The organism is Roseivirga sp. UBA838, assembly GCF_002296035.1.
Classification (GTDB): domain Bacteria; phylum Bacteroidota; class Bacteroidia; order Cytophagales; family Cyclobacteriaceae; genus Roseivirga; species Roseivirga thermotolerans.
This window is the reverse complement of the sequence record NZ_DBHC01000031.1, coordinates 1-45,047: the sequence shown is the minus strand read 5'-3', so window position 1 is coordinate 45,047 and position 45,047 is coordinate 1. Positions and strand designations below refer to the sequence as shown.

General features: G+C 44.2%; 31 protein-coding genes. 17 read left to right on the top strand and 14 right to left on the bottom strand.

Translation table 11 applies throughout. The features are described 5' to 3' along the window. Positions 1–270, bottom strand: a 270-nt coding sequence (locus B3O12_RS10460; RefSeq protein WP_286756261.1) for a hypothetical protein, incomplete at its 3' end; no start/stop codon positions are given. Between the two features lie 183 nt (positions 271–453). On the opposite strand from B3O12_RS10460, the gene B3O12_RS10455 reads away from it, so the two are divergent. Genes B3O12_RS10455 through B3O12_RS10440 form a run of 4 tightly spaced genes read left to right on the top strand, consistent with a single transcriptional unit; the run spans position 454 to position 4,507 of the window. Next, positions 454–1,824, top strand: coding sequence for a sigma-54-dependent transcriptional regulator (locus B3O12_RS10455; RefSeq protein WP_189629966.1), 1,371 nt, complete (start codon positions 454–456; stop codon positions 1,822–1,824). Further along, positions 1,814–3,142 carry a sensor histidine kinase gene (locus B3O12_RS10450; protein WP_286756260.1) on the top strand — a complete coding sequence of 443 codons (1,329 nt, stop codon included), beginning with the start codon at positions 1,814–1,816 and terminating at the stop codon, positions 3,140–3,142. The genes B3O12_RS10455 and B3O12_RS10450 overlap by 11 nt, the downstream gene beginning before the upstream one ends. A 56-nt stretch (positions 3,143–3,198) precedes the next feature. Next, the gene (gene lspA / locus B3O12_RS10445) at positions 3,199–3,708 is read left to right on the top strand and encodes a signal peptidase II (RefSeq protein WP_189629964.1); all 510 of its coding nucleotides are present in this window, start codon (positions 3,199–3,201) and stop codon (positions 3,706–3,708) included. 46 nt (positions 3,709–3,754) lie between these two features. Beyond that, positions 3,755–4,507: a carboxypeptidase-like regulatory domain-containing protein gene (locus B3O12_RS10440; RefSeq protein ID WP_286756259.1), complete on the top strand. Its 753-nt coding sequence runs from the start codon at positions 3,755–3,757 to the stop codon at positions 4,505–4,507. A 106-nt stretch (positions 4,508–4,613) separates the two neighbouring features. Here the strand turns inward: B3O12_RS10440 and B3O12_RS10435 are convergent, their stop codons facing one another. After that, positions 4,614–6,632: a WD40 repeat domain-containing protein gene (locus B3O12_RS10435; protein ID WP_286756258.1), complete on the bottom strand. Its 2,019-nt coding sequence runs from the start codon at positions 6,630–6,632 to the stop codon at positions 4,614–4,616. A 213-nt stretch (positions 6,633–6,845) separates the two neighbouring features. On the opposite strand from B3O12_RS10435, the gene mnmA reads away from it, so the two are divergent. Together mnmA and B3O12_RS10425 are read left to right on the top strand one after the other, a co-directional pair. Next, the gene (mnmA, locus tag B3O12_RS10430) at positions 6,846–8,048 is read left to right on the top strand and encodes a tRNA 2-thiouridine(34) synthase MnmA (RefSeq protein ID WP_286756257.1); all 1,203 of its coding nucleotides are present in this window, start codon (positions 6,846–6,848) and stop codon (positions 8,046–8,048) included. A gap of 61 nt (positions 8,049–8,109) precedes the next feature. Further along, positions 8,110–8,535: a hypothetical protein gene (locus tag B3O12_RS10425; protein WP_286756256.1), complete on the top strand. Its 426-nt coding sequence runs from the start codon at positions 8,110–8,112 to the stop codon at positions 8,533–8,535. 59 nt (positions 8,536–8,594) lie between these two features. Here B3O12_RS10425 and B3O12_RS10420 read toward each other — a convergent pair whose 3' ends face one another. The 3 genes from B3O12_RS10420 to B3O12_RS10410 all read right to left on the bottom strand — a co-directional run bounded on the left by B3O12_RS10420 (position 8,595) and on the right by B3O12_RS10410 (position 16,126). Next, positions 8,595–11,072 (bottom strand): ABC transporter permease, encoded by a 2,478-nt coding sequence (locus tag B3O12_RS10420; RefSeq protein WP_286756255.1) that lies wholly within the window; start codon positions 11,070–11,072, stop codon positions 8,595–8,597. Positions 11,073–11,197: 125 nt separating this feature from the next. Beyond that, on the bottom strand, positions 11,198–13,648 hold the full coding sequence (locus B3O12_RS10415) for an ABC transporter permease (RefSeq protein ID WP_286756254.1): 2,451 nt from the start codon (positions 13,646–13,648) through the stop codon (positions 11,198–11,200). A gap of 54 nt (positions 13,649–13,702) precedes the next feature. Further along, a complete protein-coding gene (locus B3O12_RS10410; protein ID WP_286756253.1) occupies positions 13,703–16,126 on the bottom strand; it encodes an ABC transporter permease in 2,424 nt (807 codons plus the stop codon). A gap of 171 nt (positions 16,127–16,297) precedes the next feature. Between B3O12_RS10410 and B3O12_RS10405 the strand changes: the two genes are divergently transcribed. From B3O12_RS10405 to B3O12_RS10390, 4 genes are all read left to right on the top strand, one after another. Further along, positions 16,298–17,671, top strand: a complete 1,374-nt coding sequence (locus tag B3O12_RS10405) for a sigma-54-dependent transcriptional regulator (protein WP_189629956.1) — start codon at positions 16,298–16,300, stop codon at positions 17,669–17,671. Between the two features lie 104 nt (positions 17,672–17,775). Beyond that, a complete protein-coding gene (locus tag B3O12_RS10400; protein ID WP_286746726.1) occupies positions 17,776–18,243 on the top strand; it encodes a hypothetical protein in 468 nt (155 codons plus the stop codon). Then, positions 18,243–19,601, top strand: a complete 1,359-nt coding sequence (locus B3O12_RS10395) for a sensor histidine kinase (RefSeq protein ID WP_286756252.1) — start codon at positions 18,243–18,245, stop codon at positions 19,599–19,601. The genes B3O12_RS10400 and B3O12_RS10395 overlap by 1 nt, the downstream gene beginning before the upstream one ends. A gap of 101 nt (positions 19,602–19,702) precedes the next feature. Then, positions 19,703–21,598 carry a peptidase M61 gene (locus B3O12_RS10390; RefSeq protein WP_286756251.1) on the top strand — a complete coding sequence of 632 codons (1,896 nt, stop codon included), beginning with the start codon at positions 19,703–19,705 and terminating at the stop codon, positions 21,596–21,598. A gap of 88 nt (positions 21,599–21,686) precedes the next feature. Here the strand turns inward: B3O12_RS10390 and B3O12_RS10385 are convergent, their stop codons facing one another. Beyond that, positions 21,687–22,334 (bottom strand): outer membrane beta-barrel protein, encoded by a 648-nt coding sequence (locus B3O12_RS10385; RefSeq protein ID WP_286756250.1) that lies wholly within the window; start codon positions 22,332–22,334, stop codon positions 21,687–21,689. 55 nt (positions 22,335–22,389) lie between these two features. On the opposite strand from B3O12_RS10385, the gene B3O12_RS10380 reads away from it, so the two are divergent. Then, positions 22,390–22,650, top strand: coding sequence for an acyl-CoA-binding protein (locus B3O12_RS10380; RefSeq protein ID WP_189629951.1), 261 nt, complete (start codon positions 22,390–22,392; stop codon positions 22,648–22,650). 107 nt (positions 22,651–22,757) lie between these two features. After that, complete coding sequence (locus B3O12_RS10375) at positions 22,758–23,222, top strand: hypothetical protein (RefSeq protein WP_189629950.1); 465 nt, start codon at positions 22,758–22,760, stop codon at positions 23,220–23,222. A gap of 72 nt (positions 23,223–23,294) precedes the next feature. Here the strand turns inward: B3O12_RS10375 and B3O12_RS10370 are convergent, their stop codons facing one another. Next, entirely contained in the window at positions 23,295–24,770 is a 1,476-nt protein-coding gene (locus B3O12_RS10370) for an ArnT family glycosyltransferase (protein WP_286756249.1), read from the bottom strand. Positions 24,771–24,822: 52 nt separating this feature from the next. On the opposite strand from B3O12_RS10370, the gene B3O12_RS10365 reads away from it, so the two are divergent. The 3 genes from B3O12_RS10365 (at position 24,823) to B3O12_RS10355 (ending at position 30,131) form a co-directional block, all read left to right on the top strand. Beyond that, entirely contained in the window at positions 24,823–25,518 is a 696-nt protein-coding gene (locus tag B3O12_RS10365) for a 16S rRNA (uracil(1498)-N(3))-methyltransferase (RefSeq protein ID WP_286756248.1), read from the top strand. Between the two features lie 9 nt (positions 25,519–25,527). After that, on the top strand, positions 25,528–26,766 hold the full coding sequence (locus B3O12_RS10360) for a nucleoside recognition domain-containing protein (RefSeq protein ID WP_286746713.1): 1,239 nt from the start codon (positions 25,528–25,530) through the stop codon (positions 26,764–26,766). A gap of 107 nt (positions 26,767–26,873) precedes the next feature. After that, positions 26,874–30,131, top strand: coding sequence for a S41 family peptidase (locus tag B3O12_RS10355; RefSeq protein WP_286756247.1), 3,258 nt, complete (start codon positions 26,874–26,876; stop codon positions 30,129–30,131). Between the two features lie 109 nt (positions 30,132–30,240). Here B3O12_RS10355 and B3O12_RS10350 read toward each other — a convergent pair whose 3' ends face one another. From B3O12_RS10350 to B3O12_RS10335, 4 genes are all read right to left on the bottom strand, one after another. Next, positions 30,241–32,457 carry a DUF5916 domain-containing protein gene (locus tag B3O12_RS10350; protein WP_286756246.1) on the bottom strand — a complete coding sequence of 739 codons (2,217 nt, stop codon included), beginning with the start codon at positions 32,455–32,457 and terminating at the stop codon, positions 30,241–30,243. A gap of 154 nt (positions 32,458–32,611) precedes the next feature. Beyond that, positions 32,612–33,394 carry a zinc-dependent peptidase gene (locus B3O12_RS10345; protein ID WP_286756245.1) on the bottom strand — a complete coding sequence of 261 codons (783 nt, stop codon included), beginning with the start codon at positions 33,392–33,394 and terminating at the stop codon, positions 32,612–32,614. A 131-nt stretch (positions 33,395–33,525) separates the two neighbouring features. Beyond that, positions 33,526–36,138 (bottom strand): ABC transporter permease, encoded by a 2,613-nt coding sequence (locus B3O12_RS10340; protein ID WP_286756244.1) that lies wholly within the window; start codon positions 36,136–36,138, stop codon positions 33,526–33,528. Beyond that, entirely contained in the window at positions 36,135–36,473 is a 339-nt protein-coding gene (locus B3O12_RS10335; RefSeq protein WP_189629942.1) for a PadR family transcriptional regulator, read from the bottom strand. Before B3O12_RS10335 ends, B3O12_RS10340 begins: the two co-directional genes overlap by 4 nt. A 126-nt stretch (positions 36,474–36,599) precedes the next feature. Between B3O12_RS10335 and B3O12_RS10330 the strand changes: the two genes are divergently transcribed. Then, the gene (locus B3O12_RS10330) at positions 36,600–37,304 is read left to right on the top strand and encodes an SGNH/GDSL hydrolase family protein (protein WP_286756243.1); all 705 of its coding nucleotides are present in this window, start codon (positions 36,600–36,602) and stop codon (positions 37,302–37,304) included. Between the two features lies 1 nt (position 37,305). On the opposite strand, the gene B3O12_RS10325 is transcribed toward B3O12_RS10330, so the two are convergent. Further along, positions 37,306–39,483, bottom strand: coding sequence for a DUF6851 domain-containing protein (locus B3O12_RS10325; RefSeq protein WP_286756241.1), 2,178 nt, complete (start codon positions 39,481–39,483; stop codon positions 37,306–37,308). 149 nt (positions 39,484–39,632) lie between these two features. Here B3O12_RS10325 and B3O12_RS10320 point away from each other — a divergent pair, with 149 nt between their 5' ends. Further along, entirely contained in the window at positions 39,633–41,498 is a 1,866-nt protein-coding gene (locus B3O12_RS10320; protein WP_189629939.1) for a cation:proton antiporter, read from the top strand. A 179-nt stretch (positions 41,499–41,677) separates the two neighbouring features. Here B3O12_RS10320 and B3O12_RS10315 read toward each other — a convergent pair whose 3' ends face one another. Further along, a complete protein-coding gene (locus tag B3O12_RS10315; protein ID WP_286756240.1) occupies positions 41,678–43,183 on the bottom strand; it encodes a PorP/SprF family type IX secretion system membrane protein in 1,506 nt (501 codons plus the stop codon). A 9-nt stretch (positions 43,184–43,192) separates the two neighbouring features. After that, positions 43,193–45,047: Ig-like domain-containing protein (locus B3O12_RS10310; protein WP_286756239.1), on the bottom strand; the 1,855-nt coding region annotated here is incomplete at its 5' end.

Here is a 45,047-nt window from a genome sequence, read left to right as displayed (position 1 = left end):
TATACCCGAGTAGTTGTTCTTTAAGTCCTGATAATCTTCTTCGCCCGAAAGTCCGACCACACGGGCATTATTTCCCAATTGTTCAAAAACCTGAAAGTAGATTTTCTCCCTATCCGTTATAGATTTGTCGAAAGAGCGCTCATACTTTACATAGAGGAGCAGTAGCAGACTGCAACTAATTCCAATGGTGAGCCCAAGAATGTTGGTGGTAGAGACAACCTTGTTCTTCCACATGTTTCTAATGGCCAGCCGAAGATAATTTTTTAACATACCGTTGTTCATTTATTTGACCTGGACACTTCTATGCCAACACAATACCAAAGCCACTACCCTCTGCAAATCAATTTGTTATGAATAAAAAAACAAATACAACCATTTATCAATGTCCAGCATCATAACAGAACTGCCCAAAAATGGGCACTTTTCAATAACTTGTCTCCACAATTCTTCCCCATGAAGCAAAAGGCCAAAATACTCATTCTCGATGACGACAACTACGTGTTGCTTTCGCTGCGCATACTCATAGAGCAACACTACACCGATGTTCGGGGCATTAACAACCCCGCGCAATTAGAAACTGCCCTTCAGGAAAATGATTTCGATGTGGTTGTGCTCGACATGAACTTTATGGCTGGTGACACCTCGGGCCGCGATGGGCTCAAATACCTCAGACAAATCAAAGAAGCCAACCCAAAAACTTCGGTGCTGTTATTAACTGCCTATGCAGAAATAGACCTGGCAGTTGAGGCTATGAGACTTGGAGCTTTCGACTTTTTGGTGAAGCCATGGGAAAACGAGAAACTCCTGGCCTCCATTAAAACTGCCTTTGAATTGAATGCCTCAGCCAGAAAGATTGAACAGTTGGAGTCCGGCAAGTCGGTATTGCTGCAAGAACTGAATGCCCCTTTTCATAATATTATTGGTGACTCTCCGGCCATTAAACAGGTGTTTCGGCAAATCGACAAGGTGGCCAAAACCAAAGCTAATGTGTTAATTACCGGAGAAAATGGCACAGGTAAAGAACTGGTTGCCAGAGCTATTCATAATGCCTCAGACCGGGCCTCAGAGATTTTCCTGAACGTAGACATGGGAGCCATTAGCGAATCCTTGTTTGAAAGTGAACTCTTTGGTCATAAGAAAGGAGCCTTTACCGATGCCCGAAACGACAGAATGGGCAAATTTGAAGCAGCCAATGGTGGCACCCTTTTTTTGGATGAAATTGGCAACCTCTCTCTTCCCTTACAAGCCAAACTGCTGCGGGTTATTCAAGAACAAAAAGTAACCCGTGTAGGAGAAAACAAAAGCACCGATCTGGACATACGCCTGATTTGCGCTACCAATGCTCAACTGGAAGATATGGTAAAAGCAGAGGAATTCAGGCAAGACCTGCTCTTTAGAATAAACACTATAGAAATTCAGCTGCCCCCACTTAGAGAAAGAACAGAAGATATTCCGCTACTTGCCAACCACTTTTTAGAAAGCTATAAGCAGAAATATAAAAAAACAGGCCTTTATGTGCCGGATTATGTGATCAACAGACTCATAAAATACGATTGGCCCGGCAACATCAGAGAGCTGCAGCATGCCATAGAACGAGCGGTTATAATGTGTGACGGCAAACAATTGCAGGTAAGCGACTTTAATCTAAAAGAAACCAATGAAGCCGAAAGCGGTACACTCAATTCCTTTAATCTGGACGATCTGGAAAAATGGGCTATAGAGTCGGCCATAAAAAAACATCAGGGCAATATTAGTCATGCAGCCCAAGAGTTGGGCTTGAGTCGTGGAGCCCTTTATCGCAGAATGGAGAAACATGGTATTTAAAGATTTTCGCTTTCAAATTATTCTTCGGTTGGCCGGGCTCACCCTGCTTGGTTATGGCCTGTTGTACTATGCTTTTATTGAGCACAATGCGATTCGCATTTTCTTTTTGGCTCTGTTTAGCCTACTCTTGCTCATTAATCTATTTTACTATCTATACCGTACCCATCGCATTACCAGCAACTTTCTAGAGGCTATTCTAAACAACGATTTTACCATAAAATACCCCACCGTTCACGAGAGCAAACAGCTCAGCGACCTCTATGACAAATTCAACAAGGTGAACGATAAGTTTTCGCAGAACCTTCAAGACCAGGCCAATCAATACCAGTACCTCATGACCATGATTAACCAGCTAAAAATAGCCGTGGTGGCCTTCGATGAAAGGGAGCGTGTGCATGTGGTCAACTCAGCCTTTAAAGCTCTGGTAGAACAAAAAGAGGTAATCAAACTTAATTCCGTAAAGGCCATTTCTAACACACTCTACGAGAGTATTCTGGAATTGAAACCCAACGAACAAAAGGTGGTAAGAGTAACCATTCAGGGGCAAATTCATAGGTTTTCGGTTGCGGCAAGCATCTTCAAACTGAGGCAACGAGAATACACACTTGTTTCCCTGCAAGATATTCACGCTGAACTCGATCAAAATGAAATGGAGGCCTGGCAAAAGTTAATTCGGGTACTCACCCATGAAATCATGAACAGCGTATCGCCCATAGCCTCATTGTCCTCTAGTTTAGAGAATCTACTGCTCAAGTCAACACAGACCTCAGAGCACAAAAGCACCTTATTAGAAGGTATGGGAGCCATAAAAGCCAGAAGCCAGGGTTTAATGAATTTCACACAAGCCTACCGTAAGCTAACCCGAATACCAATTCCACGCATTGAAACCATAGAGGCGACTCCTTTCATACAACAAATTGAAACATTGTTCAGGTCTACCTTGCCGGCAGACACCATCCGGTTTCAAGTTGAAGTACACGAAAATTGCCCGAAACTTTTACTAGACCCTGATTTAATGCAGCAGGTAATTATTAACCTATTAAAAAATGCACTGGAAGCCGTTTCGGCCCAAACAGGTTCAATACAGCTGGCCCTAAAGCCCCACGAGGCCACCGGTCAGGTAGAAATAACAGTCGCAGACAACGGCCCCGGAATTGACGAGAAAATAGCCGAACAAATATTCATTCCCTTTTTCACCACCAAGTCCGAAGGTTCAGGTATTGGGCTTAGCCTGGCTCGGCAAATTGTTCAATTGCATGGCGGCAGTCTCAGCTTTCAGACCAGCTCCAATGGCACCACTTTTAGCATCAAGTTGTAGCTCTTGCTTTTCACTTTAAGCCTTTTAATTAGTTTTGGGAGAAATTTGTTGAATCCATGAAGAAGATACCTCGGTTAGCCCTCATACTGGTTATTATTTTTGCCAATATTGGTTGCGATCAGATTACCAAAGATCTGGCAAGAAAGAATCTTGAATACCACGAAACAGTTGAGGTTTTAGGGGAATACCTCATTCTTACCAAAGTCGAAAATCAGGGAGCCTTTCTGGGTATGGGCTCTACGTTGCCTCCTGCCTTGCGAACCATACTTCTTCTCATTCTCCCCTCCATTGTAATGGTGGCCGTTTTCGTTTACCTTATCCGCAACAAAGACATAAGCCCAATAAGTGTGTGGGCCTTATCATTCATTGTTGGCGGAGGTGTAGGCAACCTATACGACAGGATTTTGTATGGTGAGGTCACCGATATGTTGTTCATTGACCTGCAGTTTGCCCATACCGGCATTTTCAATATGGCCGATGTTTCGGTCATGGTAGGGACAGGTCTTATTCTTTTAGAGCAATTTTTACCCAAAAAGAAACAGGAACTAAAAGGACAAGCACAATAATTCCATAAATTTTAACTTCTATAACCTTAGTGGTGTCAGGTACAATATGAAGAACGAAAAAATCAAAAGCCTGAAAAGTTTGCTCCTTGTGTTTATGCTGGCCTTGACTTGGGCTTGCGACTCGGGTGATGACTCAGGGCCGGTTGAACCGGAAACCAAAGGCCCCATATCGGGAGAAGTAAACCTCTACAACAGCCAGGGTGTACCCACGGCTTATGAAGACATGACGGTAACCATTGTAGGCACCTCCATGAATACCAAAACCAACAACCGTGGAAAGTTTAACTTTTCGAGTGTAGATTTTGGCGAGTATCAATTGGAATTTAAGAAAGAAGGCTTTGGCACCTTTTACAAAACGGTTGAACACAACAAAGGCTTTAGCGTGAATGGTACAGTCCTTACCACGCTTTCTCTGGGCAGGATTTCTAACACTGCTATTTATGACGCCATTCCGAGCCAGGAAAATGGAGATATTAAAGTAAGGGTTACAACTATCCCCGTAGGTACTAGCACCGACCCTGTTTATGTAACCTTTTTCTTCGACTCTGAAGTAACAGTATCCAATACAGAAAATGAAGGCATAAAAGGCCCCATAGCCTTCTTTTCAGGCCAAGGAACCAATGAAGTGACCATTACCGCTTCGGAACTGGCAAGCATGGGCTTTACTTCGGGTGAAACCGTATACTTTAGAGTATATGGCGACTCATTCCATACCAATGCCTATGTGGGCGCTGCCGGAACGGTACACCCCAATGCTAAAACACCAGGCTCCAGTACCATGTCTGTGGTTTTGCCCTAGCTAATTCGAAACGTAAAATCAGATTTCCTTTAGGCATACACAACCAACCCTAGTTTCTGTGCTGTTCGGTTGTGTATTACTGAGTTCTGCCAAAGAGAGTCATTCCTTATTTTGACGGAGTAAAGTCGTAGTAATACATTTGCCCCTGAGAAGAGCCTACGAGCAATTTGTAACTCCCCAGGAAGCGAGTTGAATAAACCGTTTCCTGATAACCATGAAAGGTAAGGCTACATTGACCAGTAGTTAGATCCCAAAGCCTGAAGGTCTGATCGTAAGACCCGGTTATGAGATACCGGCCATCCGGAGAAAAATCGAGACCATAACCCGTTTGCTCATGGTCTGTAAAATGATACTTCATAGATTTTTGAGGCAAGTTCCACAGCTGCGCTCCTTTGCTTCCAAACAGTGCCAGAAAGTTGCCATCAGGACTTATAGCCATCTCATTGATCGAAGCCTCAGTATTAAGGGTATAATCTATTTGCCAATTGGCCGTATTAAATACCACTACCCTGCCGTCTGAAAAGCTCACAAACGCCTGGCTCTCCGTGGGGTTGGCAATAACTCTAAACGCTCCTTTTCCAATGGGTATTACAAGCTCTCTGTCATTGACCAGGAACCGAATTCGCAGCGTGGTATCTCCTACAGAGGCCACGGCATTGGCCTTATTTAGATACAGTACTCCATCAACTCGAGAAGTATGCCCTTCGTACGTCCTAATTTCTTTGCCTTCTTCTACATCCCAAACCCTTACAACACCATCGAAACTAGCCGTTGCCCAGCGTTGCCCTTTCGCATCCATCGATGCCGCAAGTCCGGACCGGTCTTTAAAATCATGAATTTGCCGGCCCGATTCTACCGAGTAAATACCCAAAGTATTAGAGCATGGAGCACCAAACCAACGAGCATCCGGTGTGGCTGTCAACTGCCAGGGGCCGTAGTCACAGACTTCGAAACTGTGACCAAAAGGTTTCTCAATATTCCACACTTTCAGTGTTCCATCGCTGGCTGCAGAATAAAGTAAAGCATTGTCTTTAGACCATGCGAGAGCATTTACTGTACCCGCATGCCCAATCAGTCTGATTTTCCGGCTCATATCACTGGTGTTCCAAACCAAAATAGATTGATCTTCTCCGGCCGAAGCTGCCCAACTGCCATTGGGCGAATAGCTAATTGCCTTTACTGTTTTTGTATGTCCTTCAGAAGATTCAATTTTTCGCAAAAGCTCTCCGGTTGTAGCATTAAGCATATGAATGCGATGATCTGCGCTGCCCAGCATTAGTGTATGACCATCCGGACTAAGGGCATTGCTATGAAAGGCGTTGTACTCTGCCGGATCAGAAAGATCATAGTCCCACAGTTTTTCACCACTATCCACTTTGTATGCAATAGCCATCTCCCCCCAGCACGATACTATCATTTCGCTCCCGTTTTTAGTGAAAACAAGACCAGCTGCCGGGTGAGGCTCCGTTTCTATTTTCCGTATCAACTCTCCGGTTGCCACGTTTAGCAACTTGGCGAAGCCCATCACAGGAGGGTTGTTACCTGTTAACTCCCAGCTAACCACTCCCAGAAGATTGCCCCCCGGACTAAACCTCACCTGATAGATGCCCTGGCTAAAATCAGTAGTATTGACAAACACCTGTTGTCCTGTTTTTAGGCTCCAGAGTATAACCTTATGGTCACGACCACCTGAGGCCAAAAACTGACCATCAGGACTAAAGTCTAAGCTGGAAACAGTACTCTCATGGCCTTTAAACTCCAAAGTCACAGACAAATCGGGTAAGCTGTATAGTCTTATGATGCCGTCTGATGCCGCTATGGCCATATACTGCCCATTGGGACTAACTTTTATATCTGCAAAAGCCTTAACCCCTTCTACGGTTGTTTGCTTTTCACTTTGGTCGAGAAACTTATTAAGAAAATGCCACTCCAAACCTCTTAGACTCTCGTCTGTTCGATATAGATATTTCTTTGCTTCGCTTATTTTATTGAGCTGTAAAAAAGCCTCCGCAGCGGCTATCTGAGTTAGGTATAGCTCATAGGATTCTTCGGTAGGTTTGGGCTGTGCTTTGGCCATAAACGAAGAAAGACCAACAAACAAAATAGCGGCAAAAAAAGGCTTCATGATATTCCTGTTAAAATAGAGTTTTAGTACTAACAAGCACTACTGAAAGTACAGTCAATATAGTGAGACTTGGGCTATGGCAAGATATTTCCACCCCAATTATGATGAGATAGTTTCTGGCGTTAAGCCACAGAATGATGGTGTCAATACTTTTTACCCAACAATTCAACTATTTTTGTCCATTCATTGTTAGGCCTACTAATTGGTAGAAAAATGAAAGAAAGAGTTGTTGTTGGTTTATCAGGTGGTGTCGATTCGAGTGTAACAGCTCATTTGCTAATTGAACAGGGCTATGAAGTTATTGCCATGTTTATGCGCAACTGGGTTGATGATTCTGTAATTATCTCCGATGAATGCCCCTGGGTAGAAGACAGCAACGATGCTCTGGCGGTTGCCGAAAAGCTGGGCATTCCTTTTCATGTCATAGACCTGAGCGAGCAATACAAAGAACGTATAGTTGATTATATGTTCCGCGAGTATGAAAAAGGACGCACCCCCAATCCTGATGTACTTTGCAACCGGGAGGTAAAGTTCGATATATTTCTCAATGCAGCCATGCAACTGAAGGCGGACTATGTGGCCACCGGCCATTACGTACAAAAGGAGACCGTTGAGGTAAACGGGGAGACTGTACACCGTTTGCTTGCCGGAGCCGATGCCAATAAAGACCAGAGCTATTTTCTTTGCCAGTTAAACCAGAAACAACTGTCTAAAGCATTGTTTCCTATAGGGCATTTGCAAAAGTCAGACGTACGAAAAATTGCCAAAGAACAGGGCCTCATAACAGCCGAAAAGAAGGACTCCCAAGGGCTTTGCTTTATTGGAAAAGTGCGGTTACCCGATTTTTTGCAACAGCAACTCAAGCCGAAGAAAGGTGAAATAAGAGAATTAGAAGCATCAGCCGAAAATTTTGAGGCTTATCGCCAGAACGGAAATGCAACCTACTCCTCTAAGAAAGATGAACTAATTGCCCTCACAAAGCCTTACTCATACCAACCTACTGATGGTAAGGTAGTTGGAGAACACAATGGAGCGCACTACTACACCATTGGGCAACGAAAAGGCCTTGGAGTTGGAGGAACCCCAGAACCTCTTTTCGTAATCGAAAAAGATATCGAAAACAATATAATCTACACCGGACAAGGCGAAAATCATCCGGGCTTACTGCGAAAAGGCCTCTTTGTAGCCAACAAAGATGTACACTGGGTAAGGCCCGACCTGGCATTACAGCCCGGAGAATCGGCCGAGTATCTGGGGCGAATCCGTTATCGACAACCTTTAGAGCAAGTGACCCTACACTGTGAGCCCGAGGGTGTCTATTTCATTTTTAAAGACCATCAGAAAGGTATTGCTCCGGGGCAATTTGTGGCTTGGTATCAGGGCAATGAACTGCTTGGTTCTGGAGAAATAGCCTAGGCAATCTTCACTCGGTTAAACCTTCTCATGACCCGGTGGTCTAACCACCAAATTTCAATTCATGAGAAAGTTATCATTCTTATTTACCATGCTGGTGGCTTTTGGCCTGACAGCAGCCTACGCCCAAGGTGGTGGAGGCGGACAACGTGGTGGTCAGCGCGGTCAGGGAGGCCAGGGCGGTGGCCGAATGAGCCCCGAAACTGTAGCCAAAGAGCGTGCTCAAGACTGGCAGGAAAAGTTTGGTCTTTCCGATGAGCAATACAAAAAAACCTATGATGTATTGCTAGAAAATCAAAACACAATGCGCGAGAAAATGCGCGAACTGATGGCCTCAGGAGACCGAGAGGGCATGCGCAGCGCCATGGAAGAAAACCAAAAGGCCCTTGACAAGAAACTCAAAGAAATTTTCACAGAGGCCCAGTGGACCAAGTACGAGGCCTGGAAAAAGGAAAACCCACCGATGCAAAGGCGTGGTGGAGGCAATTAAGTTTGCAAATATGTTTTGGTTGACTAAAGCCCTGACAATAATTTGTCAGGGCTTATTTTTTATTCACTTCTCAGGGCATCAACAGGGTTTGCACGTGCCACTCTCAATGCCTGAATAACAACGGTTGACAAAGCAATTAGTACGAGTATCAAAGCCGGGACAAGGAAAAGAAACAAATTGAGTTCAATGCGATATGCATAGGTATCCAACCACTGCTGCATACTCAAGTAGGCCAAGGGAATCGAAACAATGATCGATATACCAATGAGTTTCAAAAAGTCTGATGAAAACAATCTTATGATGGAACTCACAGATGCACCCAAAACCTTCCGTATACCTATTTCCTTGATTCTTTGTTGAACTTCGTAAAGAACTAAGCCGAACAAGCCCAATACAGCAACAAAAATGGTGATCAATGAGAAACTGGTAAATATGCTTCCAAATTGCTGATCGGCTTTGTATTGTCGATCGAAGTCTTCATTTAAAAAGTAATATTCAAAATCACTTTCACTGTATATCTCATCATACTTCGACTTTATGGCTGTAATCACTTGGCTATAATTCTCTATACCTTCATTAAGCTTGATGGAAATAAAACTTGCAGAAGCGAGATACTTATCGAACATCAAGAATAATGGGTCAACTTTAAGCTTGAGCGAATTATGGTTGTAGTCGTCAATCACTCCTACTATCCTCCTCTCCTTTCCCCATAGTTTTACACGACTTTCAATGGCCTGTTCATTTGTAGCATATCCAAGCATTTCTCTACCTGTTTCATTCAAGATGATTCCACTTAGTAGGTTTGAGTCATCTGCGAATGCAGGGGCGTCAAGTTGCGGTCCAAAATTTCTTCCAGCCAAAAGCTCAATACCCAAAGTGTTTAAATAGGCCGTATCAACCCTGTACATGTAGAAATTGAGGTTACCACCAATATTAGTTTCGATCGATGTTAAGCCAGTGGTACTGTTCAAATCAATAGTTCCTCTTCCTATCATAGTTTCGGAAAAACCCACATTGGAAACCTGAGGAATGGTATGAAGAGAGGTCCTTAATAAATTCAGCTTTTCAGAGATCACCTGATCATCATCTGGTAGTAATGGAGCTCTTAACACGAGCACTTGATCCTTGTCAAAACCAAGTTTTTGATTCCTCATAAAGTCTACCTGCAAGTAAATAACTAATGTTCCAACGAGTAAAACCATGGTGATCAAGAATTGAAAAACCACCAATCCCCTACGTAAATAAGAGCCTCTCTTAGAGTCTCTTAGCTTGCCACGTAAAACCACCATAGGTTTATATCCGGATAATATAAAAGCTGGATAAAGGCCTGAGGCTAAAGACCCGATAACATAGAAACCGATGACCTGCCAAAACAACAGTTGATCATCCAAAACATTGATGCCAAGATCTAGAGCAGCAAAGCTGTTGAACATTGGTAAAACCCCTTGTAGACAGGTGAAAGTTAGAATCAAAGCGAAAAGATTGATCAGAAATGACTCCATCAGAAACTGAAAGATCAATGAAGCTCTAGAAGTACCTAAGACCTTCCTTACTCCAACCTCTTTAGCTCTTTCCAGAGATTTTGCAGTGGATAGATTAATGTAGTTGACCCAAGCAACGAGCAATACAAATCCAGCAACAATCAGTAAAATATTAACGATCTTGATGTCTCCGTTGACTTCCGCCTCAAAGGATTTATCTGAATACAAATGAATCTCTTCAAGGGGCTGCGTAACTAGTCTTTCTTCACGTTCTTCTTTTACTCGTTCTTCTAATGCCCTGTTTAGCTTATCATCAAAGCTTCCATCTAAAGGCGAATTGGAAAGAAGATACATGAATTCATTGTTAGCATTCCAATTCTCCTCCTGCCAATCGAGGTATTTGACACCCGATTGCCATGAAACAAGCACGTCAAATTTTAGATGGGAATTTTGAGGCACGTCTTTAATAACTGCTGTTACTTTCATATCAACCTCACCCCCTCCTGGCACCAAAGTTAACGTCTGTCCGATCGGATCTTGATCACCAAATATTTTCTTTGCTATGGATTCTGTTAATACTACCTCATCTGGCTGATCTAGGGCCTCATTTGGATTTCCTTGAATCACATCCCAATCGAAGACCTCCAACCATCCAGGATTAGCAAAGTATACTCTGTCTTCATTGAATGCCACTTGTTCATTCTTGATCAGAATTCTACCAATATGTCGAGCCATTCCGTAATTCTCGATCTCGGGAAAGACTTCTACAGCCAAGGGTCCAACAGAAGGGTAGCATTGGGCATCCTGATTCTGTAAAACCTCACCTGAATACAGATCAACGGTGACCCTATAGATCAATTCAGAGTTTTGATGATACCTATCATAACTCAACTCGTATTTAGCATAGCTTAATATAAGCAGACATACCGTCATGCCCACAGTCAGACCCAGCACATTGATAAAAGTGAAGGCTTTGCGCTTTCGGAAGTTTCTTATTGCAATGAAAAGATGATTTCTAAAATGTCTTAAGGCATAAATAATGTTGTTCTTGACCATAATGAAATGAGTTATGCTTGACTTAATATGACCGAACCAAGTGGGCAGGGTCGGTGTATTTTGAAGGAAAAGCCTGCCTCTGCCCCATCGGTATATGTATATTTTTACTCCGCATGGTTTAGGTGTTACTCCTGACGAAGCGATTGAACAGGATTGAGTCGGGCGGTTTTTAGCGTTTGACTGGCTATAATGATTGCAGAAATAAGCAGCACCGCAGCTACAGGTAGCACAAAAAACATAATCCCAATGGGTGTTTGATACTCGTATCGGGCGAGCCAGTTTTCGGCACCCCAATATACCAATGGCAGTCCCAGCGCATTGGCCAGCAGAATCAACACCATAAACTCTTTAGATAAAAGCCGAAGTATATCGGCCACCGAAGCTCCCAATACTTTACGTATGCCTATTTCTTTGGTCTTTTGAATGGCAGTATAGCCTACCAGTCCAAACAGCCCCAGGCAGGCAATAGAGATAGCCAAAAGTGAGAATAAGTTGAATACCTTGCCAAACTTCACGTCTGACTTGTATAGGTTATTGAAGCGGGTATCCATAAAGGCGTATTCAAAAATATCGCCCGGGAAAAAGTCGTTATAGGTGCTTTCAATATGGGCGATGGTTTCTTTTATGTTGTTGCCGCCCAACCGAATGTGATAAGTATCTCCGCCACCATCGTAGAATGGCAGTATAAGCAAAGGCTCTATAGATTCCTTGAGTGAACGATGATGGAAATTACTGGTAATACCTACTACATTCCACTCTTTTCCAAAGAAGAAAATCTTTTGATTCAACGCCTCTTGGGCTGACTGGAACCCAAGTATTTTAGCTGCTTTCTCATTGATAATGGCATTATTTATAAGATCAAACTCACGGTTATGATCGGTTTTTCTAAAACTTCGGCCCGCCAGCATTTCAATTTCATAAACATCGAAAAAACCATAGTTGGCGGCCATGCGGTTGAGCATGTGACCATCGGCATCTCCCAGCTTTTTCACATCAAAGGTTCTTGGTAAGCGGCTACCAAACACATTTTGAGAAGTACCGGCACTAATCACATTGGGGTTTTGTTGCAGGGCATCGAGAAAGGCATGGATGTGGGTAACAAAAGTGGTATCGAGGCTTGTAATAGAAGGCCCTTCTACCGTTAACACTTGCTCCAGGTTTACCCCTAAATCTTGATTTTTCATATACTTGGTTTGCTTTACCACCAAGTATGTGCAGGCAATAAGTGCAGTAGAAAGTATAAACTGAAAGGTAACCAGCGACTTGCGCAATACCTGGCCTTGCGCACTTTTGCCATAGTCACCTTTTAAGGTTTGCGATGGCTTGAAAGAGGAAAGCACAAAAGCCGGATATAAACCGGAACACAACGACCCAATGAGCAGAATGATCAGCATCCATACGGCCACCGGCAGCCCCCCCGTTTGCATGGCACCAAAACTTATAAGCGACAGCTGTTCTTCAATCAGGTTGTTGAAAGATACCTGCAGAGCCTGACCGAGCGTAACAGCGAGTGTAAAGGCTATGAGGTTGAGCAAGATAGATTCGGTAAGATACTGGCGTATAAGCTGAGCTCTGCTGGCCCCGGCTACCTTTCGAATACCCACCTCCTTGGCCCGTTGCAATGATCGTGAGGTAGTAAGGTTCACATAGTTTACCCAAGCCATGAGCATTATAAATACGGCCACCAAAATGAGAATCCAAACCATGCGGCCATCGGCTGTTTTATGAATTTCATACTCATAGTCTGAATAGAGGTAAATATCTTCTAAGGATTGTAGATGAAACTTTTCAAAGTTTCCTGTCACCTCATCGCCTCTGAAGTATTTATCCGAAAACTCCTGCAGTTTCTGTTCAAACGCGCGAGGATCCACTCCCTCTGCTAACTCTATGTAGTGAAAATAGTCTGATCCGGTCCAGCTGTATCGTGCCGATTCACCCCACAGGCTAAATACGGTTTCGCGCGAAAGAATGGCCTCATACTGAAGGCTTGAGTTGGCAGGTGGGTCGGCAATTACTGCCGTAAGTTGCCACTGCTGCCGACTGGATCCCATGAGCACAGTAGTGCCCAAATAGTCGGCCCAGTTGGCCTCGGCTTTCTGAAAAACCTTTTGGGCCATAGACTCCGTGAGTACCAACTGGTACTTTCCACTGAGCATAGTTTCCGGGTTTCCGGCCAACACTCCAAGGTCGAACATCTCTGCGTAGCTCGGTTCGGCCAGTAACAAAGCACTTACCGGTGTGGGGTGGTTGTCATATAAAAATACATTGTCTACAAAGGTGTTGACGGTGGTATGATTGACCACTTCCGGATAGTCTGCGGCCAACTGAGGCCCAACAGCCGAATAGGTGATTTGTCCGCGCTGTATGAGTCTGTCGCCTTCAAAACGCTCATTAATCACCCTGAAAATTCTATCGGATTTACTATTGTGCTTGTCGAAGCTTAGTTGAAAAAAAGCGTATTGCAGTACGAAAATAGAAGCCGTAAGACCTAAGGATAATCCGAGAATATTGATAAGGGCAAAGGCTCTATTCTTCCGGAATGACCTAAATGTTGATGTGATATAGTTTTTGAGCATACTAAGTTCTTTTGTGGCTTAGAGCCATTTTGAGTTGTTCTGTTCCCTTTTATTTTATTCCTTATTCAATACCTCAGAGGGGTTTGCGCTGAGTGTTTTTCTTATCGTAAAGTAAATAGCCAGCAAAAGCAAACATGCAGTAAACACTATTGGTTGTAAGATATCCAACCAACTTATATCTATTCGCACGGCATATTGATTGAGCCATTGACTCAAATACCAATAAGTAACAGGCACTATTAAAAGTACTGCCAAAACCAACTGCCAAAAATGAGTCTTTGATACCACCGCGTACAACTGAGTACGACTAGCCCCCAGAACTTTACGGATGCTCAACTCTTTTAATCGGTGTTGAAGTGAAAGCAATAGTACGCTACAAATTCCGCTTACAGAAAGAATTAAAGCAACCACAGTAAGCAGGCCAAGCAACTCTATGGCCTGAGTTTCTCGCGCAAAGAGCTGGTCATAGTAGTCACTTAAATAGAAACTATGGTAGACGTTGCCCTTGAACAGTTCATTGAAACGACTTTTAATTGAAGCTTCAAGAATCGATAAATCTTGAGTTTGGTAAGCAATGGAATAAAAACCCCGGCTCTCGCTATCTAAAACAAATGCTGTTGGCAAATAGGGTTCGCCAGGCCCTAATTGATGGTAATCGGCTACGATACCAATAATTGTTCGCTGATACTCCTCTTCAGGACTGGTTATTTTTCGGCCCAAAACTGTCTCAAAAGGTAGTTCCGGAAAGAGTAACCTGGTGGCAGAAGCTGTTAAAACAACGCCATGATCATCGGCCGGATAGTCTTTTGAAAAGAAACGACCAGCTAAAAGCTCATGGCCATATAGGCTCAAAAAGTTATGATCTACCTGATGCTCGGCAATTGGCAAATTGCTATGCTCTGGTTGGCCCACCGGCCGAATACCGTAAGTTGATATGTGACTTCCCGGAATAGCATAAGAGGAAGCCACCTTCAGCACACCCGGAATATTCATCCACTCAGCTTTTATTACATCCGGGCGTTCAGAAAAGCTTTCATAGTCAAAAGCACGGGGACCTTTTACCACCAGAATGTTTTCTGTGGCAATTCCTCTATCAGTTAATTCTAAATGACGGGTTTGCTTCCATACCACTGAAACAGCAAGCAAAAAGCTCAAAGATATAATCAACTGAAAGGTACCCAGGCCCTTCGATACTAAACCGGCAGAAGTTACTTGTTGGCTTAGCTTGTCTTTGAGGGCATTGCCAATAGAAACCCGCGAGACCAACATGCTGGAGCTTAAAGTAATCATCAGCAGTCCCACAATCCAAAGTAAGAGCAAAAGAGAAAGAGTAGAAAAATCAAAGCGAAATGATGAAGGTATTTGAGCCAGTTCGTTAAGCCATGGTTTCAGTAGCTGAAAGCATGTAAGAGCCATTAATACCGCAATTGTATGGATAAATAAATGGCCAATAGCCCGTTGCAAAAATAATTGGGTAGAACTAAGTCCAAGAGTTTTCTGAATTCCCTGAGCTCTTATTTTTTCCAGGGCCAAAGCCACAGATATGTTAATGGCGTTTACCCATGACACTATAAGAATTATCACCGCCACAACCGCCACGGCCAGTAAGCGACTATTTGCTTTTTGAAGCCAGCCATTATTATTAAAGTCTGAGTATAAATAAATATCCTTAACATTCTGTATTTGAATGTATTGAGAATCACCAACAGAAGTGATTGGATTGAACTTGCTCAAAGCAGTTTTGAGTGCCTCTGAAACCTTTTCTTCCTTTACCCCGGCCGCTAATTTTATATAGAACTTCATTCTGGCCCATGACCAGGAATTCTGGTGAAAATCTACACCATGACGAGCACCAATACTCTCATATGATTTGATAAGCTCGAAAGCAAAATGACTTTGCTGCTCCCATGGGTCAAAGACGCCCACTATTTGGTAAGAGTGCCCATCATCCTCTGTAAACTCTTTTCCCACCACATCTGTATGCCCATAAATCTCTTGTGCCAGGGTTGAAGAAATCATGGCAGTAAACGGCTCCGACAGTCTAGAAATATCGCCTTGCCGAATGGGAAGCGAGAAAATATCGAAAAAATCCGGTGCCAAAGAAATGGCATTAATATCATCACGTAAGACTTGACGTTCGTCATTGGCAAATGAGGTGAGAATACCCCCACCCCCGGGCGAATACATAACCTTCGCCACAGACTCTAATTGAGGATACTCCTCTTCCAGAACAGTCTCCAGTGCCGGGTATAAATTGGGACTGGTGACTACCGCTCCATCTCCTTCTTCAACAAGTAACAAACGATATAGTCGGTCGCCCTCTTTATGAAACTTGTCAAACCCTGTTTCATAACTCAGGTAATAGACAGCCAAAAGCAGTGTGGTAAACCCCACTACCAGGCCAGCCACCTGAATGCCCATCAACGCCTTATGTCGTGAGAGTTGCCTGATATTCAGTTTGAGAGCGTATTTAAACATGCCATTTGATTAGCCAGTGTTATGCCATATTTTCAAAATACTTATTATCAGATACTTACAAAAATCAACTAGCCGTTAATCAATTAATTTGTTTCAATGTGAAACGTTCGCTTGTCTCATAATGATACAATTTATAGATTCGCCATCAGACCCACAATTACCCCCTTTCGCATGTCTAAAATTGATGGTAAAATACTGGTTCTTGACGATGACCAGGGTGTTTTATACACCGCCAAGATGATTCTCAAGCAGCATTTCGAAACCGTAGTTACTGAGAAAGATCCACTAAAACTGGATTTTCTGCTGAATCAGGAAAAATACGATGTAATTGTTTTAGACATGAACTTCTCTTATGGCCTTACCAGCGGTAAAGAAGGGATTAAACTCTTGCGCAAAGTTCTGGCGAAAGACCCTGACGCGCATGTGCTCATGAACACAGCCTATGGAGATATAGATATTGCTGTGGAAGCCATGAAAGAAGGTGCTGTAGACTTTTTGGTAAAGCCCTGGCAAAAGGAAAAACTTTTGGCAACCGTTACAGCTATTTACGAATTGAGTAAAACCAAAAAGCAACTCGAAAACCTTAAGGCCAGCCAAAAAATTGTAGTACGAGATCAGCACAAGGCTTATGAAGAAATAGTTTCGGTAAGCCCTGCCATGAAACCTGTTTTTGAGGCCATTAAGAAAGTAGCAGCTACCGATGCCAATGTGCTCATTTTGGGCGAAAACGGTACCGGAAAAGAACTAGTAGCCAGGGCCATCCATAACAGCTCTCCGCGTGTTGACGAAAACTTTATAAAGGTAGACCTAGGGGCCGTTACCGAATCGCTCTTTCAATCGGAACTCTTTGGTCATGTAAAAGGAGCCTTTACCGATGCACATGAAAACCGACCCGGCCGTTTTGAAATGGCAAACCATGGCACCTTGTTTCTAGATGAAATTGGTAATCTTTCGCTAGCCATGCAGGCCAAATTGCTTACCACACTGCAGTTTAAGCAAGTTACCCGGGTAGGTTCTAATAAAGCTATTCCTCTAGATACCCGGCTCATTTGCGCCACCAATATGCCTCTCTATGAAATGGCCAGCGAAAAAGAGTTTAGACAAGACCTCCTATATCGTATCAACACAGTTGAAATTAAACTCCCCCCACTTAGAGAGCGAATAGAGGATATAGAACCCCTCGCCAGACATTTTCTCAAAATCTATGGCAAAAAGTATAAGAAGGAGAAAATGAGGCTCAATGAAACCACCATAAACAAACTCAAAGCCTACTCCTGGCCCGGCAACGTACGCGAACTACAGCATGCCATAGAGCGTGCCATTATAATGTCTAATTCTCCCCTCCTTGCTCCGGAAGATTTCTTGCTGGTAGAAAGGCCCAATCAAAATGTAATTGCCACTGACACTTTCAACATGGAAGAAATGGAAAAGCAGGCCATACAAAACGCCATCCGCAATGCCGATGGCAACCTTACACAGGCTGCCAAAGCCCTGGGAGTAGGCCGTAGCACGCTCTATCGAAAAATGGAGAAATACAAACTCTGAGAGGCATCTGCAAACCCATAATTCTCGCATGGCCTTCTTTTCACCTGAGCAGCCCCACATCTTTCGCCATTTCTCACTATTTTAGAATTTTCGACCAATCATAGATGCGTGTTTTTTTCATATTTAGCTTACTATTGGCCGTAAGCACTGCTTATGCCCAACAATCGATCGATGATGTGGCCAAAACGATTCGGGAAGCCCAATTGAAAGACGAAACCAACGACTGGGCTTATTGGGGCACTTATAAGTTCACACTCAAGGGCATTGACAACTCCACAACCACCCAACTACGCATAGACGATCAGACCACCGTACGCATGTACCTGCTGGCCAAAACAGACTGCTATATGTACTTCGATGTGCGCGATCAAAAAGAAAGTTACGTGTTTGGCACCAACGACCCCATAAGCCTGGAAACTGAACTGCAGGGCTATAAAGCAGCAACTTCCATTTATACCTACAAGAAAGGGGCATTGATGAATATTAACTTCGGTATTCGTTGGGGCTGCAAAAATATGCTAGACACAGAAATGCGATTGCTCGTGTTTTATGTCAATAAAAATGCCCGATAATGGAGTATAAGTACTTTCGCTGGCACATTATCGCTCGAATACTATTACTCCTTGCTCTGGGTTATTCCTCCATTTATGTACTCACTTCAACCCACTTTTGGCTTGTCTCCTTCTGGCTTATTCTGGCATGGCTGCTGGTATTAGTTAGTCTGATCCGATATATAGAACGATCGAAACGCGAACTCGCACAATTTCTACTTTCTATCAAACAGGGCGATTTTACCAACACCTATCACTTCAAGAAAAAAAGCGACCTCAATTATGCCTTCCATGAGATTAACGAAGTATTGAAGGAGCTAAGCCAGGAAAAAGCCTCCAATCTGCTCTATTTACAAACCATTGTAGAACACGTTCGCGTGGTCGTAGTTTGTTACGACAAAGACCTTAAAATAAAGCTCTACAATCGGGCAGCACAGCAGTTGTTCGGCAAAAAGCAGATTACTTCAGTAAAAGGCATAGAAAGCATTGCACCTACCATTGCCACCACCATAGTCCAAATGAATCATGGCGAAAAGGCTCTTATCAAAGCTCAACTCAATGGTCAGCTCTATCACCTATCGGTTTTGGCTACAGAGTTTCGCTTGAAAGAAGAAAACTTTAAGCTGGTGTCTTTTCAAGACATAAAAAGTGAGCTCGATGCCCAGGAAATTGAAAGCTGGCAAAAACTCATTCGTGTGCTCACCCATGAAATCAAAAACTCGGTAATCCCTATCAGCACCCTTTCTGAAGTACTTTTGCAAATGTTGAAAACAGAGAACGGAAGCAAAGACATTTCCAGACTAGATGATGAATTAATAAAGGATGTAATTGGTGGAATTGAAACCATCGAAAGCCGTAGCAAAGGATTGGCCCACTTTGTTTCTACCTACGACCGGCTTACAAAAATACCTAAACCAAAAATAGCAGAAACAAACATTAAAACACTGATAAACAATACACTAAAGCTTTTCGAATCAGAATTTAAAGCAAGGCAAATCACCGTAGAAACTCCTAATCTCACCGGAGTGATTCAGGCCGATTCCGACCTTGTTGAGCAGGTAATTATTAACCTCATTAAAAACGCCATAGAAGCCCTCAATGCCTCAAGGTCGCCTGTAATCACCATATCTACCGAACCACTAGCAGGCGAACTACTTCTGAAAATTGCCGATAACGGCCCCGGAATTCCCGATGAGGTATTGGAACACATCTTTGTTCCGTTCTACTCCACCAAAGAAGGAGGCTCCGGCATTGGCCTGTCCTTATCCCGACAAATTATGAGGCTTCACAAAGGGCAGCTAACCTTAGATACTTCGCCTCATACAGGCACCGTTTTCACCCTTCATTTTCCTACCAGAGCCTCAGACCCCATTAAATAGGCAACATCGGCCTAGAGAATATTTTTTGCGTTTGTTAACATCGCATTCATAACAATCCTGTTTATTTGACGTCCAATCTGTATTACCAAAACTAATCTAGAATGAAGCAACTAAAATTTGTGCTGCTGGCACTGCTCTTAAGCACCAGTGTATTTGCAGCTGACCCCTATAAATATACCGTAGACCTAACCCGGGTGGCTGACGACAAAGTATTTGTAGAGCTGGAAACACCAAAAATAAAGGAGAAGGAAATTGTTTTCTATATGCCCAAAATTATCCCCGGCACCTATGCCATTGCCGACTATGGCCGCATGGTGTCCGACTTAAAAGCCTATGATAAAAAGGGCAAACTAATGGAAGTTAAACGTTTGGACGATAACTCGTGGAAGATTAGCAATGCGAAAAAGCTACGCAAAATCACCTACATGGTAGAAGATACCTACGATACCGACAAACCCGGCCCAGATATCTTTCAACCTGCCGGTACCAACATAGAAGAAGGTAAAAACTTTATTATCAACACCTCGGGCTTCTTCGGCTACTTTGAAGGAATGAAGAAAGAAGAGTTCGAATTGAACTTCATTCGCTCCAAAGAGTTTTATGGAGCTACCGGACTTAAGGCCGAAAGTAACCCTCCACTAATCGGTAAGCTCAGCCCCGAAGCTAATCACCAAGATCTGGCTGTTGACCAGTTCAAAGTGGAAGACTACGATCGGCTGGTAGACTCACCACTTATGTATAGCAAGGCCGATACGGCCATTATTAAAGTAGCCAATACGGACGTATTGATTGCCAGCTACTCCCCCAACAAGCGCATAACGGCTGCTCAAATTGCCGAGAGCATTCGAGAGGTGCTTAGTGCTCAAAACGAATTTCTGGGTGGAAAACTACCAGTAGACAAATATGCGTTTTTGTTCTACTTTACCGATCAGCCCGTAACTTCTTACGGAGCCCTGGAGCATTCGTATAGCTCTGTGTATTATATGCCTGAGCAAACCATAGAGCAAATGCAGCAACAGCTGCGCGACTTCGCGGCTCATGAGTTTTTTCATATCGTTACGCCACTCAATATCCACTCAGAGGAGATTGGAAGTTTCGACTTCAACAACCCGAAAATGTCGAGACACCTGTGGTTGTATGAAGGCATGACCGAGTATTTTGCCGGTAGTGTACAAGTGAAATATGGCCTTGTAACTCCAGAGCAATACCTACAAATGTTACAGGAGAAAATCATTATCTCACAGCAGTTCAAAGATGAACTTCCCTTTACCGAACTGAGCCTTGGTGCTCTCGATGAGCATGCCGACCAGTATTACAATGTATACCAGAAAGGCGCACTCATTGGAGCAGCATTGGACATTCGCTTGCGCGAACTATCAGACGGTGCTTATGGAGTACAGAACATGATGGCCGACCTCTCCAAGAAATACGGTCCTAGTAAATCATTTAATGATGAAGAGCTTTTCGATGAAATAGTTGACCTCACCTATCCGGAAATCCGCAATTTCCTCACTACCTATGTGAGCGGAACCACCCCTCTACCCTACAAAGAAATTTTCGCTAAAGTGGGGGTAGATGTTATTGACAATGGCACTACCAAACAACACTCTTTTGCCATTAACCAAAACAATATTACCCTGGTGCAACATAAGGGTGAGCAGCGTTTGGCTATTGGTAATGAAGCCGCCAACGATGCTCTGGCCAATGCATTAGGGCTTAAGAAAGGCGACATAATTCTAGCCATGAATGGCGATAAGTTTCCGGCCTATGGCCCCGAGCTTAATGCCTTCTTAGGCGCTCAGGTGCAAAAAATACCGGGTTTAGAAACCTTCACCATGACGGTTTGGAGAGAAGTAGACGGAGAAGGTAAAGAAGTGAAGCTTTCTGCCAAAAATCAGCAAGTAGAAGTTCAAATACCGCTGGGACTTCAGTTTACGGAAAACCCATCGGAAGAACAGCTTAAATTACGCGATTACTGGTTGAAACCCGCCAGGTAAAGTGTAGACACTTACGTTAAGCCGGAAATAGCGACTCTATCCCCTCTATTTCCGGTTTTTTATACTCCGGCTACGCCAATACACCGAGTCAATAATCATTAAGAAAATTGAGGCCTACGCTAATCACCCATTGCCTTTGCTTTGGAATGAACTCGCGCCCCAACAAACGCCCAAGGCTCTCCCCGGTTTTGCTTAAACCAAACTCGTAATTGATATCAATCATTACGCGGTCAAAATCGCCCCCAAGTCCAAAATGCCACATCATGCTGGTTCGGTTGAAGCTATCGCTCACCTTCTCTATCTCATTTAAGAATGAGCGATGGCCCGAAAGCAGAATACTGAAAGAGGGTCCCATTTGCAGACGTAAATTACCTATTCGATAGCCAATGTCTACAGGAAGTTCCAGCGTATTGAATTCAAAATCGGCTCTCGGATTAAAATTGGGCACATTGTCATAATTGAGAAACACCAATTGGGTTTTGATTTTTGAAAGCAGTACAGACGGTTGTACGTATACATTTTCTACATTGGCCCGAAAGAAAAAACCAAACTGATAGCCTATCTCAGAACCTCCTTCCGCCAGATCTATCTCGCTATTATCCAGCGTCATTTTTGCCGTAAGCAATTTAGCCACCGGTCCCGCCTGATAGAATCTGCTGTAACTCTCCTGGCCAAATATTGGTTGCTGGCTCATTAAAATCACAATCAGGGTCAGGCAAAGTACTCGGAGTTTCATTAGGCCAAAAAGAAATGTTTTCTAGATTCGCATCAAGATATAGTTAAAATTTCAGATGAGCTTACAAGAAAACTTCGAAAATGCTGCAAAATCGGCAAATAATTTAAGCGAGAGACCTTCTAACGAAGACCTGCTAAAAATATACAGTCTCTACAAACAAGCCACTCAAGGCAACAATACGGAAGACCCTCCGGGAGGCTTCGACTTTAAGGCCGCTGCCAAATACAACGCCTGGAAAAAGCTGGAAGGCATGAGTAAAGAAGAAGCCATGACACAATATATCGACCTTATAGAGCGTCTTAAATCCGCTCAATAATATTTTTTGAGCAGGCCTGTGTCCGACACGTATTCAAAAAATTAGAAACCGCATTTGCAAATTTCTTTGCATATTGCAAAAGGTTATAAAACTCAAATATTACAACAATGGGATTATTCAGTTTCGGTAAGAAAAAAAAGAAACCGGTTCGTTCGTGCGACCTTGAAGGCTCGCTTCTTGAGTTCGGAGAAGGTTACTTGCTTACCTCCTCTCAAATTATCAAATCAAAACGGTTTTGGGATAACAAAATGGTAGAGCCGGAAACTCTGGCTTACTCCAAAGCGCACTTTGAGCGCAAAGACGAGATGGGTACAAAAATGCGTACCATGATTTTTCAAAAATACAGCTCTCAGGAAAAACCCTGGTTGGTTGGAGACGGTCAGGTCAACCAATTTGAAATAGACAAAAATCAGGCGCGAGAGTATGCTCAAAAATGGTGGGAATCCGAGTTCACCTTTATTCCGCCCGATGCCGGTGCAGCCGAAAAGGTGCTGAGCAACGATGAATTTGAGCAATGGAAAGAATACGCCATCATGAAAGCTGGCGAAACACAATTGAAAAAAATAGGTTAAAAACAACCTTGAACGTATAAAAACTGCTTTAGGCAGTGCCGAAATCAGGCCTGTTTAAAGCAGTTTCTTTTTTTACTCCTCTACCCAACGCCAAAGCTGCACCTTACCATTCCTTAGCGGTTTCAATTCCAACCCGCTTTCGCGCGCCATAACCTTTAGTGCTTCCAGGTTTTCATGGTCATGGTAGCGATCGTTCAAAAAAGCCGGGTTAAGCAACAAGTAGTCTCCTGCCAATGGAGCAGCGCCATTCAACTCAGAAAACCAAACATAATTATGGTCAGTTGCCTGAAAATTGTAGAAATAAGGATACCCATAAGAAGTCAGTCCGTCAGTAAAGACCCGAACTCTCCCTGTTTCCGGACGCAGGTTGTGCTCCACCGCCTCTTTTAATTCTCTAAAATTCCTTTCCCCTGAACTACTGACTTTATAGGCCGGAATAACCAAAAGAATGGCTAAAAGAAATTTGGCTCTCGTGTAACGAATAGCACTTAGCAGGTGGGTCTCAATCCAGTAGAAGCCTCCAGCCATCAGCATAAGCGGAATAAGAAATGTAATGTGCCGGGTGTCTACCGGCATGGGGCTATAATACCTCCAGTTGGTACTCATAAACCACCAGGTAACTAAAACCATAATGACAGAAACCCTCCACAAATGCTCCGGACTTTCCAACCTCCAGTGTTTCCTCCGAGTAGTGAGTAATGCCGGCAAACAAAAAAGGAGCGGCACAAAAAAACCTCCTCTTAAAAATCCCAGTAATGGTAAATAGGTCAGCCGTTTGAGCAGGGTGAGGTTATCTTTATCGAAGAAGGTCTTAGCCGAAGCCTCGTGATTGTTCGAAATGTTCTTGAAGCGATAAAAAAAGTCTCCATATACCTCCTGATACCAAAACCCATTGGCTACAACAAAAAAGATCAGTAAAACAAGGGTAATCATCCAGTAGCTCTTATTGGTCTGTCTTCTTTTATAATCGTTGAAAAAGAGGTACAAGAATAGCGGCACAATCAAAATCACCGTCATTTTGGTAAGATAGGCCAGAAATAAAGCAGTTGCAGTAATCAGCGCAGCTAGTCTGTGATCTCCCTCCCGTCTATTCACCCTATCATAGGCCACCAAAGCCATAAAAATGAACAGTGCCATGGGCATTTCCGGAAAAAGGTGTGTAATAAAGGTGATGATGTGATAGTCACATACAAGAATTGTCGCTGCTAAAACACCCAACCAGTGGTGATACAAATGCCCCAGCCATAGCGTAAGGTTGAGAATGATTAAACCACAAAGCAAAGGGTACAGCGTAATGGTCCATTCATTAATACCCAATAGCTCAATAACCCAAGCCGTTGGATAAAGCAAAGCCACCCTGCTGGTAAAGTGATTAGTACCCAGCTCAAACGAACCTTCATTGATTTGCCTGGCAAAATTTAGGTAAGTAAAATCGTCCCAGAAAGCCAGGCCATTGTTGGCCAGAAACCAAACCGCAATCATTACCAGGTTGGCGGTTACTACAAACCACTGGTAATGTCTTGCACTAAAGAACTTCTTGTGCTGCATTGCAACGAATATAATTGTTTAGCGAGATACTCTTCCTATTTTCGCACTACCCATGCAATTGTTTTATCAACCCGATGTACTGAACGGAGTCACAGAACTCGACCCGGAAGAGTCGCGCCACGCCATAAAGGTACTGCGCAAGACTGAAGGTGATTTACTGCGATTGGTAGACGGAAAAGGGCATTTCTTTACGGCTACCATAACAGAAGCCAATTTCAGACGCTGTCGGTTTAAGGTTCTTGAAACCGAAAAAGAAAAACAGCGTGATGGCTTTCGGCACATAGCCATAGCTCCCACAAAGAATCTCGATAGGATTGAGTGGTTTGTTGAAAAATCTGTAGAGTTTGGGGTAGATCGAATCAGTTTCGTACTCTGCCAAAATGCTGAACGCAACGTACTAAAAACAGACCGACTGATAAAAAAAGCGGTCAGTGCCATGAAGCAATCGCTCAAAGCCAGGCTCCCTCAAATCGATGAAATGGTTAAGCTACAGAGCTTTTTAAGCCATTGTGACCTTCCCCACCGCTATATTGCCTATGTAGACTTTGACAATCCCATTCATTTGCGAGAATTGGTCGAACCCGGTCAGCACTCAGTAGTGCTTATTGGTCCCGAGGGTGATTTTTCGGAGCAAGAGCTTCAGCAAGCCATAAGCTCAGGCTATCGAAAAGTAACTTTGGGAGAAAGTCGTCTGCGTACCGAAACGGCCGGCCTGGCGGCAGTACATATTTTAAATTTATTTGGCTAAGATTGTGCTATGGCTCTTAACTACTTTTGGATAGCGTTTTTTCTTATTGCATTTGTTGTTGCCCTCATTAAGCTGATATTTTTTGGCGATACCACGGTTTTTCCTGCCATTCTTCAAAGCACCTTCGATACGGCCAAAACCGGCTTCGAAATTTCCATTGGACTCACGGGAGCTCTTACCCTATGGATGGGCATCATGAAAGTAGGCGAAAAAGGCGGTGTGGTGGCTATAATGTCTAAACTCATTAGCCCACTATTCATCCGTATTTTCCCCGAAATACCTAAGAATCACCCTGTGTTTGGCCCCATGCTCATGAATTTTTCCATGAACTTTCTTGGCCTGGACAACGCAGCCACTCCCATGGGACTCAAAACCATGGAAGGCCTGCAAGAGCTCAATCCCAATAAAAAAACGGCTACCAATGCCCAGATTATGTTTCTGGTACTCAACACCAGCGGGCTCACCCTCATTCCGGTTTCCATTATGGCCTATCGTGCCACCGAGGGAGCACTAAACCCTGCCGATGTTTTCATTCCTATACTCTTAACCACTTATTTTTCTACGCTTATAGGGCTGATAACCGTAGCCATTATTCAAAAAATCAACCTATTCAATAAAGTTATTCTAGGCTACTTAGGAAGCCTTACCTTACTCATATCAGCGGCCTTGTGGTACTTTAGCTCCATACCCCAGGAACAGGTCTCTGTCATATCAGGAGTAGCCGCAGCCATTATTTTACTGGGTATTGTAGTGGTATTCATACTCATGGCCATACGTAAAAAAGTGAACGTATACGAAGCTCTGATTGAAGGAGGAAAAGACGGGTTTAATGTAGCCATCAAAATTATCCCCTACCTTATTGCCATATTGGTGGCCATTGGTATGTTCAGAACTTCAGGCGCACTTGAGTTTATCAATAATGGCTTCAGACTGTTCTTTGAATTTTTGGGTATCAATACTGACTTTGTAGATGCATTGCCAGTTGCATGGATGAAGCCACTCAGTGGATCCGGAGCAAGAGCCGCTATGCTCGATATCTTTGATAACCCAGCTCTGGGAGTAGATTCGTTTGCCGGTAAAGTAGCTTCAGTGTTACAAGGCTCTACTGAGACTACTTTTTATGTGCTAGCTGTTTACTTTGGAGCTGTAAAAATTAAAAACACGCGCTATGCAGCCGGAGCAGGACTTGTAGCCGACTTTGCAGGAATTATAGCAGCCATTATTATTTCCTATATCTTCTTCCACTAAAAGGTTCGAGCTCATCACTTCTGTTGTCCGCTTGCCATAGCCTTAAGGTTACTGAGCTAAGAATTGATTACTTTAAAGAATCGATCAAAACAAGACAACAAAAGCCCATGAAAAACTCAACCTACCGCATCGCCACTCTGCTTTTATTGTGGCTTTGCCTGGCCCCCGCCCTTGTCGCCCAAGGCACAAGGCTACTGCGAGAACCCTCCAAGAGCAATCAGCACATAGTATTTACCTATGGTTCCGATGTGTGGATTGCAGACACGAATGGCCAAAATGTAAAACGAATAACCAGTACCCCGGCCATAGAGAGCAACCCTCACCTGTCGCCAGATGGTCAATGGATTGCTTTTAGTTCCAATCGGTCGGGCAATACAGCCATTTATATAGTGTCTAAAAACGGAGGCACTCCCAGGCGCATAACCTGGCACCCTTCGGCAGCTTATGTAAGGGGTTGGTCTCCCGATGGCAGCAAGATTTTGTATGCCAGCTCAAGAGAAAGTGCCCCTACCTCTTACAACAGACTCTGGACGGTACCTGTAGAAGGTGGTCCTTCTACCCTGCTTTCTCATCAATGGGGCTACGATGCCTCCTTCTCACCCAACGGCAGACAATTGGTGGTAGACAAAATGAGCCGTTGGGACTCTGAATGGAGAAACTACAGAGGTGGCCAAAACACCCCACTTATTATTCTTAACCCCGCCAATCAGTCGGAAGAGCTACTGCCTCACGAAGAGCGAACAGTAGACATTCAACCCCTATGGATAGGAAATACCATCTATTTTCTTTCCGACCGAGACTGGACCATGAACGTTTGGGCCTATGACACGCGCAGTAAAGCCCTGAAACAAATCACCCGTTTTAGCGGCACCGATGTAAAATACCTGAATGCCGGAGCCAATGGCCAGCTGATTATTGAACAAAACGGTTATCTACACCTGGTAGACCCAGCTAGCGGCAATACCTCTCAACTCAACATTACTGTAGTAGGTGATTTTCCCTGGGCCGAAACCAAATGGGAAAATGTAACCAACCGAGCCACCAGCGTATCGCTTTCCCCTACCGGAAAACGTGCCGTTATGGAGGCTCGAGGAGAAATTTTTACTGTTCCGGTTGAATTTGGAGACCCCAGAAACTTAACCCAATCTTCAGATGCTGCCGACAGGAGACCTATATGGTCGCCAAAAGGCGATAAAATTGCTTGGTTTTCTGATATGGACGGAAAAGGTTACCGCATCTATTTTACAGATCAGGACGGACTTTCAACCCCCACCAGTTTTAGTATTGGTGAATCTAAACTAGCCTGGGAGCCTACCTGGTCGCCCGATGGCAAACACATTGCATTTGTAGACGATGACGTAAGAATCAGAGTATTGAATGTGGAGAATGGAGAGATTAAAACTATTGATGTGGGTGGAAATAATCTGGAGAGGGGCTCAACCGGCATTGTTTGGTCTCCGGATTCCAGGCAACTGGCCTATGCCAAATCAGGCAACAACAACTTTAGAAGAATAATGGTATGGAACAGTGAGGACAACAGCATCAACCAACTGACTGACGATTTTGCCGATGCCTTTTCTCCGGCCTGGGACAACGACCAGAAGCACTTCTACTTCCTGGCCAGCACCGATGTAGCCCTCGGCTCCGGGTGGGCTAACACCAGTTCCATGACAGCCGACCCAAGCTATGCCGCTTATGTGGTAGTTCTTCAAAACGATCAGGAGTCGCCATTTATACCGAAAAGCGATGAAGAGGAAGTAAAAAAAGAAACCAAAGAAGATTCAGGTAAGAAAGAAGAAGAGAAAACTGAAGCAGACAAAGGTATTCGTATTGATTTCGAAAATATTGCCAGACGTACCATAGCCCTCCCTCTACCTACCGGCAATTATGTGGCCACTGCCGCAGGCCCTTCCGGCAGCGTGTTTTTGGCCGAAAGGCCCGCAGGCAGTTTTGCCCTCACACTGCACAAGTTCTCTCTTGACAAAAGAAAGGCCGATGAGTTCCTTACCGGGGTAAATCAATTCAACATTTCAGCCGATGGCAAAAAAATGCTGGTTCGCTCTGGTGGCCGATGGTCTGTAACCAATACCGGTGGCCCAAGCGGAAAAGGTGGTGAGACTCTTTCGGTCAACCTGGAAATGAAACTCGATCGTTCTCAGGAGTGGCAGCAGATTTTTGAAGAAGCCTGGAGGTATGAGCGAGATTACTTCTATGACCCGAACATGCATGGCCGCGACTGGAACACGGTGTACAACCGCTATGCTCCACTAATTCCGTTCGTAAAACACCGGGATGACCTCAACTATATTCTCGACCAAATGAATGGCGAGCTCTCTGTAGGACACAGTTTTGTTGGCGGTGGCGACTATCCAGACATTGAACGCTCGAGTATGGGGCTTCTTGGGGCCGATTTTACCATAGACAAAAACCGTTGGCGCATAGAACGTATATACACCACCGAAAGCTGGAATCCCGGGCTTACCAGTCCGTTAGATAGGCCGGGTATTAAAGTACAAACCGGCTACTACCTGGTGGGAGTTAACGGTAATGAGTTAGATGCCAGCCAGGATCCACAGCAGTTGCTCGATGGCACAGCCGGTAAACAGACGATAATTCATATCAATGACAAACCAAGCTTTGAAGGCTCCTGGACCGAAGTGGTTGAGCCCATTCGAAGTGAAAATGCTTTGCGCCAGCGAGCCTGGGTTGAAGATAACAGACGCAAGGTAGACGAACTTTCTAACGGACGCCTGGCCTATGTGTGGGTTCCCAATACCGGTGGTGGTGGCTACGTCAACTTTAACCGCTACTTCTTTGCTCAACAAGATAAAGAAGGTGCTGTAATTGATGAACGATTTAATGGAGGCGGCCTGCTCGATGACTATATGGTAGACTTAATGACCCGCTCGCTAAGAGCAGGGCTTACCAACGAGGTTCCTAATGGCCGACCTTTCAGACTCCCGGCTGGCATTTTAGGCCCTAAGGTATTACTCATTAATGAACTGGCCGGCTCAGGAGGAGATTTCTTCCCCTGGGTGTTCCGACAGCAAAAAGCCGGACCACTCATTGGAGCCAGAACCTGGGGTGGTTTGGTCAAATCATCGACCCACTACGCCATGGTTGACGGAGGTTCCCTCACAGCACCGGACAATGCCGTGTTTGACCCCATAAACAATGTGTTTGTAGCAGAAAACGAAGGAGTTCCTGCCGACATAAATGTAAGGCAGACGGCCAGAGCACTTACTGATGGCAGAGACCTTCAACTGGAAAGAGCCGTGCAAGAAGCTTTGCGCTTGCTTGAGGCCAATCCAACACCTAAAGTAACCGTACCTCCGTACAACACTCCGGCCAAAAAAGGCAACTAAAGAGAGTCTTGTTTCTCAATAGATATATCAAAAGAGAACGGGCTGAAAACAGTCCGTTCTCTTTTGTTTTTAATACCTCCGGCAAAGACCACTTAAAAAATATACGCGGCTAAAAATTAAGCCAATAAGTAAGTTTAAACACCAAGGCACGGTTTTTAGAAGGCCCCAGATTAATAAATCCCTCATCGTCTGTAGCCAGGTAATTATCGGTATACACCAAAAAGAAATCGGAAACCGGAGCAAATCTCCACTGCAGGCGCGAATTAATGTTTAGGTTTTCAATCTGTGTATTGTATTGAATAAATGTGGTCCAAAAAAGAGATTTGGTAAAGGTGAAATCGAAACGCGGCCCAATAAGGAACAAGACAGCATCATTATACGGATCGGGTAATTTTATATTGTTGTAGGCAAAACTCAGGCTGGTAAAGCCCAGCGGTTGATAGCGAAAATTAATCCCTCCTTCCAGGTTAATCCGTGTTCCGTTAAAGTACTCTCCGGAGCGCGTACGCAAGTCGAACGATAGCACCTTACGCTGGTCCGAATTGTAGCTGGCAATGATCATGTTGTTATGATACCCCGTGCCACTGGGCAATCTGGGACCACCGGAACCACTGGGGTCGAAACCATTGAAAAGATAGGTGTACTGCCTGCGAAGGCGAGCACTGAAACGGGCCGAACTTTTCCAATTCACATCATACAGAATGTTCATGTCCCAATCTAAAAACCCATATGTTTCGTTCCAGACCATGTCAAAATCAAAACCCGGCCCGTGCCGCTGCACAGGGCCTTTCTTAGGAAATATGGCATATTGAACGGTGCTATTGAGCTGGCGAATGTCTCTTCTCCTTACAAATCCTACCTCCGGATTGTAATTGGCTCCAACCACTTGACCTGACATTCGCCACGACCACTTCGGTACATCGTAGTTTACCTCAAAGCCGGAGGCAAAGGAATCGTCTGTTTTTGCTCCTTCGAACGATTGATGGTAAAACAGTTTACCATTCCACACGTTGTCAGCCGAAGCATGGTTATAGTCCATTCCCACCGTACGATTCCATTTGGCGTAGAACCTGGGGTCGTATTCTGTAATATCGGCAAAGGTTTGTTTGTTCACGAACAAGAAAGAGACATTGGACCTTGCCAGAACTTTTTGCTGCAATGAAAGTACCGAGTAATTGTATGAAGGCAAGCCGGCCTCATCGTTTTCACCGGCCTGCATACTCAATAGCCCCAACCTCAGGTTGTTGTTCACTTTTCCGCTAAGTCGCAAACCGGCCGGAATGGGGTTCTGAATATTTTGGCCGGTACTTTCATCGCGTGCTACTCCTATTCTCCTGGAAAAGAAAGGGCGTGTACCGTTGTTGCCGTAGCTGGCAAATAAATCGGCATTCTCTAAAAAAAACTGCCTTCTCTCCGGGAAGAATATCTCAAACCGATCCAGGTTGGTTACTTGTCGATCTACCTCTACCTGCGAAAAATCCGGATTTACGGTCAGGTCGAGGTTAAGCCCGGAAGTCACCGCGTATTTCATATCAAAACCGGCATCGAACGTAGTTTGAGAACCATCACCGTTCTGAAAATCCTTACTGGCCGAAGCAGCCACATAGGGTATAAAAGATATATTCGATCCGGGTTTTTTGGTTGGAGTATCCCAGTTCATCTTACGCAGAGAGGCCAGATTGATAATGCTAAAGTTGCGCGAAATAGGCGACCAGGTAGAACGTTCTGCTTCTTCACTATCAATCCGGTAAAAGTTTACGTTCCACTGGCTTTGATTTTCGCTAAATCGAATGCTTTTCCATGGTATGGCCATTTCTGCCACCCAATAGTCGCCATACATTTGGGCCTCGCCTCTCCATTTATTATCCCAATCCATACTGAAGGAGTTGCGCCCACTACCACCATTCACAATCAGGCCTTCCCTTCTTACCCCAAACGGGTTAATTCCGAAAATAAAGGCATTGGTATTATCTTGAAACGTATCGATTAGAAAAGAAAACGAATCGTTAGCATCTCCAAAAAAGTCTCTCCTAAGACTGGGAGTTATATAATTGCGTTCCGGTGAAAGGTTCTTCATAACTCCCAGTACGTAAATAAACTGGTCATCATACAGCACTTTGGCCACCGTTTGGGAACGGGCCAGGCTCGTATCCATAGGAAAGTACTGCATGAAGTTATAGGCCGAGTCGGCCAGAGACCATTGTTCATCAATAGCTCCATCAATCACAATAGGCGTATCGGTTCTTTTAATCTCAATTCCCTGAGCGTTCAGCAGGTTTACACAAAGCCCTAACGCCAAAAAAATAGTCGCGCACAGTTTTCTCATCAAACCAAAAATATTGTGCTCCAACTGCTTTTCGACTATAAATTATGTTAGTGGAAGAATGAAGATGCCAAAATCTCCTGTTCGATCGAAAAACACCTTTGCTCAGCGCATCACAATCTGACCGAAAAATGGCCTGTTGTGTGGCATAATACCATTATGATTGTTTTAAAAAGCGGTGAGGTTGTTGCTTAAATGTTTTGGTAAGCAGTTCATACAAGTCGGGGTGTCGCTGACGCATTAGCTCAGGACGCTCGAAAAAGTACTCTCCTGCTACGGCAAAAAACTCAATCGGGCTCATGGCCGCATAGGCTCTAATGTCTGACCGCTCCTCAGCTATTTCTTTAATTTTTCGGTGTACAAACTGGATCCACGGCATGGCAAACGATCGGTCTTCAAAACCGGGGGGTACCCCGTCTATCATCCCATTTTCCTTATCAAACAAATGAATAAATTCATGTAGTGCGGTGTTTTCATGGTCGTTTTCAAAGCCCTCATGCAAAGCCGGTTTAGAAAGAATCATCTTCCCTTCCATTTTACCAGAACCCACCATTCCGGTAATCATTTCGTCTGGATCATCGAGCTGAAACTGACGGTTAAAGGTAGTAGGGTAAAGTATAACCTCATTGAGATGGCGATAGGTACATGCCGGAAAACCGAATAAGGGAATCACCCCACTGCTGGCTACCAGAAGCCTATCGGTAAAGGTTACTTCGGTTTTTACCCCTGTAATGGTAACTCTGGCCAAAAAGCCCTGTACATCTTTCTCAAATTGCCTCTTCAGCGGTTCGCTGAGCTGCCTGTAGTAGCTCACCTTCTCTTCCAGTAGCTGCTGCCAATTGGGCGGATAAACAACCTTGATGCGGTGAACAATGCCATTTTTACTATTGAAGGTAAAGTAGATTACCAGTCCCAGACCAGCCAGCAAAACGAATGTCATCTGTGTTTACAATAAGACACTAATTAAGCAAGGCCTTTGGAATTAGAAAGGGATTCTTAAAGAAAAAGTCCGTTAGATCAGGTTAAGGACAATAAGACTAACGGACTTTTTGTGTTTAATAAAGATATCTATCACTCCTCTTTGAGCGACTTGACCGGGTTGACAGAAGCTGCCTGATATGATTTGGCCGCCACCGTAAGGACTCCTATACTCATTACAATAACTCCTGCAAATAAAAACACCACGGGGTTGAGTGCCTCTCTGAATTCAAACTGGTTTAGCCAGTTTTGCATAAAGTAGTAGCCAAAGGGCACTGCCAATACAAAGGCCATTAAAATTAGTTTTCCATAGTCTTTTGAGAGCAACAGCAACACTTGCATAACAGAAGCCCCATGCACCTTACGTACTCCTATTTCCTTAGATCGCTGCTCTGCCGAATAAGAAGCCAGACCAAGCAAACCCAGGGTAGAAATAACAATAGATACCAGGGCAAATAGGTTGGCCAGGGTACGCATGGTTTGTTCGGCTTCGTAGCTCTCAGCATAGGCCTGATCGATGAACTGATAGCGAAAATCTTCTCCCGGATTTAGCGATTGGGTTACTTGCTCTATGGCCGCCAGGGCATCGGAAGTATTCTCATTTGTTCTTATCAAAACAATCGAAGAATTACTCGGAGATATGCAGGTAATAATAAGCGGAGCAATGGGCTCATAAAGATCTTTCATGTGGAAGTTCTTAACCACTCCAACAATCTTACCATCAATTCCCCAAAAAGAGAGCTTCTTGCCAATGGGGTCTTCAAAGCCCATAAGTTCAGCCGCTACTTCGTTGATAATGAAATTGGTTGAATCCTGAAGTTGACTGGAAAAACTACGGCCGGCAAGAATCTCCATACCCGTAGTTTCAATAAAATGCTCATCGGTGAGCATCACGTTTACCTCATAGCCTTCGTTAGGGTTTTTACCTTCCCAATTGGCCGAACTGGTTGAGCGGCCGTAGTTGAGTGGGTTGCCAGAAGCTCCCGATACATGGGTAACTTGCGGTAGCCTGAGCAATTCATTTTTGTAGGTCTCCAACCTGGAGGCCAAGTCACCTTCCAAACTCACCGCCAATAAATTGTCTTTATTCAACCCCAGATCTTTGTTTAGCACAAAATCGATTTGGCGGTAAATAACGGTAGTTCCAATAATGAGCAAGGTAGAAATGGCAAATTGAAAGACCACTAACCCCTTTCTAAAATAAGAGGCAAAACCGGACTGCTTCACCACTCCACCTTTCATGGATTGAATAACATTGAATGTGGGCAATAGCAGTGCAGGGTAAGTACCGGAAAGAAGCCCAACACCAAAAATGAGACCCATGAGAAAAAACCAGGTTTCGGGAGCTTCAAAATTCAACACCAGGCTTTTGCCTACCAATTCATTGAACAACGGTAAAAGAAACGCCACCACAACGGCAGAAACAGCCACCGCGCAGCCTGCAAGAAGAAAAGCCTCTAAGTAGAATTGAGTACGAATTGACTTTCTGGCAGCTCCCATAACCTTGCGCAGACCAATTTCCTTAGACCTGCGACTTGACCGGGCCGTGGTAAGGTTCATAAAGTTAATACAAGCCACAAGCAAGATGAAGATGGCTACTACCGTCATTATCCGTACGTATTCAATTCGCCCACCCGATACTACGCCATTGTCAAAAGCCGAATAGAGGTAGGTATCTGAAAACCGATGAATTATAAGCTCTTCATCGCCAGCGTTGGGGTTGCCCTGGGTGTGCTTCTTTATTTCCATGCGGATTTTATCTGCCACCGCCTGTACTTTATCGGTATCGGGTATCAAAAGGTAGGTTTCAAAAGCACCATTGCCCCAGTCTTCTACCCACGGATTGGCCGCAAAATAGGCCTGTGCCGGCAGCAGCCACTCAAAGTCGAGGGTTGATTCTGTACCCGGAGAACGAAAAACTCCTGTCACCTGCACATCGAACTGTTCTTCTACCTTAAATACCTGCCCCATAGCCTCGTTTCGCCAGTTGGGGCCAAAATGCTTTTCGGCTACTCGTTCAGAAATTAACAGACCCGATGGAGAATTGAGGGCTGTTTGGCTATCTCCCAACAGCAATTCGAACGAAAACATGGTAAGAACCTCGGGACTGGCAAACCTACCAGATTCTTCAATGGCCTGGTTGTCTCTGGCAATATCCATTGGCATAGACCAGCTCAGCCAGGCTACTTCAGCCACTTCTGTGTATTCGCTTTTCACCAGATCGCCCAACGGCTTTGGAATAGAAGTGCCCGTGTTTACCTGACCATTGGATTGGCGCATGTTCCTAAATACCTGATAGATTTGATCTCCGTTGGTATGGAAGGCGTTCACATTTCGCTCGTCTTGCACCCATAACAAAATGAGTATGCTGGAAGCCATACCCACAATAAGCCCCAATAAATTTAGAGCTGTGTAACCCTTATAGCGCATGGCGTTTCTCCAGGCTATTTTAATGTAGTTTTTGAACATAATATGATTAGTTTGACCTTTAAAAATTCTGATTTCGCGAATAATTCCCGGACGGAATAGCAGGAGTACATCCCAATAAAACAACCATTTGGCACGCCTACGACCATTCTTCAGGCGGTTGGAAAACAGCTCTTCCAAATCTCCCTCCACGTCTTCCAACAGGGCAGGCTCACAAAACCATCGTAAAAGCCGGATGGCCAATGAGGGAGGGTATAGATTGGGCGGCTGATTTTTCATAGAGCTTTAAAGTCAAAGGCTACAGAAGGAATAGCCTCCCAAAGTTTCTTTCGGTTTTCCATCACTTCTTCCAAGGCCTTTTTGCCATAAGGAGTTACTTTGTAGAAACGTTTTCTTTTACCACCTCGAATGGCCGTTGCCTCACCAAATTCTGACTGAAGGAACCCCTTCTTTTCCAGGCGGCTAAGAGCAGTACGCATGGCTCCTACACTCACTTTTCTATTGAGCCGATCCTCAATTTCTTCCTTAATCGATATGCCGTAGGCATTGTCGTATAGTATGGCTACAGTAAGCAAGAGAACCTCTTCGAACTCCCCTATTGAATACTTTCCCATGGTATGTTTTTTATTTAAGTCTTAAATGTAGCCAAAATATATAAAAGTCCTAAACGTAGTCTTAATAATGTTAATGACTCCCAATCACCGTAAGGGTTACAAAGTGTTCTGAATGTTTGTAAAGGGATGAGAAAGTATTGGCTCGTACTGCTTACCGGTTTTCATCTCCTTTCAGGTGAACTTTGTGCGCAAAAGGTACTTTTGGTTGGCAACAGTCTCACCTATTCTAACAAAATGCCTCAAACACTAGAGGCTCTAGCACGTGAAAACGGACATTCACTCGCTACGCATTGCCTTTGCAACCCCAATTATGGACTGGAAGATCATCTCAACGACAAACAACTCACTAAAGAACTTGCCAAAGACACTTACAACTTTGTGATTTTTCAACAGGGACCTTCTTCTCAGGCCTATGGTCGGGAAACGCTTTTTCGCTTTGGGAGACAACTGGCAAAGCTCTCTGAAAAACACCAGGCAAAGCCGGTATACCTTATGGTATGGCCCTCCTTAACTTACTACCATACTTTTGACGGGGTAGTGAAAAACTATTCAGAGGCGGCCGATTCCAATAAAGCAGGCCTCATAGCCCTGGGAACTGTTTGGCAGCACATACATGAGAGCAACGCTGGTTTTGACTTGTACGGGCATGATGATTTTCACCCCTCTTCCCTTGGCAGTCTGCTGGAGGCTATAGTTATACTGGCATTTATACACGAAGATCTGGACATAAAAACGCTAAAAGGCGCAACGCTTCGGCATCATTTCGATACGCCTGACCGTATGCACCAATTCCTTGGCCTGATTGAGGAGTCTCTACTTTCGAGCCGGTAACCTACTGCACAATAAAGCGAATGCTTTGAGCCACAGCTCCGTTGTTTACTCTCAATATATACAGCCCCGGAGCCAGAGTAGAAGTATCAATAGTTACTTTACCATCTTGCTTGGTTATACGAACATCTTCCACCATTCCGGCATTGGCTTCCAGAAGTATAAAGCGGTAATTTTCTACATCTCTGAAGATCGACAAGGTGAGTAACTCGCCACGCTGAACAGGATTTGGAGCAGCTTCCAGGCTTAAGTGGTTTATACCAAATCTTCGGGGTACCTTTCCATTGAAAAAGCGCTCGGCAAACTCAAAGGCCTTATGCCCTATTTTAATACCCATTTTCCTTCCCGGAATATCATCTACGGGTGGGTGAATTCCTCCCCAAATTCTTGAAAGGCTGGTTTGGTCAGAAGCATCACGATAGGTTGCCCATTGAAGTTTTACATCGACAGAAGGGCCTTCTTCAAAAACCAGAAACTGATTCTTTCGGGCAATGAATTCGCCCATTCCACCCGGAAAATACTCATCACCGGTTAAGAGAGTCAGTACTTCGGCCGCTGCCCTTGAAAATGTAGAATGACCTGACACATAGCCTGCAAACGGGGGGGTTACAAAAGTAGGTCGTTGGTAAGGCCACCAATCTTCAGCAAATATCCAATCAACTCCCGCCATATCGGTTCGGGGCTCCGGAATATAGAGAGGCCCGCGCCAGGCTTTCACCTTCACTTTACCCAAGCCACTTTGGTTAAAGCCTAGCAAAGGATCGTCATAATCTACCACATCTATAAAATTATACTCATAGGTAAAGCCCTGACGGTTAAAGCTATTAAAACGTGTATCGAACGACTGCCCCAAATCGGCCAAGGCCCTGATAGCCGAAATAGGTCGTATGTAATCGTAGAATCCTTTAACGCTCCAGGCCGCTACTGCGGCATCGTGCATGGCTCCTCCAAGCACAAAATAGGCCTTTATATCCCATTCCAGGTCGTCAAGAACCTGCCCCTCTCCTTTATACTTCTTCTGTAGCTCGGGATGATCACTCACATAATTAAGAATAGTGAACCAGTGCCCGGGAGGTGTTTCGGAATCCGGACCATCGGCCCAAAACTCTGCCAAAACTCTCGTATAGTCTCCTCTGGGCACTATATTAGGGGCATAAGGCTCACCCGTCTTGGGGTTTAGGGCATGGCCACTACCGGCATCTCCCCCCTGTTTACGTTTGTAAAATTCCTTGTAATCGTCCCAGGTTTCTGGCAGTTCCGTGGCATTGCCAATACTTCCCGGAGAAATGTCCCACATCACGTTGTCCCAAGGAGACAAATGTGCACTCCAAATAGATACCAGACTAAAATTCCATTTATAGAAATCGTGCCCTCCGTTATCAAAGTCATCAAACATTGGTGGCGGACCCGGATCCAGATAAACCCAATAGTTCTGACCATCCCGTTTCTTGAGCACTCGATCTGTTTCGTTGAGGGCAAAAGGCATCACGTTGCCCCACTCCGGGCTCAAAAAGGGCTGAAGGTCGCCACTACTAAAGCCACTCTGACCAATGAATACATCTAATGCCAACTGCTGAAACCTATTGAGGTTGGTAATGGAAGGATTGCCGCTGAGCATGGGTGCAAGCGGGCGATTTGTAGGTTCATAGTATTGATTGGCGTAGTCGTTGACCTCATTGGAACCATCGCGCAGGCCATAATCGATATAACATTGACCAATGAAGTTTCCAAAAGCAGCCGAACTACCATCGAGCGCCACCTTGTTATTGTCGGGATTGTAGCCCATGTAGGTCATGAGGCCGCGATAACGGCTATACAAACTGGTGTATCGCGGTGACTTTTGAAACCGATGACTAAGCAGGCGAAAGGCTGCATGACTGATTACCTCTTCGATATCCAGCGATGATTTATCGAGCGATGCCAGAGCTGGGCTGGTACAGCTAAAACCATTGACGGTTTTTCCCAATAAATAGGGCTCTGCTTCGGGGTCAAGATAGGCCCATGCATCGTACATGGCGGCAGACAGATGAAAAAGATTTCGGGCGTGTACGGTTGGCCGTGCCAAATCGTTTCTAATGGAATGAAGAAGCCTTTCATTCCACTCACGAGCCACCGAGTGTTGAGCATGGCCCCACGACACAACAGAAAAAAATAGACAAATGGCCAGCAGAGCTCTATGCATGTTTTTGTGCTTTAAACCAATGGATTACCGAATATAGCCAGTGCCGCTGGCAAAGCAAAATAAGAAAATCATTCTGTGGTTTCATGCCAAATGATGCTCTTGAAACAAGATAAATATGTATTTTTCCCATTCACTTAAATGCTCAGTGCATGCATCATCTGGACTACTACCCTTTACTTCTCATTTTTGCCATAGCCTGGGGCGTTCCTTTGATACTCTCCTGGCTAGAGATTGGCAAGATTCCCTCAGTGATTGTAGAAATCATTTTGGGGGTAATGATCGGGCCATTTGTGCTGGACTGGGTGGGAGAAACTCCCTATATGGAGTTTTTGGCTAATACGGGCTTCCTATTCCTTATATTTCTGGTAGGGCTGGAAATCGATGTAAACAAAATCATCAGTTCGCTTTCGGCCTTTCATTTCAAGCTTAAATCCATTTTAAGCAATACCTTCATGCTGGCCATGGGTATTTATCTTGGCACCCTGGCTTTATCTTTTCCGGCTCTGTGGCTCATAGGCCGTTTTCACGATATCAATGTAGTTTTCTACGCGCTTTTGTTCCCTACGGTAGGTATAAGTATTACGGTTCCTATTCTCAAATCGAGTGGAGAAATCAAGCGCAAGTTTGGTCAGATTTTACTCATGCAAGGCAGTATTGCCAACCTCCTGAGTATACTCCTTATTTCCATTTATTCCGGCTATGTTAAAAACGGGCTCGACTTCGACCTGCTGCTTTTTAATTTCATATTCATTGCATTTTTGGTGTTTCATGCTATCGGAAAAAAGCTCAACCGCCTACGCACCTTTCAGAAGGTAATCTATCGGCTGGAGCATGCAGCAAACCAAATTAAAGTAAGGGGTGCCGTGGCCTTGTTTTTTGCCTTTGTGGTAATTGCCACGGTGGTAGAAACTGAACCTATTTTAGGGGCATTCTTTGCCGGACTTTTGTTGAGCCTGTTCATTACAAAAGATCGGTCGGCCTTGCTTTTTAAGCTTGACGGTATGGGCTACGGCTTCTTCATTCCAATTTTCTTTATCAATGTGGGTATTAATCTGGATGTTTCCAGTCTATACCAAATTGGTGAATCATATGGGTTTATCTTGCTTCTGGTGGCGGGCTTTTTTGTAACTCAAACCATACCCGCCCTAAGCCTGGTACGCCTTTTTGGGTTAAAAAAAGCTATTTCAGGAGGTAGTTTGCTTTCGGCAAGGTTGGGTGAAACTGTTGCCGGAGCTCAAATTGGTCTTGCCCTGGGCGTGCTGGACGAGTCGGAAAATGCGGCAATTGTAACCGCTTCCATCATTACTTGTTTGCTTGCTCCTATGGTCTATAACCTTATGAACCGCAAGGATGAGGAGCACAAAAAGGTGATAATACTGGGCGGAAGCAGAGCCAGCTTACTACTCGCTGAGCGTTTTAAGCTGCACAATATTTCTTTTACCACCTATCTTCAACGCGATGAAATTATTCAGCAATTCGATGGTAAAAGCCTTCCTTATCAGGTAGTAAAACCACTCTCAACCCACTTTTTGGCATCATTAAAAATTTACAGTGGCGATTTGGTAATTGTGCTCACAGAGTCTAACCTGCTAAACCAACAGCTCACGGCCTTTTTAAAGAATGAGCTAAAGCATAGTAAAATCATTACCCGAAAACAATCTGTTACTCATGATTTGGTTGACAATAACTTTGAGGGAATTAAAACGGTAGATCATGAAGAGCTAATGGCCGGACATATAGAAGATATTGTATTGCGGCCTAATGCTATCGATTCTCTATCGACCAGTTTCGATGTGTACCGAATTGAAGAAATAACGATCAGTAACAAAGCAATTAACCGCAAGCTGGTGAAAGAAGTCGCATTCCCTCCTACCGGATCGTTGGTTATACAAAAGCGGGGTGGAGAAGTTTTTATTCCTCATGGCAATACGCATTTGCTTCTGGGCGATCAGCTTACCGTTATTGGAACCGGTGCGGCACTGGCCGAGTTCAGAAATATTCTTGAGGGAAGGTAAAGACCAAATTGGATTACCATTCGCCACCTTTCGTGTGCATGGCTCATAAACGTAGAGGCTGTCTCAAAAACTAAACTGGGTGAGCGTCACACTGAGCTTGCCTGCCTGCAGCAAAAGCAGGTTTCAGGGACCTCCTCTTTCTTATTGATCAAATACAAAAGGTACTTCATCAGCCGAACTCAATTATTTATCCTTTCTATTACATGCACCCAACCGTCAGTAAACTCTCCGTTAGACCTTAGTTTAAGCATGGTTGAAACAGCCTTGTTCCTATCTTCAAACTCAAGAACATATACATAGTCATATCCACGCACTTCATTGCTATAAATACCGGCTTGAGGATAGGTGTCTTTTAATTTATCCACCAATACTTTGGCGTATTGACTTCCCGGGTTGTAGGCTGCTACCACCAAAATGTAGCGCCCCTTAACCTTCGGTGTTTCTTTTGGCTCTTCCACCGGTTCAGGTTCTTGAGTAACTACTGGAGCGGGCACAGGTATGACTTCTTGTGCCTCTTTCTCTTCTTTAGCCGCCTCAGCTCTGGCCTTTGCTTCGGCCCTCATTCTTTCAAGCCCTTTTTGCCTGATATCTTCCAGCAGCTTATCAAAATCGGCTTCACCTTTTATTCTTCTTTCTTTTTTATTGCCGCTGTGCAAGCTTGCATAGTAATGCACAACGGTTTCCTGATCTTCTATTGAGATAAGGTTTTTGTCATATATCTCCTCTGCCCTTAATCGATCAATTATTCGGTTTGCCTCTCGACTTAAAGCCTCCTGCTTATCAATACCAGCTTTTTTATTGAATATAAAATGTAGACCAACCTCATTAAAGCCGTTCGAGATAATTGGCGTTTCTTTCTTCCCAAAGTCGTAATTATAGGTAAAGCGAATGTTTGGTTTCAACCGTACACCTATTCCAGCATTCAAGCCATAACCATCGCGATAAGCCGCCATAAGCTGAAACTTGTGTTGCCACTCGAGCAGGGCAAGTATGTCTACCGCACTACCAAATAGCTCCTGATATCGCCAGGTTATATTTGGGGTAAGAGTAATGTTCCCCATCTGATCTAGCGAAAATTGGTAGCCCATACCCACTAGGTAATCGGCATTGGTGTTATCCGAAAGCTGCACATATTCATCATCAGAAAGGCTTTCATTAATAACATTCGGTACCGAAGCATTTATTTGAAGGCCTTTGTATTGATACGAGAGAGACAGGTTTAAACTGGCGGATGAGCCATTGCTACCCAACAGGTTTCTGATGAGCTCATCGTCCATACTTTCAACGCTTACTCTGCTGTCATCTAAAGAGAAAAGTGAAAGTGCTGCTTCTGCTCCTACTGAAAATCTATGTTGATTTAAAAGCCAAGCCTTAGTTAAACCTGCACTCAATTTAGTCTGGCGTAATAGCCCCGTTTCAAAGCTGTTTATATTCACATTGTAACCCCACTTTTGCCTGAATGGATTGGCAAAACTGAGCGAAAAAACCTGCGGAGCACCCTCTACTCCCGACCATTGCCCCCGGTATAGCAGGCTTAATTGCGCTTTATCCTGAAGCACAGCAGCAGATGGGTATGCCAGTGCAGGCTGCGCAAAATACTGGTTGATGAGAGGCACTTGCTGACTAAAAACAACACCCGGCAATACAAGCAAACAACATAAAACGAGTTTCTTTAAATGCTTCATTATTCTTGCTTATCGGGTTAAAATCAACACGGTTCCTCTAATTACTGACATGCCATTTGCAATATTTATCTCGTAGTAGTACGTACCGCTTGGCAATGGCTTTCCTTTGAAAGTACCCCTCCAGTTGTTTTGGTAGTTATGGGTACTGAAAACCAGCTGCCCGTTTTGGCTATAGACTTTCACCTGATTATTCGGGTTATCCTGAATGTCGTCTACCACCCAGGTATCGTTTTTACCATCTCCATTTGGAGTGAAGAAGTTTTTAATTCTCGCATCAGGTCTATCCTTGGTAAAGTCTCTTATTTCTTCCGATTCAACATTTACTACAGCAATTTCCAAGGCTTTCTCATGGTACAGACCACCAGAATCAGTTGCCCTGACACGAATGTGAAGCACCTCTGTTTCTTCAAAGTTTACCATTTGGGAGGTGAACAATTCATCTCCCACAATGGCAAACCTGGCGTTGTGTGTGCTTCCATTACCCTCTACTAGCTCATAAGAAAAACTATCGCCAACATCCTGATCTTCAGTGCTGAACAAGCCTACCAATACTTGCTCATCATCTGTTTCTTCAATGATTTGATTGCTCAGAAAAATATCCGTGGGTTGTTCGTTTACATCGTTAACAGTGATGGTAAAGACCTTTTCAAAAGTTCCGCCTCTGCCATCGTTGGTCTTTACTCGTATGGTATAGTCAGACTTAGCTTCAAAATTGAAAGGCTCTGCTGCTCGTAGCTTGTCGGTGGTTATGCCAAAGGCATTGTTGTCTTCAGCACCTGCGCCTGGTACCAGGCTGTAGGTATGCACATCGGCCAAATCATTATCGGCAGTAGTCAATCGGCCAATTTCATCTCCTATGGCATTATTTTCATCAATGGTTAGGACAGATAGTGTAATGTCTGTTGGCAAGCTATTGAAAGCAATAACTAGCTGCTCAGTACGTACGAAAGCATTTTCTGCAAGGTCCATCAATGTATTTGGCAACATGGCCACTATCACTTCATCATTTGTAATAGCAGAAAGTGAGACTTTAAAAACAAGGTTATCGGTTGTTTCAAAGGATATTAATTGTGCGTTTGTAAGTTGAAGGTCAGAAGACTCGAAGCCAACCACTTCTTCCGTAAAGGTGAAGGTGAGGCTAAAAGGGTTAAAATCATTTAGCTCTGTCGGAACATTGCCAATACTCACCTCCGGAGCCGTAAAGTCTGCCATTACACTATGTTGCGCTGCAGCTAAATTGCCATTGGTTGCAGCATCTTCAGCCACATTTGCTGCTACGTCAACTGTCACCGTTCCATCAGTAGTTGGCGTAATTTCCGCTGTATACACCAATGGGCTTACTTGATTGAAATTGGAAGCGGCACCATTTCCAACAACAATATCATCAACCGCAAAGCCAGTTACAATCTCGCTAAAAGTGAAAGTGGTAGTAAAGGCCTTATTGGTAAGACCATTTACTCCACTATCTATGACTAAGGTTGGAGCTAAATAGTCTGCTTGAACACTAAATGGTACTGCGGCCGTGTTTCCATTAGTAGCCGCATCTTGAGCCACATTAGCCGCTACATCTATGGTCACCGTTCCATCAGTCGTGGGCGTGATATCGGCCGTATAAACCGAGGCGCTGGTTTGAGAGAAGTTCGAAGCAGTAGCGTTGCCCAGGGTGATATCCCCTATCACAAAACCTGTTACATCTTCTGAGAATGTGAATGTTGCAGTGAATGTGTTATTGGTTGGGTCTGGTGCTGTGCTTGAAATGACGACACCCGGATTGGTCAAATCGGCTTCTACACTAAATTGAGTAGCTGCAGTGTTGCCATTACTTGCAGCATCCTGCGCGACATTAGCCGCTATATCAATGGTT

Bases quoted from the DNA above. Each gene is read 5' to 3' on its own strand.
- B3O12_RS10355 (WP_286756247.1), top strand. From the start codon at position 26,874: ATGAAAAACTCAACCTACCGCATCGCCACTCTGCTTTTATTGTGGCTT.
- lspA (WP_189629964.1), top strand. From the start codon at position 3,199: ATGAAGAAGATACCTCGGTTAGCCCTCATACTGGTTATTATTTTTGCC.
- B3O12_RS10345 (WP_286756245.1), bottom strand. From the start codon at position 33,394: ATGACATTCGTTTTGCTGGCTGGTCTGGGACTGGTAATCTACTTTACC.
- B3O12_RS10320 (WP_189629939.1), top strand. From the start codon at position 39,633: ATGCATCATCTGGACTACTACCCTTTACTTCTCATTTTTGCCATAGCC.
- B3O12_RS10400 (WP_286746726.1), top strand. From the start codon at position 17,776: ATGCGTGTTTTTTTCATATTTAGCTTACTATTGGCCGTAAGCACTGCT.
- B3O12_RS10365 (WP_286756248.1), top strand. From the start codon at position 24,823: ATGCAATTGTTTTATCAACCCGATGTACTGAACGGAGTCACAGAACTC.
- B3O12_RS10370 (WP_286756249.1), bottom strand. From the start codon at position 24,770: ATGCAGCACAAGAAGTTCTTTAGTGCAAGACATTACCAGTGGTTTGTA.
- B3O12_RS10435 (WP_286756258.1), bottom strand. From the start codon at position 6,632: ATGAAGCCTTTTTTTGCCGCTATTTTGTTTGTTGGTCTTTCTTCGTTT.
- B3O12_RS10420 (WP_286756255.1), bottom strand. From the start codon at position 11,072: ATGGTCAAGAACAACATTATTTATGCCTTAAGACATTTTAGAAATCAT.
- B3O12_RS10340 (WP_286756244.1), bottom strand. From the start codon at position 36,138: ATGAAAAATCAGCCGCCCAATCTATACCCTCCCTCATTGGCCATCCGG.
- B3O12_RS10440 (WP_286756259.1), top strand. From the start codon at position 3,755: ATGAAGAACGAAAAAATCAAAAGCCTGAAAAGTTTGCTCCTTGTGTTT.
- B3O12_RS10425 (WP_286756256.1), top strand. From the start codon at position 8,110: ATGAGAAAGTTATCATTCTTATTTACCATGCTGGTGGCTTTTGGCCTG.
- B3O12_RS10360 (WP_286746713.1), top strand. From the start codon at position 25,528: ATGGCTCTTAACTACTTTTGGATAGCGTTTTTTCTTATTGCATTTGTT.
- B3O12_RS10335 (WP_189629942.1), bottom strand. From the start codon at position 36,473: ATGGGAAAGTATTCAATAGGGGAGTTCGAAGAGGTTCTCTTGCTTACT.
- B3O12_RS10450 (WP_286756260.1), top strand. From the start codon at position 1,814: ATGGTATTTAAAGATTTTCGCTTTCAAATTATTCTTCGGTTGGCCGGG.
- B3O12_RS10385 (WP_286756250.1), bottom strand. From the start codon at position 22,334: ATGAAACTCCGAGTACTTTGCCTGACCCTGATTGTGATTTTAATGAGC.
- B3O12_RS10330 (WP_286756243.1), top strand. From the start codon at position 36,600: ATGAGAAAGTATTGGCTCGTACTGCTTACCGGTTTTCATCTCCTTTCA.
- B3O12_RS10405 (WP_189629956.1), top strand. From the start codon at position 16,298: ATGTCTAAAATTGATGGTAAAATACTGGTTCTTGACGATGACCAGGGT.
- B3O12_RS10410 (WP_286756253.1), bottom strand. From the start codon at position 16,126: ATGTTTAAATACGCTCTCAAACTGAATATCAGGCAACTCTCACGACAT.
- B3O12_RS10455 (WP_189629966.1), top strand. From the start codon at position 454: ATGAAGCAAAAGGCCAAAATACTCATTCTCGATGACGACAACTACGTG.
- B3O12_RS10375 (WP_189629950.1), top strand. From the start codon at position 22,758: ATGGGATTATTCAGTTTCGGTAAGAAAAAAAAGAAACCGGTTCGTTCG.
- mnmA (WP_286756257.1), top strand. From the start codon at position 6,846: ATGAAAGAAAGAGTTGTTGTTGGTTTATCAGGTGGTGTCGATTCGAGT.
- B3O12_RS10325 (WP_286756241.1), bottom strand. From the start codon at position 39,483: ATGCATAGAGCTCTGCTGGCCATTTGTCTATTTTTTTCTGTTGTGTCG.
- B3O12_RS10350 (WP_286756246.1), bottom strand. From the start codon at position 32,457: ATGAGAAAACTGTGCGCGACTATTTTTTTGGCGTTAGGGCTTTGTGTA.
- B3O12_RS10395 (WP_286756252.1), top strand. From the start codon at position 18,243: ATGGAGTATAAGTACTTTCGCTGGCACATTATCGCTCGAATACTATTA.
- B3O12_RS10390 (WP_286756251.1), top strand. From the start codon at position 19,703: ATGAAGCAACTAAAATTTGTGCTGCTGGCACTGCTCTTAAGCACCAGT.
- B3O12_RS10415 (WP_286756254.1), bottom strand. From the start codon at position 13,648: ATGCTCAAAAACTATATCACATCAACATTTAGGTCATTCCGGAAGAAT.
- B3O12_RS10380 (WP_189629951.1), top strand. From the start codon at position 22,390: ATGAGCTTACAAGAAAACTTCGAAAATGCTGCAAAATCGGCAAATAAT.
- B3O12_RS10315 (WP_286756240.1), bottom strand. From the start codon at position 43,183: ATGAAGCATTTAAAGAAACTCGTTTTATGTTGTTTGCTTGTATTGCCG.